General features: G+C 72.3%; 60 protein-coding genes (2 of these 60 cut by a window edge). 29 read left to right on the forward strand and 31 right to left on the reverse strand.

The features are described 5' to 3' along the window. The 4 genes from thrC to groL all read left to right on the forward strand — a co-directional run. Positions 1 to 128, forward strand: partial view of a threonine synthase gene (thrC, locus tag ACWG52_RS20740; protein ID WP_389815943.1) — the 3' end only. 1,171 nt of this gene lie to the left of the window's left edge; the window shows 128 of its 1,299 coding nt (coding positions 1,172-1,299); its start codon lies off the left edge, out of view; the stop codon is at positions 126 to 128. A 35-nt stretch (positions 129 to 163) separates the two neighbouring features. Then, the gene (locus ACWG52_RS20745; protein ID WP_389815946.1) at positions 164 to 442 is read left to right on the forward strand and encodes a MoaD/ThiS family protein; all 279 of its coding nucleotides are present in this window, start codon (positions 164 to 166) and stop codon (positions 440 to 442) included. A gap of 449 nt (positions 443 to 891) precedes the next feature. Continuing rightward, on the forward strand, positions 892 to 1,098 hold the full coding sequence (locus ACWG52_RS20750; protein ID WP_030009783.1) for a cold-shock protein: 207 nt from the start codon (positions 892 to 894) through the stop codon (positions 1,096 to 1,098). A gap of 325 nt (positions 1,099 to 1,423) precedes the next feature. Then, the gene (gene groL, locus ACWG52_RS20755; protein ID WP_030766353.1) at positions 1,424 to 3,046 is read left to right on the forward strand and encodes a chaperonin GroEL; all 1,623 of its coding nucleotides are present in this window, start codon (positions 1,424 to 1,426) and stop codon (positions 3,044 to 3,046) included. A 98-nt stretch (positions 3,047 to 3,144) separates the two neighbouring features. Here groL and ACWG52_RS20760 read toward each other — a convergent pair whose 3' ends face one another. Next, the gene (locus ACWG52_RS20760) at positions 3,145 to 3,480 is read right to left on the reverse strand and encodes a helix-turn-helix domain-containing protein (protein ID WP_453125558.1); all 336 of its coding nucleotides are present in this window, start codon (positions 3,478 to 3,480) and stop codon (positions 3,145 to 3,147) included. Positions 3,481 to 3,710: 230 nt separating this feature from the next. Between ACWG52_RS20760 and ACWG52_RS20765 the strand changes: the two genes are divergently transcribed. From ACWG52_RS20765 to ACWG52_RS20775, 3 genes are all read left to right on the forward strand, one after another. Continuing rightward, the gene (locus ACWG52_RS20765) at positions 3,711 to 4,322 is read left to right on the forward strand and encodes a phosphoribosylanthranilate isomerase (protein ID WP_453125559.1); all 612 of its coding nucleotides are present in this window, start codon (positions 3,711 to 3,713) and stop codon (positions 4,320 to 4,322) included. 276 nt (positions 4,323 to 4,598) lie between these two features. Then, complete coding sequence (locus tag ACWG52_RS20770) at positions 4,599 to 5,339, forward strand: SDR family oxidoreductase (RefSeq protein ID WP_389815954.1); 741 nt, start codon at positions 4,599 to 4,601, stop codon at positions 5,337 to 5,339. Between the two features lie 44 nt (positions 5,340 to 5,383). Further along, positions 5,384 to 6,808 carry an outer membrane protein assembly factor BamB family protein gene (locus ACWG52_RS20775; RefSeq protein WP_453125562.1) on the forward strand — a complete coding sequence of 475 codons (1,425 nt, stop codon included), beginning with the start codon at positions 5,384 to 5,386 and terminating at the stop codon, positions 6,806 to 6,808. 16 nt (positions 6,809 to 6,824) lie between these two features. Here the strand turns inward: ACWG52_RS20775 and ACWG52_RS20780 are convergent, their stop codons facing one another. After that, positions 6,825 to 7,208, reverse strand: coding sequence for a hypothetical protein (locus ACWG52_RS20780; protein ID WP_389815959.1), 384 nt, complete (start codon positions 7,206 to 7,208; stop codon positions 6,825 to 6,827). Positions 7,209 to 7,252: 44 nt separating this feature from the next. Then, a complete protein-coding gene (locus ACWG52_RS20785) occupies positions 7,253 to 7,612 on the reverse strand; it encodes a protease inhibitor I9 family protein (RefSeq protein WP_390168198.1) in 360 nt (119 codons plus the stop codon). Positions 7,613 to 7,981: 369 nt separating this feature from the next. On the opposite strand from ACWG52_RS20785, the gene ACWG52_RS20790 reads away from it, so the two are divergent. Both ACWG52_RS20790 and ACWG52_RS20795 read left to right on the forward strand, forming a co-directional pair. Continuing rightward, positions 7,982 to 9,175, forward strand: a complete 1,194-nt coding sequence (locus ACWG52_RS20790; RefSeq protein WP_389815964.1) for a S8 family peptidase — start codon at positions 7,982 to 7,984, stop codon at positions 9,173 to 9,175. Positions 9,176 to 9,457: 282 nt separating this feature from the next. Beyond that, the gene (locus ACWG52_RS20795; protein ID WP_390168200.1) at positions 9,458 to 10,639 is read left to right on the forward strand and encodes a S8 family peptidase; all 1,182 of its coding nucleotides are present in this window, start codon (positions 9,458 to 9,460) and stop codon (positions 10,637 to 10,639) included. Here the strand turns inward: ACWG52_RS20795 and ACWG52_RS20800 are convergent. Both ACWG52_RS20800 and ACWG52_RS20805 read right to left on the reverse strand, forming a co-directional pair. Continuing rightward, positions 10,623 to 10,889, reverse strand: a complete 267-nt coding sequence (locus ACWG52_RS20800) for a DUF397 domain-containing protein (protein ID WP_390168202.1) — start codon at positions 10,887 to 10,889, stop codon at positions 10,623 to 10,625. The two genes, ACWG52_RS20795 and ACWG52_RS20800, sit on opposite strands and share 17 nt — an antisense overlap. Further along, entirely contained in the window at positions 10,873 to 11,709 is an 837-nt protein-coding gene (locus ACWG52_RS20805) for a helix-turn-helix domain-containing protein (RefSeq protein ID WP_390168204.1), read from the reverse strand. Before ACWG52_RS20805 ends, ACWG52_RS20800 begins: the two co-directional genes overlap by 17 nt. A 116-nt stretch (positions 11,710 to 11,825) precedes the next feature. Between ACWG52_RS20805 and ACWG52_RS20810 the strand changes: the two genes are divergently transcribed. Together ACWG52_RS20810 and ACWG52_RS20815 are read left to right on the forward strand one after the other, a co-directional pair. Next, on the forward strand, positions 11,826 to 12,047 hold the full coding sequence (locus ACWG52_RS20810; RefSeq protein WP_033223642.1) for a hypothetical protein: 222 nt from the start codon (positions 11,826 to 11,828) through the stop codon (positions 12,045 to 12,047). Beyond that, a complete protein-coding gene (locus tag ACWG52_RS20815) occupies positions 12,044 to 12,559 on the forward strand; it encodes an amidase (protein WP_453125566.1) in 516 nt (171 codons plus the stop codon). The genes ACWG52_RS20810 and ACWG52_RS20815 overlap by 4 nt, the downstream gene beginning before the upstream one ends. A 3-nt stretch (positions 12,560 to 12,562) precedes the next feature. Here the strand turns inward: ACWG52_RS20815 and ACWG52_RS20820 are convergent, their stop codons facing one another. Continuing rightward, positions 12,563 to 12,766: a hypothetical protein gene (locus ACWG52_RS20820; protein ID WP_389815977.1), complete on the reverse strand. Its 204-nt coding sequence runs from the start codon at positions 12,764 to 12,766 to the stop codon at positions 12,563 to 12,565. Between the two features lie 139 nt (positions 12,767 to 12,905). Here ACWG52_RS20820 and ACWG52_RS20825 point away from each other — a divergent pair, with 139 nt between their 5' ends. After that, complete coding sequence (locus tag ACWG52_RS20825) at positions 12,906 to 14,354, forward strand: hypothetical protein (RefSeq protein ID WP_453125567.1); 1,449 nt, start codon at positions 12,906 to 12,908, stop codon at positions 14,352 to 14,354. Between the two features lie 7 nt (positions 14,355 to 14,361). Here ACWG52_RS20825 and ACWG52_RS20830 read toward each other — a convergent pair whose 3' ends face one another. The 5 genes from ACWG52_RS20830 to ACWG52_RS20850 all read right to left on the reverse strand — a co-directional run bounded on the left by ACWG52_RS20830 (position 14,362) and on the right by ACWG52_RS20850 (position 18,788). Next, a complete protein-coding gene (locus tag ACWG52_RS20830) occupies positions 14,362 to 14,952 on the reverse strand; it encodes a GNAT family N-acetyltransferase (RefSeq protein WP_389815983.1) in 591 nt (196 codons plus the stop codon). Positions 14,953 to 14,981: 29 nt separating this feature from the next. Then, a complete protein-coding gene (locus ACWG52_RS20835) occupies positions 14,982 to 15,374 on the reverse strand; it encodes a hypothetical protein (protein ID WP_389815986.1) in 393 nt (130 codons plus the stop codon). 17 nt (positions 15,375 to 15,391) lie between these two features. Further along, positions 15,392 to 16,906: a PTS transporter subunit EIIC gene (locus tag ACWG52_RS20840; RefSeq protein ID WP_389815989.1), complete on the reverse strand. Its 1,515-nt coding sequence runs from the start codon at positions 16,904 to 16,906 to the stop codon at positions 15,392 to 15,394. 66 nt (positions 16,907 to 16,972) lie between these two features. Beyond that, complete coding sequence (murQ, locus tag ACWG52_RS20845; RefSeq protein WP_389815992.1) at positions 16,973 to 17,920, reverse strand: N-acetylmuramic acid 6-phosphate etherase; 948 nt, start codon at positions 17,918 to 17,920, stop codon at positions 16,973 to 16,975. Between the two features lie 25 nt (positions 17,921 to 17,945). Next, positions 17,946 to 18,788: a MurR/RpiR family transcriptional regulator gene (locus ACWG52_RS20850; RefSeq protein WP_453129072.1), complete on the reverse strand. Its 843-nt coding sequence runs from the start codon at positions 18,786 to 18,788 to the stop codon at positions 17,946 to 17,948. 265 nt (positions 18,789 to 19,053) lie between these two features. On the opposite strand from ACWG52_RS20850, the gene ACWG52_RS20855 reads away from it, so the two are divergent. After that, complete coding sequence (locus ACWG52_RS20855; protein ID WP_033223652.1) at positions 19,054 to 19,428, forward strand: hypothetical protein; 375 nt, start codon at positions 19,054 to 19,056, stop codon at positions 19,426 to 19,428. A 7-nt stretch (positions 19,429 to 19,435) separates the two neighbouring features. Continuing rightward, positions 19,436 to 19,705, forward strand: coding sequence for a DUF4031 domain-containing protein (locus ACWG52_RS20860; RefSeq protein ID WP_030387344.1), 270 nt, complete (start codon positions 19,436 to 19,438; stop codon positions 19,703 to 19,705). Between the two features lie 9 nt (positions 19,706 to 19,714). On the opposite strand, the gene ACWG52_RS20865 is transcribed toward ACWG52_RS20860, so the two are convergent. After that, positions 19,715 to 20,953: a serine hydrolase domain-containing protein gene (locus ACWG52_RS20865; protein ID WP_389815998.1), complete on the reverse strand. Its 1,239-nt coding sequence runs from the start codon at positions 20,951 to 20,953 to the stop codon at positions 19,715 to 19,717. A 642-nt stretch (positions 20,954 to 21,595) separates the two neighbouring features. Between ACWG52_RS20865 and ACWG52_RS20870 the strand changes: the two genes are divergently transcribed. Beyond that, positions 21,596 to 22,495, forward strand: coding sequence for a helix-turn-helix domain-containing protein (locus ACWG52_RS20870; RefSeq protein ID WP_453125570.1), 900 nt, complete (start codon positions 21,596 to 21,598; stop codon positions 22,493 to 22,495). A 107-nt stretch (positions 22,496 to 22,602) separates the two neighbouring features. Then, positions 22,603 to 23,523, forward strand: a complete 921-nt coding sequence (locus tag ACWG52_RS20875; RefSeq protein ID WP_390168210.1) for an RpnC/YadD family protein — start codon at positions 22,603 to 22,605, stop codon at positions 23,521 to 23,523. 28 nt (positions 23,524 to 23,551) lie between these two features. Here ACWG52_RS20875 and ACWG52_RS20880 read toward each other — a convergent pair whose 3' ends face one another. The 3 genes from ACWG52_RS20880 to ACWG52_RS20890 all read right to left on the reverse strand — a co-directional run bounded on the left by ACWG52_RS20880 (position 23,552) and on the right by ACWG52_RS20890 (position 25,854). Continuing rightward, positions 23,552 to 23,809 carry a DUF6221 family protein gene (locus ACWG52_RS20880; protein ID WP_389816007.1) on the reverse strand — a complete coding sequence of 86 codons (258 nt, stop codon included), beginning with the start codon at positions 23,807 to 23,809 and terminating at the stop codon, positions 23,552 to 23,554. A gap of 98 nt (positions 23,810 to 23,907) precedes the next feature. Then, on the reverse strand, positions 23,908 to 25,119 hold the full coding sequence (locus ACWG52_RS20885; protein ID WP_389816146.1) for a Cmx/CmrA family chloramphenicol efflux MFS transporter: 1,212 nt from the start codon (positions 25,117 to 25,119) through the stop codon (positions 23,908 to 23,910). Positions 25,120 to 25,182: 63 nt separating this feature from the next. After that, on the reverse strand, positions 25,183 to 25,854 hold the full coding sequence (locus ACWG52_RS20890; RefSeq protein ID WP_390140880.1) for an HD domain-containing protein: 672 nt from the start codon (positions 25,852 to 25,854) through the stop codon (positions 25,183 to 25,185). Between the two features lie 125 nt (positions 25,855 to 25,979). Between ACWG52_RS20890 and ACWG52_RS20895 the strand changes: the two genes are divergently transcribed. Next, positions 25,980 to 26,666 (forward strand): copper homeostasis protein CutC, encoded by a 687-nt coding sequence (locus ACWG52_RS20895; protein WP_389816013.1) that lies wholly within the window; start codon positions 25,980 to 25,982, stop codon positions 26,664 to 26,666. 250 nt (positions 26,667 to 26,916) lie between these two features. On the opposite strand, the gene ACWG52_RS20900 is transcribed toward ACWG52_RS20895, so the two are convergent. Both ACWG52_RS20900 and ACWG52_RS20905 read right to left on the reverse strand, forming a co-directional pair. Further along, complete coding sequence (locus ACWG52_RS20900; RefSeq protein ID WP_389816016.1) at positions 26,917 to 29,037, reverse strand: HelD family protein; 2,121 nt, start codon at positions 29,035 to 29,037, stop codon at positions 26,917 to 26,919. A 160-nt stretch (positions 29,038 to 29,197) separates the two neighbouring features. Beyond that, positions 29,198 to 29,815 (reverse strand): hypothetical protein, encoded by a 618-nt coding sequence (locus ACWG52_RS20905; RefSeq protein ID WP_389816019.1) that lies wholly within the window; start codon positions 29,813 to 29,815, stop codon positions 29,198 to 29,200. A 276-nt stretch (positions 29,816 to 30,091) separates the two neighbouring features. Between ACWG52_RS20905 and ACWG52_RS20910 the strand changes: the two genes are divergently transcribed. Then, the gene (locus tag ACWG52_RS20910) at positions 30,092 to 30,271 is read left to right on the forward strand and encodes a hypothetical protein (RefSeq protein ID WP_033223664.1); all 180 of its coding nucleotides are present in this window, start codon (positions 30,092 to 30,094) and stop codon (positions 30,269 to 30,271) included. Positions 30,272 to 30,318: 47 nt separating this feature from the next. After that, complete coding sequence (locus tag ACWG52_RS20915) at positions 30,319 to 31,086, forward strand: glycosyltransferase 87 family protein (protein WP_389816023.1); 768 nt, start codon at positions 30,319 to 30,321, stop codon at positions 31,084 to 31,086. On the opposite strand, the gene ACWG52_RS20920 is transcribed toward ACWG52_RS20915, so the two are convergent. Next, positions 31,044 to 32,687, reverse strand: coding sequence for a DNA repair helicase XPB (locus tag ACWG52_RS20920; protein ID WP_375935911.1), 1,644 nt, complete (start codon positions 32,685 to 32,687; stop codon positions 31,044 to 31,046). The genes ACWG52_RS20915 and ACWG52_RS20920 overlap by 43 nt on opposite strands. 218 nt (positions 32,688 to 32,905) lie before the next feature. Between ACWG52_RS20920 and ACWG52_RS20925 the strand changes: the two genes are divergently transcribed. After that, positions 32,906 to 33,082: a hypothetical protein gene (locus ACWG52_RS20925; protein ID WP_390140882.1), complete on the forward strand. Its 177-nt coding sequence runs from the start codon at positions 32,906 to 32,908 to the stop codon at positions 33,080 to 33,082. A 21-nt stretch (positions 33,083 to 33,103) separates the two neighbouring features. Here the strand turns inward: ACWG52_RS20925 and ACWG52_RS20930 are convergent, their stop codons facing one another. Further along, entirely contained in the window at positions 33,104 to 33,904 is an 801-nt protein-coding gene (locus ACWG52_RS20930; RefSeq protein ID WP_389816030.1) for a hypothetical protein, read from the reverse strand. Between the two features lie 189 nt (positions 33,905 to 34,093). Between ACWG52_RS20930 and ACWG52_RS20935 the strand changes: the two genes are divergently transcribed. Beyond that, positions 34,094 to 34,636: a DoxX family protein gene (locus tag ACWG52_RS20935; RefSeq protein ID WP_033223671.1), complete on the forward strand. Its 543-nt coding sequence runs from the start codon at positions 34,094 to 34,096 to the stop codon at positions 34,634 to 34,636. 29 nt (positions 34,637 to 34,665) lie between these two features. On the opposite strand, the gene ACWG52_RS20940 is transcribed toward ACWG52_RS20935, so the two are convergent. Both ACWG52_RS20940 and ACWG52_RS20945 read right to left on the reverse strand, forming a co-directional pair. Continuing rightward, positions 34,666 to 35,259 carry a DUF4291 domain-containing protein gene (locus ACWG52_RS20940; protein WP_389816036.1) on the reverse strand — a complete coding sequence of 198 codons (594 nt, stop codon included), beginning with the start codon at positions 35,257 to 35,259 and terminating at the stop codon, positions 34,666 to 34,668. Positions 35,260 to 35,377: 118 nt separating this feature from the next. Next, positions 35,378 to 37,864 carry a helicase-associated domain-containing protein gene (locus tag ACWG52_RS20945; RefSeq protein WP_390140884.1) on the reverse strand — a complete coding sequence of 829 codons (2,487 nt, stop codon included), beginning with the start codon at positions 37,862 to 37,864 and terminating at the stop codon, positions 35,378 to 35,380. Between the two features lie 86 nt (positions 37,865 to 37,950). On the opposite strand from ACWG52_RS20945, the gene ACWG52_RS20950 reads away from it, so the two are divergent. Beyond that, a complete protein-coding gene (locus ACWG52_RS20950) occupies positions 37,951 to 38,988 on the forward strand; it encodes a hypothetical protein (RefSeq protein WP_389816042.1) in 1,038 nt (345 codons plus the stop codon). 38 nt (positions 38,989 to 39,026) lie between these two features. Here the strand turns inward: ACWG52_RS20950 and ACWG52_RS20955 are convergent, their stop codons facing one another. Continuing rightward, a complete protein-coding gene (locus ACWG52_RS20955; protein ID WP_389816045.1) occupies positions 39,027 to 39,866 on the reverse strand; it encodes a hypothetical protein in 840 nt (279 codons plus the stop codon). Between the two features lie 9 nt (positions 39,867 to 39,875). Further along, positions 39,876 to 40,376: a SigE family RNA polymerase sigma factor gene (locus tag ACWG52_RS20960; RefSeq protein WP_389816048.1), complete on the reverse strand. Its 501-nt coding sequence runs from the start codon at positions 40,374 to 40,376 to the stop codon at positions 39,876 to 39,878. A gap of 200 nt (positions 40,377 to 40,576) precedes the next feature. Between ACWG52_RS20960 and ACWG52_RS20965 the strand changes: the two genes are divergently transcribed. Next, positions 40,577 to 41,194: an HAD family hydrolase gene (locus tag ACWG52_RS20965; protein ID WP_389816051.1), complete on the forward strand. Its 618-nt coding sequence runs from the start codon at positions 40,577 to 40,579 to the stop codon at positions 41,192 to 41,194. 27 nt (positions 41,195 to 41,221) lie between these two features. On the opposite strand, the gene ACWG52_RS20970 is transcribed toward ACWG52_RS20965, so the two are convergent. Continuing rightward, a complete protein-coding gene (locus tag ACWG52_RS20970) occupies positions 41,222 to 41,473 on the reverse strand; it encodes a hypothetical protein (protein ID WP_030012938.1) in 252 nt (83 codons plus the stop codon). Between the two features lie 177 nt (positions 41,474 to 41,650). Between ACWG52_RS20970 and ACWG52_RS20975 the strand changes: the two genes are divergently transcribed. Beyond that, a complete protein-coding gene (locus ACWG52_RS20975) occupies positions 41,651 to 42,034 on the forward strand; it encodes a cold-shock protein (RefSeq protein WP_030012939.1) in 384 nt (127 codons plus the stop codon). Positions 42,035 to 42,108: 74 nt separating this feature from the next. Here the strand turns inward: ACWG52_RS20975 and ACWG52_RS20980 are convergent, their stop codons facing one another. From ACWG52_RS20980 to ACWG52_RS20995, 4 genes are all read right to left on the reverse strand, one after another. Continuing rightward, complete coding sequence (locus tag ACWG52_RS20980) at positions 42,109 to 42,972, reverse strand: 1,4-dihydroxy-6-naphthoate synthase (RefSeq protein WP_033223678.1); 864 nt, start codon at positions 42,970 to 42,972, stop codon at positions 42,109 to 42,111. Beyond that, positions 42,953 to 43,684: a futalosine hydrolase gene (locus tag ACWG52_RS20985; protein WP_389816056.1), complete on the reverse strand. Its 732-nt coding sequence runs from the start codon at positions 43,682 to 43,684 to the stop codon at positions 42,953 to 42,955. The genes ACWG52_RS20980 and ACWG52_RS20985 overlap by 20 nt, the downstream gene beginning before the upstream one ends. Positions 43,685 to 43,697: 13 nt before the next feature. Then, positions 43,698 to 44,189 (reverse strand): DUF2771 domain-containing protein, encoded by a 492-nt coding sequence (locus ACWG52_RS20990; protein WP_389816059.1) that lies wholly within the window; start codon positions 44,187 to 44,189, stop codon positions 43,698 to 43,700. 88 nt (positions 44,190 to 44,277) lie between these two features. Continuing rightward, the gene (locus ACWG52_RS20995; protein ID WP_389816062.1) at positions 44,278 to 45,636 is read right to left on the reverse strand and encodes an MFS transporter; all 1,359 of its coding nucleotides are present in this window, start codon (positions 45,634 to 45,636) and stop codon (positions 44,278 to 44,280) included. A 328-nt stretch (positions 45,637 to 45,964) separates the two neighbouring features. On the opposite strand from ACWG52_RS20995, the gene ACWG52_RS21000 reads away from it, so the two are divergent. The 3 genes from ACWG52_RS21000 to ACWG52_RS21010 all read left to right on the forward strand — a co-directional run bounded on the left by ACWG52_RS21000 (position 45,965) and on the right by ACWG52_RS21010 (position 48,755). After that, the gene (locus tag ACWG52_RS21000) at positions 45,965 to 46,888 is read left to right on the forward strand and encodes a DUF3027 domain-containing protein (protein ID WP_389816065.1); all 924 of its coding nucleotides are present in this window, start codon (positions 45,965 to 45,967) and stop codon (positions 46,886 to 46,888) included. A 39-nt stretch (positions 46,889 to 46,927) separates the two neighbouring features. Then, positions 46,928 to 47,164: a hypothetical protein gene (locus ACWG52_RS21005; protein ID WP_389816068.1), complete on the forward strand. Its 237-nt coding sequence runs from the start codon at positions 46,928 to 46,930 to the stop codon at positions 47,162 to 47,164. A 127-nt stretch (positions 47,165 to 47,291) separates the two neighbouring features. Next, positions 47,292 to 48,755: a flotillin family protein gene (locus ACWG52_RS21010; protein ID WP_389816070.1), complete on the forward strand. Its 1,464-nt coding sequence runs from the start codon at positions 47,292 to 47,294 to the stop codon at positions 48,753 to 48,755. Positions 48,756 to 49,057: 302 nt separating this feature from the next. Here ACWG52_RS21010 and ACWG52_RS21015 read toward each other — a convergent pair whose 3' ends face one another. Further along, positions 49,058 to 50,071: a WD40 repeat domain-containing protein gene (locus tag ACWG52_RS21015; RefSeq protein ID WP_453125578.1), complete on the reverse strand. Its 1,014-nt coding sequence runs from the start codon at positions 50,069 to 50,071 to the stop codon at positions 49,058 to 49,060. 76 nt (positions 50,072 to 50,147) lie between these two features. Here ACWG52_RS21015 and ACWG52_RS21020 point away from each other — a divergent pair, with 76 nt between their 5' ends. Continuing rightward, a complete protein-coding gene (locus tag ACWG52_RS21020) occupies positions 50,148 to 50,840 on the forward strand; it encodes a GDSL-type esterase/lipase family protein (protein ID WP_389816074.1) in 693 nt (230 codons plus the stop codon). 59 nt (positions 50,841 to 50,899) lie between these two features. Further along, entirely contained in the window at positions 50,900 to 51,889 is a 990-nt protein-coding gene (locus ACWG52_RS21025; protein ID WP_389816076.1) for an aldo/keto reductase, read from the forward strand. A gap of 175 nt (positions 51,890 to 52,064) precedes the next feature. Here ACWG52_RS21025 and thpR read toward each other — a convergent pair whose 3' ends face one another. Together thpR and ACWG52_RS21035 are read right to left on the reverse strand one after the other, a co-directional pair. Continuing rightward, the gene (gene thpR / locus ACWG52_RS21030) at positions 52,065 to 52,619 is read right to left on the reverse strand and encodes an RNA 2',3'-cyclic phosphodiesterase (protein ID WP_389816078.1); all 555 of its coding nucleotides are present in this window, start codon (positions 52,617 to 52,619) and stop codon (positions 52,065 to 52,067) included. A gap of 222 nt (positions 52,620 to 52,841) precedes the next feature. Next, a protein-coding gene (locus ACWG52_RS21035) for an MFS transporter (protein WP_389816080.1) crosses the window boundary here: on the reverse strand, positions 52,842 to 53,239 show its 3' portion. 961 nt of this gene lie beyond the right edge of the window; the window shows 398 of its 1,359 coding nt (coding positions 962-1,359); the start codon falls outside the window, past its right edge; it ends in the stop codon at positions 52,842 to 52,844.

The following is a 53,239-nucleotide window of genomic DNA, read 5'->3' on the forward strand; positions in this document are numbered from 1 at the left end:
CGCTGACCACCGTCGTCCTCAACACCGGTGACGGCCTCAAGACCCTGGAGGCGGTGGCCGCGGACAGCGGACAGACCGCCACCATCCGCCCGAGCCTGGACGCGTTCCGCGCCGCCGGCCTCGCCTGATCTCCCCTCCGCTCTCCCGGAAAGGCAGTAGCGCCATGAGCGTCAACGTCCGCATCCCCACCATCCTGCGCACCTACACCGGCGGCGTCGCCGAGGTCCCGGCCGAGGGCTCGACCCTCGCCGAGGTCATCGAGTCCCTGGAGAAGAACCACCCGGGCATCGCCGCGCGCGTCCTGGACGACCAGGGCAAGCTGCGCCGCTTCGTGAACGTCTACGTCAACGACGACGACGTGCGCTTCGAGGGCGGGCTGCAGGCGGCGACGCCCGACGGCGCCGGTGTCTCGATCATCCCGGCCGTCGCCGGCGGGTGCTGATCCCCGGATCTTCCGGATCTCCCGGATTCCCCGGATCGCCCGAATCATCCTGGTCGTCTTCCAGGTGACACGCGCAAACCGAAATTGCCCCCTCCGCCAAAGCGGAGGGGGCAATTCTGCTTGATTGGGCACGGTAGGGTTGGGGAAGTCCCCTCCGCTGTTCTTGCCCGCCGCATATGAACGGGCCGCGTGAGGGTCGACATCGGGCCAACATGCGAGTGCGTTATGGGGCTTTGGCGAGATATGTCAGGCCCGAGTTGCCCGGGAGTATGGCAAATTTTCACTCTATTTCAATGTTTCTCTGTGTCCAGAATTCTCATCGGATTGACCTGTTGCAGACAGCATCCGCGCAGATACATTCAGCCTCGGTCGACGCGTTCCGACGCAAGTTCTGACCCGGGATCGTGAAGTGCGTTCCTGCGCAAGGGCCAGTAATAGGGGAGTTAGGCATGGCTCAGGGCACCGTCAAGTGGTTCAACGCGGAGAAGGGCTACGGCTTCATCGCGGTCGACGGTGGTGCGGATGTGTTCGTCCACTACAGCGCCATCCAGATGGACGGGTACCGCACCCTTGAAGAGGGTCAGCGGGTCGAGTTCGAGATCTCGCAGGGCCAGAAGGGTCCGCAGGCGGACATGGTCAAGCTCGCACTCGGCTAGTCCTGGAGCGATCGACCACCGACGCACGGTCTTCATCGAAGACTTGGAACACCACGAGGGGCCCACATCCTGGACACGGGATGGGGGCCCCTCGTGCGTAGGCCCGGTAGTGGCCAGGTGTTGTCCCAAGCCGCTTGCACTCGGGGGGGTCGAGTGCTAATCATTGGCGTTAGCACTCTCCTGGTGAGAGTGCTACTGAAACGAGGACCGGGTCGGTGAGGCCCGCAGGGTCCGGTGGGAAGGAACCGCCGGGCACGCAGGCCGTCCGTCGCGGGCGCGGGCGCGGTCCGGAGCAATCCACCGCTGTCCGGGAGGACCACTTCAGATGGCCAAGATCATTGCGTTCGACGAGGAGGCCCGCCGCGGCCTCGAGCGTGGGATGAACCAGCTCGCCGACGCCGTCAAGGTCACCCTTGGCCCCAAGGGTCGCAACGTCGTCCTTGAGAAGAAGTGGGGCGCCCCCACGATCACCAACGATGGTGTCTCCATCGCCAAGGAGATCGAGCTCGAGGACCCGTACGAGAAGATCGGCGCCGAGCTGGTCAAGGAAGTCGCCAAGAAGACGGACGACGTCGCCGGCGACGGTACGACCACCGCCACCGTTCTCGCCCAGGCGCTCGTCCGCGAGGGTCTGCGCAACGTGGCCGCGGGTGCGAACCCGATGGCCCTCAAGCGCGGTATCGAGAAGGCCGTCGAGGCCGTCTCCGCCGCCCTGCTGGCGCAGGCCAAGGACGTCGAGACCAAGGAGCAGATCGCTTCGACGGCCTCCATCTCCGCCGCCGACACCCAGATCGGCGAGCTCATCGCCGAGGCCATGGACAAGGTCGGCAAGGAAGGCGTCATCACCGTCGAGGAGTCCCAGACCTTCGGTCTGGAGCTGGAGCTCACCGAGGGCATGCGCTTCGACAAGGGCTACATCTCGGCGTACTTCGCCACCGACATGGAGCGCATGGAGTCGTCCCTCGACGACCCGTACATCCTGATCGTCAACTCCAAGATCGGCTCGGTCAAGGACCTGCTGCCGCTCCTGGAGAAGGTCATGCAGTCCGGCAAGCCGCTGCTGATCATCGCCGAGGACGTCGAGGGCGAGGCGCTCTCCACCCTCGTCGTCAACAAGATCCGTGGCACCTTCAAGTCCGTCGCCGTCAAGGCCCCGGGCTTCGGTGACCGCCGCAAGGCCATGCTCGGTGACATCGCCATCCTCACGGGCGGCACGGTCATCTCCGAGGAGGTCGGCCTCAAGCTGGAGAACGCCGGTCTCGACCTGCTCGGCCGCGCCCGCAAGGTCGTCATCACCAAGGACGAGACCACCATCGTCGACGGTGCCGGTGACAGCGACCAGGTCCAGGGTCGTGTCAACCAGATCCGCGCCGAGATCGAGAACTCCGACTCGGACTACGACCGCGAGAAGCTCCAGGAGCGCCTCGCGAAGCTGGCCGGCGGCGTGGCCGTCATCAAGGCCGGTGCCGCGACCGAGGTCGAGCTCAAGGAGCGCAAGCACCGCATCGAGGACGCCGTTCGCAACGCGAAGGCGGCCGTCGAGGAGGGCATCGTCGCCGGTGGTGGCGTGGCCCTGCTGCAGGCCTCCGCGGTCTTCGAGAAGCTGGAGCTCGAGGGTGACGAGGCGACCGGCGCCAACGCCGTGAAGCTCGCGCTGGAGGCCCCGCTCAAGCAGATCGCCGTCAACGGTGGTCTTGAGGGTGGCGTCGTCGTCGAGAAGGTGCGCAACCTCCCGATCGGTCACGGCCTGAACGCCGCGACCGGCGAGTACGTCGACATGATCGCCGAGGGCATCATCGACCCGGCGAAGGTCACGCGCTCCGCGCTGCAGAACGCCGCGTCGATCGCCGCGCTGTTCCTGACGACCGAGGCCGTCATCGCCGACAAGCCCGAGAAGGCCGGTGCCCCCGCGGGCGGCGGCATGCCGGGTGGTGACATGGACTTCTGATCGACCTCGGCTCCGGCCACCGGTTGATCGGCTGTTCTCGAACGAGGGCGGCACCCCGGAAGGGGTGCCGCCCTCGGGCGTTTCCGGAACCAGGCGCCTCAGGCGGCGGGGCGTGCGGTGAAGGTGACCTCTTCGTGGTCCTCGTCCAAGGCGATGGTCAGGCCGGCGTCCAGAGCGTGCGCGAGGCGGCGCAGCAGGGGCAGCGTCGGTACCGCGTCGGCGCCTTCCACCCGGGAGATCTTCGCCTGGGTGAGTCCGGCCCGCTCGGCCAGCTGGGCCTGGGACAGTCCCAGCGACTTGCGCCGCTCGTAGACGGCCTTGGCGAAGGCCATGGCCAGCCGGATCTCGGCCCGCTCGGCCCGTACTTCGGCCGACTCGGCGTACTCTCGCGCGGCCGTCTTCTCGCGGGTCAGCTTCCTGCGGGCGTGGTTCATGACGCGTTCCCTTCGTTGCCGCGGCTGTACGTCGCCTTGAGGTGTTGCCTGTCGGTCAGGCCTTCCAGCCAGGTGCGCACTTCGGGCTCCACCTCGATCACGTACAGAGCGTCCATGCGGCGGACCGTATTATGTCGTTGGCGACATAATACGAGCGGGGCACGAGGCGCACGCCATGGAGTGAAAAGCGCCCGGTGTCGTTGACGTGAAGCGGATGGTTGACTGCTGGCATGACTGATGCGGCGGGCGTGTTCATCAAGATCTGCGGGCTGCGGACCGCGCACGACGTCGACGTGGCGGTGGCCGCCGGGGCCGATGCCGTCGGGTTCGTCTTCGCGCCCGGGAGCCCGCGTACCGTCGACGCCGCCACCGCGCGGGAGCTCGCCGCGCGGGTGCCGGGCGGGGTGCTGACCGTCGGGGTGTTCCGGGGGCAGACGGTGGCGGAGGTGCGCCGGTTCGCCGAGGAGAGCGGGGTGCGCGGGGTGCAGCTGCACGGCGACGAGGGCCCCGAGGACTTCGCGGCGCTGCGCGCGGAGGGCCGGACCTTGCTGCGGGCCACCGCCGAGCACGTGAAGCGCTGCGGTGAGTACGGCGAGGACCTGCTGCTGCTGGACGCGCCCGACCCGGGCTCCGGCAAGCCGTGGAACTGGGGTGCGGCGCACTTCACCGCGCCCGAGGGGCGGTGGCTGCTCGCCGGCGGACTGAACCCGGGCAACGTGCGGGCGGCGCTCGCGGCCACCGGGGCCTGGGGCGTGGACGTGTCCAGCGGGGTGGAGCGGGAGCGCGGCGTGAAGTCGCCGGAGCTGATCCGCGCCTTCATCGAGGCCGCCCGGGCGCGCTGACCGGCGGCACACGGTTCGCCGCGCCGGACGTCAGTCGGCGACGCGCCCAGGAGTCGGGCGGCCGGCCAGCAGGGCGACGAGGGCGAAGGCCAGGCGACGGGTCCTCGTGAAGGTCATGGGGGCGGTCCTCTGCGGTGTGTCGGGGGAGTGGCTGGGACTCCATTGCGCCTCGCGCGGATACCCACGTCATGGCGCGCGTATTCGGGGCTTGACGGACCGGAGCACCGTGTCAGGTTAATTCTGTAGTGATCATTACGGAATCTTGCGGGGGACTTCATGGACAGAACAGCGCTGGTCACGGGCGGCAGCCGGGGCATCGGCCGAGCCATCGCCGAGCGGCTCGCCGCCGACGGCGTCACGGTGGTGCTCACCTACGCGAGCGACGAGACGGCCGCCCGGGAGACCGCCCGGCGCATCGCCGACGGCGGCGGCCGGGCCTTCACCCTGCGCGCGGAGCTCGGCAGCCCCGGCGCCGCCGCCGCGCTCTGGGCGGCCTACGACGAGCTGGGGCTGGGCGGGGTCGACATCATCGTCAACAACGCGGGCATCGGACTGCCCGTTCCGCTCGGCGAGATCACCGAGCGGGACTTCGACCGGGTCTTCGCGGTGAATGTGCGGGCGCCGTTCTTCGTGGTGCAGGAGGCACTCGGGCGGCTGCGCGACGGGGGCCGGATCATCAACATCTCCAGCGGCGCCGCCCGCATCGCGATGCCCGAGATCCTCGCCTACGGGGCCACCAAGGGCGCGCTCGACACCCTGACGCTGAACCTCGCCAAGGCCCTCGGCGCCCGCGGCATCACCGTGAACTCGGTCGCCCCCGGCATCGTCGACACCGACATCAACGCCGGCTGGCTGCGCGGCGACGCCGAGGCCGAGGCGCGCGCCGCCTCCCTCTCCGCGCTCGGCCGCGTCGGCCGCCCCGAGGACATCGCGGACGTCGTCGGTTTCCTCGCCTCCGACGCCGCTCGCTGGGTGACCGGGCGTGTGGTCGACGCCACCGGAGGCTCCGCGCTCTGAATACCGACCCCCCGGTTAGGCTGCGGTCGGAGGGGATCATGGACATGGAAAGACCGCGGCCGGCACGGCTCTTGGGCCACCTCGCGTTCACCGCGGCAGCCGCGTTCGCCGCGGTGGCGGTGCTGTACCTGATCCTCCTGGCGAAGTTGGTGTTCACCGACGGCCCCGGCCGCGTGTGCGGGATCGACAGCTGCCCGCGCGGCACGGGCGGTCTCGCGCTCCTCGCCCCGCTGTGCGCCGCCGCCGCGTGGCTGTTGTGGCGGACGTCGAGGAAACGCGGCCACGGCCGTGCCCCGGTGCCCGTCCGGGTCCTCGCCGGCTGCGTGGCGCTGGCCGCGACGGTCCCCGGCTGGCTGGGCTTCGAGTACGCGCGCGGCCCGCACATGGACCTGTCCGGATGGCAGCAGCCCGTGCATCCGGCGGCCGCCGCGGTCGGCGTCTGGGCGCCCGAGCGCGGCATGCTCGTACGGGCCCGGACCGACGGCCTCGTCGCCTACAACGGTGAGGGCCGCAGGGGTTGGCGGCTGCCCGCCCCGGAGCGTACGCCGCTCTGCGCGCTCAGTCGGACGACCCCGTCGGGCATCGGCCTCCTCACCTACGGGGAGAGCCCGGGGGCGTGCGGCTCGCAGGTCGTCGCCGTGGACCTGGCCGACGGCCACGTCGAGTGGACCCGCGACGCCGGGCGGGCGCTGGTGGCCGCGGCCGGCGCGAGCGCCGTCGTGGCCGACCGGGACGCGGTGACCGGCCTCGACCTGCGCGGCGGCGCGGAGCGCTGGCGGGTCCCGATACCCGCCGACTGCACGGTGAAGGCCGTGGACGGCTCGGAGCGACACGCCCTGTACGTGGAGGAGTGCGGGGACTCGGCCCGGATCACGGCCGTCGACTCCGCTACGGGAACCCGCGCCTGGCAGACCGCGCTGCCCACGGCGAGCCGGCTGCGCGAGGTGCGGCTGCTGTCCGCCGTCCCGCCCGTCGTGCGCGTGACGGAGACGGCCGAACGCGGCATGGACGCGGTGCTGTTGTTCGATGCCGGGGGTCGGCTGCGGGGCTTCGTACCGGCCTCGGGTCCGGCCGGGGACCTGCTCTCCGAGCCGGCCCCGGTGTTGACCGGCGACCTGATGGTCACCCCGGTGAAGGAGGGGGAGAAGAACGGCGTGGCCGCCTACTCCCTCACCGACGGCCGTCGTGTCTGGCACGCGGGCGTCGGCGAGGAGGTCGTGCGCGGGCTGGCCCCGACCGGCCCGGGCGAGGTCGGGGTGGTGACTTCCGACCGTTGGCGGACGTACCTCTCCCTGCACGGCCTGGCCGACGGCGGGCGCCGGGAGCAGCCCACGGTCCTGCGCGACGTGCCGCTGGGCGAGCGGTTCACCTTCCACCCCGGCCCGCCCGGCTCGTACGTCTTCGTCAACCTGGACCGCAAGGGCCTGCTCCCGCCGACCTTCGACATCGACCCGGTCTTCGGCTGGTGACGGCGCCCGGCCGGGGTCAGGTGCCGGCTGCGCGGAAGCGGGCGAGGAGCTCCTGGGCGGGCGGAGCGTCCACGTCGAAGAACTGCCGGGCCAGGTCCGGCGGGACCGCCGCCCCGTGCATGCGGACCTCGTGGCAGCCGAAGCAGAACGCGGCCTCGAACAGGACGATGTCGAGGGACTTCTCGTAGCCGCGCACGCTCCATCCCGGTGAGAAGCCGCACCGGTGCTGTCCACTGCCGGTCAGGGTCCTCATCAGGGCCAGGGCGTCGGCCGCCTCGCTCCCGGCCCAGTGGGCGACGGTCTCGCCCGGGTACGGGGCGCCCACCTTCTTCGGCCGGGCGGAGATCCGTACCACCTCGATCAGCGCGGTGTCGGCCAGGACTTCGGCGGGGAGCTGCATGGGCCCAGTGTCCCCCGCCTCCCCGCCCCTGGGTCACATGCGCCTCAGGACCCCCACTCCCAGGTGCGGCCGGAGCCCTCGCCGCCGGTGGCCCGGCCGTCCTCCTCGACGGCCTCCACGTCCGGCATCCCCCGCAACTCCTCGACCTGGCCGGGGTTCAACCGGGCGGAGAAGCCGTGCAGGACGGTGCGGTACACGTACACCGGGGTGGCACCGACCCGGTCGGCCACCTCCGCCGGATCGACGTCCCCCCGCACGCTGACGATGTACGTGGCGTGGTCGGCGGGTGCCGTGTGCGGTACGGGTTCCCGCACGGCGGCGGTGGCCGCGGCCGCGGGCAGGACGGCGACGGTGGCCAGTACGGCCACGGCCACGGGCAGGACTCGCTTCAGGGGGATGCGCATGGACCGAGGCCATCACGGGTGAGGGGGCCGGTCAACGACGCCGGTGGGTGTGGCGGGGGCATGGGCGGCGCACCGGCCGTGCGCCCCCCTGGTCCGGCGGCGGGCCGTACGGGTGATCCGGCCGGCCGGGTCGAAGGCCGAGCGGGACAGGGCACGACCGGTACGACACAGCGGGACAATCCTTTCTGCACGGTGCGCGCGACGGCGCGTCGATGCCGGCACCGGACGGGCAACCAGGTGAGCCGGTGATTCAAGCTGCACGAGGGTGGCAGCGATGGAGTTGAGGGCCGCCCCCGCAGAAGCACCCGGTGCCGTGAGGGCGGCCTCCCCATGCCGCCGTTCACCATGCCCCATCAGGGAGTTCCTTCCATGCGCCTGCTCGCACGCCTGGCCGCCGCCGCCCTCATCACGGTCCCCCCGATCGCTGCGGGCAGCGCGTCCGCCGCAGCCCCGGAGCCGACCCCGGCCCCGCTGAAGACCGCCGCCAACCCGGTGCCCGGCAACTACATCGTGACGCTGGGGAAGGGTGTGGACGCGGCCAAGGCCGCGCAGAAGCTGGGCCTGAAGCCCACGTTCGTCTACACCTCGGCGATCAACGGCTTCGCGGCCCCGATGACCCCGCTCCAACTGACGATCGTCCGCAACGCCCTGGGAGTGAAGGCCGTCGAGGAGGACGCGAGCGTCCAGTCCGTCCCGAGGCCGAGCACCGTCTCGGGCACGCGGGCCCCGTCGAACTCGTGGGGCCTGGACCGTATCGACCAGCAGAAGCTGCCGCTCGACGACGACTTCACCGCCGTGGGCAACGGCGCCGGGGTGACCGCGTACATCCTCGACACCGGGATCGACTACCAGCACACCGAGTTCGGCGGGCCCGACGCCACCCGTGCCACTTTCGGTTTCGACGCGATCGATGACGGCCGCGACGGCCAGGACTGCCAGGGCCACGGTACGCACGTCGCGGGCACGGTCGCGGGCAAGACGTACGGGGTGGCGCGCAAGGCGAGCCTGGTCAGCGTCCGCGTCCTCGGCTGCGACGGCAAGGGGACGTTCTCCGGCATCATCGCCGGCCTGGACTGGGTGGCGAAGAACGCCAAGCAGCCGGCGGTACTGAACGGCTCCCTGGGCGGGGACAAGTCCGACGCGCTGAACGACGCCGCGAACGCGGTCACCGACGCGGGTGTCCTGCCGGTCGTCGCGGCGGGCAACTCCGCGAAGGACGCCTGTGGCGTCTCGCCGGCCTCCGCCGGGAAGGTGGTCACTGTCGCCGCCTCCAACCGGTACGACGAGGAGACCAGCTTCTCCAACTGGGGCCAGTGCGTGACCCTCTACGCCCCCGGTGAGGCCATCGTCTCCGCGAAGCTCGGCGGCGGCAGCGAGGCCCTCGACGGTACGTCGATGGCCGCGCCGCACGTCGCCGGTGTCGCGGTCCTCTACAAGGCCAAGAACCCGACGGCGGACCCGGAGACCCTCGCCGATTTCCTGGAGTCCGAGACCACCAAGGACGTCCTGAGCAATCTCAGCCCGGCCAGTCCCAACAAGCTGCTCTACACCGCCGGTCTCTGACCCGCCTCCGTACGGGCGGCCCCCGGCCGCCCGTACGGGTGATCTTCCTGCGGTCGTCCGTTCGGGACGTCCCCCGGGCTGCGGCCCGGCATGACCCTTTCTGCAGCGTCCGCGACACCCCCCGGCCGAAGCAACACACTGTCCGCCAGGCGGAGGCGAGCGACTCAAGTCCTTTCCGGGACGGATCCGATGTACGGGAGGGCCGCACCCGCGGAGGACTCCAGGTCGCGGGGGCGGCTCCTCCACGCCGACCTTCATGAAGTACGTCAGGGAGCTCCTTCCATGCGTCTGCTCGCCCGTCTGGCCACGGCCCTTCTCGTCACCGTCACCCCTGTCGCGGCCGCCACCGCCTCCGCCGCGGCCCCGGAGCCGACCCCGGCACCGCTGCTCACCGCCGCGAACCCGATCCCCGAGAGCTACATCGTCACGCTCGACAAGTCCGCGAGCCCGGCGAAGATCGCGGCGTCCCTCGGGGTGAAGGCGAAGTTCACCTACAGCAAGGCGCTGAACGGCTTCTCCGCGACCCTCACCGAGAAGCAGCTGCAGGCCGCCCGGCAGACGGCGGGCGTGAAGTCCGTGGCACAGGACGCCCTGGTCACCGCCCCGCCGGCGCCCGCGTCCGGCGTCGCGACCAAGGCGCCCTCGAACTCCTGGGGCCTGGACCGGATCGACCAGCGGCACCTGCCGCTCGACAACGAGTTCAGCCCCAACACCAACGGCCAGGGCGTGACGGCGTACATCCTGGACAGCGGCATCGACTTCCGGCACACCGAGTTCGACGGCCGCGCCCGCGCCGGCTTCGACGCGATCGGCGACGGCCGCAACGGCGCGGACTGCAACGGCCACGGCACGCACGTCGCGGGCACGGTCGGCGGCGAGACCTTCGGCGTGGCGCACAAGGTGAGCCTGGTCAGCGTCCGGGTCCTGGGATGCGACGGTCGGGGCCCCTGGTCGGGGATCATCGCGGGCCTGGACTGGGTGGCCAACAACGCCCGGCAGCCGGCCGTCCTGAACGCCTCGCTGGGAGGTGACCGCTTCCAGCCGGTCAACGATGCCACGGACGCGCTGTTCAACCGGGGCGTGCTGCCGATCGTCGCGGCGGGCAACGACAACATCGACGCCCGCCGGGTCTCGCCCGCCTCCACGGCCAACGCGGTGACGGTCGGCGCGACCAACCGCTTCGACCAGGAGACCGACTTCTCCAACTGGGGCGAGATCCTGGACCTGTACGCCCCGGGCCAGGACATCATCTCGGCGCGGAACGGCGGCGGCAGCGTGTCGCTGAACGGCACCTCCATGGCGGCGCCGCACGTCACCGGGGTGGCGGCCCTCTACAAGGCCGCGCACCCGACCGCGACCCCGACCGAGGTGGCGAACTTCCTGAAGAACGAGGCCACCGAGGACGTCATCCAGAACCTCAGCGACAACGGCCCCGACAAGCTGCTGTTCACGAACGGTCTCTGACCGACCCCACGAAGGTGGCCCAGGCCCGCGCGTGGAACACCACGTGCGGGCCTTCGGGCCGCTTGGAGTCCCGTACGGGCACGAGGTCGGGATGGCCGTCGGCGACTTCCAGGCAGTCCCCGCCGTCGCCACCGCTGTACGTCGACTTCCGCCAGGTGGCCATCTCCAGGCAGTTTCCGCCGTCGCCCGCGCTGTAGCTGGACTTGTGCCATGTCGCAGTCGAGAGGTCGTACTCAGGCGTGCTGGTCATGTTCGTAATCCTCCGCGACCGATTCGATCAAGGCCAGAGACTTGCGTGGCGACAGCGCGTTGGCCGTGAGCAGATCGTAGGTCAGCGTGTGCTGGGTGACCGTCGCAGGATCGTCGAACAACTGCCCCGTCCCCATGCCTTGGACGTACGCCAAAGGAGGGGCGTCGTCGAATGACATCAGCTTGAGCGACCCGAGCATGCCTGCGTGCAGACCCGCGCTGAAGGGCAGGACCTGGACGATGATCCGGCAGGACCGGATCAGGCGCGCGATGTGCCGCAGAGCCTCGGCCAGGATCGCAGGGCTGTCCCCGGCGCGTCGAAGGACCGCCTCGTCGAGGACGCACCACAACAGTGGGGTTGTTGGGTCATGGAGCAGCGAGGCCCTGGCCAGGCGATTCGTGACCAGCTCGTCGATGGTCTCCTCCGTGGCCGTCGGCTGATACGCGCGGAACACCTCGCGTGCGTAGGCCTCTGTCTGGAGCAGCCCGGGGATCAGCTGAGGGGCGTACTCCCGGATAGTCTTCGCCCGAGCCTCCGCCTCCGCTGCTTCCGTGAAGTGGTCCGGGTACTTGGACTTGGCTGCGGCCTCGCAGTTGCGCTCGAAGAAGCCACCCGTATCGAGGGCGTCGTCGATCTGGCGAGCGAAGTCGAGTTGCATACGGCGCGTACCCGCTTCGAGCTGACCGATGAACGATCCGCTGACGAAGAGCCGTTCGCCGAGTTCGGCCTGGCTCAGGCCCGCGCGTTCGCGCGCTACGCGCAGCTCGGCGCCCAGCAGGGCGCGGGGTGACGAGGAGGGATCGAGGTTCTTTCGTGGCATGGCAACTCCCTGAGCAACACGTGCGGTTGTTGCGGGGTCCGCACTTGAAAGGCTAGTGAGCGCGTCGCCACTCTGTGTGAAGAAGTTGAATACTCAGAGTAGAAAGGTGACATGTCATGGTGCTCTCCCCACAGGAGCGCATGCAGGCGGCCGAGGAGGCCGTCCAGCAGCTGCGGGAATCGCTCGCCGGGGTCGGGGTGCTGTTCCCCTCGCTCGACGTGGAGCGGGTCTCGGCCGCCGGTACGTACGGCCTGCCGCTGGTCGACCTGGGCCGCTGCAACCTGGACACCGCGCTCCGGCTGGCCGCCGTCCTGCACGAGCGGGCGGGGGGCTCGTGAGCGAGTCGGTGGAGGCGGTGAACTTCGCCTTCGAACTCGGTTGGAAGCTGCGCGGCCTGGAGACGGCGCTCGCCCCGCGCGGGGTGTGCGGGCCCGAGGCGGGGGACCCGAAGCCGCCTCCGCCGTCCGGATGGCAGCGGTTCACGCTGGTGCACTGCCCGCTGGAGGGCTATCCGGGGTTCGACGATCCGCGCTACGAGGGGCTCAGGGCGGCCCCGCCGCAGGGGTGCGCGGTGGAGGACCTCGGCGGGTGCCTCGGGCTTCGGTGCGAGCGTCCGGGCGGGCGGCTCCTCGACGCGGTCGCGGAGCTGTGCGCGGAGGTCCGTACCGAGTACGGGCTGCTGATGACCGGCCTCGGCATCGACAAGTTGTGGGAGTGGTCCGAGGACGGCACGGACGGTTGGGGCGCCGAGATCGTCGGCCAGCTCCTGCTGATGTCGGCCGAGCGCGGTCCGAGGCTCGGCTACGACGTCGATGACCTGGCGGGGTTCTTGCGGACCGCCGCGGGATGAGCCTCAGCTGTCGGTGATGAGTTCGCCGTTGTACCCGCCGTTCACGCAGGTCCACAGGCCGGTGGTGGAGACGTACTCCACCGATCCGCCGGAGTTCTTGCATTGAGTTTCGGTGATGGCCGGTGCGGCGGCCTGTGCGACGGGGACCGTGGCTCCGAGAGCGGCCAGTACGAGGGCGGTGGCGAACGCGAGAATTCGGGTACTCATGGGACCTCCTCCGGGAACGAGTGACACCGCTACGTCCACCACCACCCTCCCTCTGTGGCGCGGCGCTTGCACGCCGGCGGGGGGCGCACAAGGGGGCGCACGAGAAGCGCCCCCTGCGGTCAAGGGGCACGCTGGTGTCATGGCAAACGCACGCGTAGTGGTCGTGGGGGCGCCTGATGACCTCGGAGTCCGCGAGGTGCTGATCGACGGCAGATCCGTGGGGAAGGCCTGGTCCGAACAGGAATTCCGAGGCCTCCTGAGTCGTGAAGGCGTGCCGGCGGATCACCCCGTCAGTTGGCTCGGTGAGGACGGAACCGTCTGGCCGGATCGAGCGGCGTTGCGCAGGACGACCGGCTTTTTCATGGTCGTCGGCCTCCTCGCCACCGCATATCCGCTCTTCAAGATCGGAGTGTCGGACAGTGGTGATGCTCTGACCTACGCCGGACGCGTAGGAGGTTTCACCATTCTTGTGGTGGCGGTTGTGGAAGTGTTCGCCGCGGCGGCCGCTGTCGATTTCTGGGGTGGGAGGCGATGGCGTTACTCAGGGGTGGCCGTTCTGGTCGGCGTCGTGATCGCCCTCCTCTGCGGAATTTCCATCCTCGTGCTGCAGATCGGCGAGCATTTCAACCGGTACACGGCGATCGGAATCGCCCTCGTCGTCTGGTCCGCGGCAGCCCTGTCCGAACTCTTCGCATGTCGGGCTTGGAAGGGGCTGCAGGTTCCCAGGTCGATCGCGATCGGAGTGATCCTCTCCGTTCTTCTCGCCGGCTCCAACCTGGCGTATTCGCAGATCTACGTGCCCTATGTGAAGACTCCTCTGATACAGGGCGGGGCCGAGTTCAAGGAGTCGAACATGGTGAAGGGTGGATCGCTGTATGTGACGGTACATCTGTACGTGAGGAACGCCGGTCAGGTTCCCGTCTACCTTCTCGGCAGCATCTACTGGATTCATGGTGCGCCGGCCAGTCCGCCCGACGTGACGGTCGCCGATTATGACTTGGTCTACGACGGTGAATTCGTCACGCCGGTGGGCCGCGTACTGAATCCCGGAGAAGAAGTCTCGCAGGATGCGGTGGTCGAGATCCAGGATCCCGAAAATCGCAAGAAGCATCCGTATGAGACGCTCAGGGCTGAGACGGAGGTGTATGTGATCAGGAAGGACAGGATGACGCTGGCCGCCGACTATCCGAATTCCAGGGTGCATCGTGCGCAGATCGTGAAGGAAGACGGGCAGGCGGCTCCGAAGGGTGCGAAGTACCGGAACCGATCCCAGATGGAGAACAGCAGCGAAATCCTGAACGCGACCCGAGGCCCGCAGCGCATCACGGTGTGGAGGATCGACAGCGGCGAATGGCCGCGCTTCAGCGTGGACGTGTCGCCGCCCGAGGAACGGATCGACTACAACCGCGTGAATTCCTTGGTGAACCAACGGGCCAATGTTCGGTACGGACTCTCGCAGCAGCGTGGCTCCATGGCGCAGACGCCCTACCGGGAGCTCTTGGAGAAGGCCGGCGCCGTCGACAAGGGCGTGGCCCCGACCCCGACTCCCACCCCGCCCCCGCCCCCGCCCCCACCCCCGGCCCTGTGACCCCCTCTCACACCGGGGGATCGGTGCGCAGGCGGGCGTGCAGGTGCTCGTCGTGCCAGCCGTCCGCGTGCAGGAGCGCGCCGCGCATGGTGCCCTCCAGGGGGTAGCCGGCCTTGGTCGCGATGGCGCAGGAGGCCGGGTTCGCCACGGAGTGGGTGATCCGTACGCGCTGCAGGCCCAGGTCCTCGAAGGCCCAGCGGCTGACGCGTTCGGTGGCCGGCACCATGACCCCGCGTCCGCGTCCGGCGGGCAGCAGCCAGTAGAGGATCTCGCCGCTGCCGCCCGCGAGGTCGAGGTCGCCGATGCCGACGAGCCCGACGGCCGGGCCGCCTCCAGCGGGGGCGAGGGCCCAGATCGCGGCCTCCTCGTCCTGCCAGCGGGCGTGCCAGAGGGCGATCCGTTCCTCGGCCTCGGCCGGGGAGAGCAGGGCGGGCCGGTTCCAGTGCCGGATGTCCGGGTCGAGGCAGGACTCGACGAGCGCGGGGACGTCGTACGCCGCCCAGGGGCGCAGCAGCATGCCGCCCGGCAACGCGAACTCGGGCTGCGGCAGGGCGCGCATCCGACCGGCGGGGACGACGGGAGGTATGGAGTCGATCATGACTGCATCATGTCTGCATCATGTCTGCATCACGGCGGTCCTGCGGCATCATTGCGGTCCCGCGGCGCGCATGCGCATGCGTACGGCGAGTCCGAGGCGAAGGTCTGGCGGTGCAGCGGCTCCGGGATCCGGGGGCCCCAGAGCCAGGCCATGTCGCAGCCGTAGCAGAACGCGGCTTCGTACAGGGGCGGCTCGGCCGGGTCGGCGTACGCGCGCAGGCCCCAGCCGGGGGCGAACCCGCACGCCGTGAGGTCGGCGGCGGGCATCTTCGTTACGGCCGTGAGCATCTCCGCGACGGCGGGACCCTCCCAGTGCCCCACGACGGGCCCGGTCATCGGGCCGCCGTGGCGCTCGGGGCCGGCGGTGATGCGTACGACGTCGATGCGCGTCGTGGCGGCGACGGCTTCGGCGGGGAGCAGCATCCGCACAGCATCCCGTCCTAGGCGGGGACCCGTTCCTTCGGGGGTGCTTCGGTGGCGGTCGTGGGGTCCGGGCCCGGGTCGCTGTCGAGGTCGGCCAGCATCCGGCGGGTGAAGCCGAAGAAGTAGGTGGCGGCGAAGCCCACCAGGTAGCCGACGAGCAGGCCACCCGCGTAGATCACGAGGGTGATGCCCGCGCCGGCGCGGCCGTCGAGCAGCGGGAACAGGGCCCAGCCGGAGGGGCCGATGGCGGTGGAGCCGAAGGCGACGCCCAGTTGGTGGAAGAGGCCGACGAAGGCGCCACCGGCCGCGCCGCCGATGCAGGCGGTGACGAAGGGGCGGCCCAGTGGCAGGGAGACGCCGTAGATCAGCGGTTCGCCGATGCCCAGGAAGCCGGCCGGGAGGGCGGACTTGACGGTGGCGCGGATCGAGGCGTTGCGCGGGAGGCGGTAGTAGACGGCGATGGCCGCGCCGACCTGGCCCGCGCCCGCCATGGCGAGGATGGGCAGCAGCACGGTGTAGCCGTCCTGCTCGATGAGGGTGGTGTGGATGGGGATCAGGGCTTGGTGCAGGCCCAGCATCACCAGGGGGAGGAAGAGGCCGCCCAGGACCAGGCCCGCGAAGGCGCCGCCACCGGCGAGGAGCCGGTTCGCGAAGGTGCCGATGGCGGAGGAGGCCTCACCGGCGAGGTACATCAGGCCGAAGAGGGTGACCAGGCCCGAGATCAGCACGGTGAGGGTGGGGGTGATCAGGACGTCCAGGGCCTCCGGCACCCACCTGCGGCACCACTTCTCCACGTACACGGCGAGGAGGGCGGCGGCGAGCGCGCCGAGGACGCCGCCCTGGCCGGGCTTGAGCTCCAGGCCGAAGGCGTCGATCTTCGCGACGCCCGGGAAGACGATGATCGCGGCGACCGCGCCGCCCAGGACGGGCGTACCGCCGAACTCCTTGGCCGTGTTGTATCCGACGAAGACCGCGATGAGGGACATGAAGCCGGACGCGATGGCGGCGAGGGCGGGGACGACGGCGGGAACCCAGCCGAGATTGGTCAGCAGGCCGTTCAGCCCGGCGATGATCCCGCAGCCGATCAGGGCCGGGATCAGCGGGACGAAGATGTTCGCGATGCGGCGCAGGAACAGCTTGAAGGGCGTGGCGTTCCGGGCTTTCTGAGCCTCCTTCAGTGCCGCGCCCTGAGCGGCGAGGTCGCCTGCGGTGATGCCGCCGGAGGGCGGGGCCGACGGGGCGGCCGACGGGGCGGCCGCCGGCGCGGCCGAGCGGGCCTCCTCGACGAGTGCCTCGAACTCCGGGGTCACGCGGGCGACGGCGCCCGGGCCCAGCACGATCTGGTACGTGTCGTCCTCGACCACGCCGAGCACCGCGGGCAGGGCGCGTAGGGCCTCGTCCTGGACCAGCGAGCGGTCGCGCAGCGAGATGCGTAGGCGGGTCATGCAGTGCGCGATCGAGGTGATGTTCTCCGGGCCGCCGACCAGCGGAAGGATCGCGGCGGCGGTGGCGCGGTTCTTGTCAGTGGACATGTGGATCGCCTTGGCTCGGGGGCGGATCGGGCGGATCGGGTCGGGTCGACTCGGGTCGGGTCGGGGTCAGCGCGGGTGGGTACGGGCGTGGGTCAGGGCGAGTTCGAGGGCGGCGCGCAGGTGGCCCCGGGCGGCGGCGAGCAGCTCGGCGGCCGTGGGGCCGTCGACTCCGCCGAGGACGACGAGGACGGCGTTCTTGACCTCGCCGCCGGTGGCGGTGAGGGCGGCCTCGATCTCCTCGTCGGGTGCGCCGGTGGCCAGCGCCACGATGCGGCGGGCGCGGGCGCGCAGCTTCTCGTTCGAGGAACGCATGTCGACCATCAGGTTCCCGTAGGTCTTCCCGAGGCGGATCATCGTGATGGTCGAGATGAGGTTGAGGACGAGCTTCTGGGCGGTGCCGGCCTTCAGACGGGTGGATCCGGTGAGGAGTTCGGGTCCGACGACGACCTCGATGCCGTGGTCGGCGGCCGCGGCGAGGGCGGATCCGCTGTTGCAGGAGAGCCCGACGGTGAGCGCGCCGCGGGCACGGGCGAACTCGACGGCGCCGATCGCGTACGGGGTGCGGCCGGAGGCGGAGATGCCGACGACCGTGTCGAGCGGTCCGATCTCCAGGGCGGTGAGGTCCTCGGTGGCCAGCTCCTTCGAGTCCTCGGCGCCCTCGACCGACGTGACCATGGCGGACGGGCCGCCCGCGATCAGGCCGACCACGTCGGCGGGGTCGGTGTTGAAGGTGGGCGGGCACTCGCTGGCGTCCAGGACGCCCATCCGGCCGGCGGTGCCGGCGCCCGCGTAGACCAGCCTGCCGCCCTGGGCCATCCGCTCGGCGATCGCGTCGACGGCGGCGGCGATGTGCGGGAGCTGCGCGGCGACGGCGGCCGGGACGGTGGCGTCCTCGGCGTTCATGGTGCGGGCGATGTCGAGGGTGGGGAGGCGGTCGATCTCGGCGAGTTCCGGGCGGAAGGCCTCGGTGGTGAGGGTGTCCAGTTGGGCGCGGAGTTCTGCGTGGGCGGTCATGTGGCCGGCTCCCGTGCGGTGTGGGTCAGCGGGTGGTGTGGCGGTGGGTGAGGGCTTCGTAGGAGGCGGCCAGGGCGGGGGCGGCGCTCTCGTAGGTCTGTTGCGCGACGCCGACGAAGAGGCAGTCGACGACGAGCAGTTGGCTGGTCCGGCTGGACATGGCGGCCGGGCGCAGCTGGGTCTCGCGGGCGGCGGAGGTGGCCAGTACGAGGTCGGCGTGGCGGGTGACGGGGCTGTTCGGGCGGCCGGTGAGGGCGAGGGTGGTGGCGCCGCGTTCGAAGGCGGTGCGCAGCGGTTCGATCACGTCGCCGGTGGTGCCGGAGTGGGTGATCGCGACGGCGACGTCGCCGGGGCGGAGCTGGACGGCGCCCGTGACGGCCAGGTGCGGGTCGCTGTGGGCGTGCGCGACGAGGCCGATGCGCAGCAGCTTCTGGGCGAGGTCCTGGCCGACGAGGGCGGAGGCGCCGATGCCGTAGATGTCGATGCGGCGGGCGGTGGCGAGCGCGGTGACGGCGGCGGCGAGCTGGGTGAGGTCGAGGGCGGCGGCGGTGTCGGTGAGGGTCTGCGCCTCCTCGTGGGCCAGTTTGGCGACGACGTCCGCGAGCGGGTCGTCGACGGCTATGTCGACGGTGACGGTGGGGGCGGTGCCGGATTCCTGCTGGGCGGCGAGGGCGGCGAGCGCGAGGCGCAGGTCGCGGTAGCCGGGGTAGCCGAGGAGGCGGGCGGTGCGGACGACCGTGGCCTCGCTGGTGCCGGTGTGTTCGGCGAGGGCGGAGACGGTGAGCCGGGCGCAGCCGGCCGGATCGGCGGCGACGGCTTCCGCGACGGCTTGTACGGAGCGGGTCATGGTGGGGCCGAGGCTGCGGATCCGGGCTCGGAGGGCGTGCGGCGGGGGAGCCGGGAGGGCGCCTTCGCCGGGGGCTGCGGCGGGGCCTGCGCCGGGGGCTGCGGCGGGAGCCACGCCGGGGGCTGCGCCGGGGCCTGCGGCGGGTACGGGTGGGCGGTTGGCGGTTTCCTTCGCGTTCTGGCTCACCCTTGAAATTTATTTTCAGGGCCAGGTCCGGTCAATACGCCATTGGGCCTGCGGAAAGTGGGCCTTCATCGCCGGGCCCTCGCGGGTCCACAATGGGCGCATGGACCACGCGACCCCCCTGGAACAGGCGCTGCACGTCGCCCGTGCCCTCGTTCTCGCCGATCTCGCCGCCGGTGAGGTCGCCGATGCCGATGTCGTCTCCCTCGTCGAGGACTCGGTCACGCACCGCCGGTGGTGGGTGGAGCAGTGGCCGGAGGGTGTCGACTACCTTGCCGGACTCGTCGCTCAGGACGTGAAGGACGCGCTGCTGGAGAAGTACGGACGATGGCCGCTGTGCCCGGTGTGCAACCACGGTGAGCCGCACGCGTTGGACGTGGAGCCGGAGCTGGGACCCGACCCGCACTGGGTGTGCTCGGAGGCGGGCGTGAAGGTGGCCGCCATCGGCGGCCTGGGCCCGGTCCTCGGCCTCCGGTGAGCCGCCGGTGACCGTCTACATCGACCCGCCGACCTGGCCGGGGCACGGCCGCATGTGGTCGCACCTGGTCAGCGACGTCTCGTACGAGGAGCTGCACGCCTTCGCGGCGGGCATCGGCTGTCCGCCGAGAGCCTTCGAGCGGGACCACTACGACGTGCCCTCGTACCGGTACGCGGACGCGGTGGGCGCCGGCGCGGTGGAGATCGGCAGCAAGGAACTCGTCCGCCGCCTCACGGCGGCGGGCCTGCGCCGCCCCAAGGGCCGACCGGCGGCGTAGGGCCTGTGTCTACGAGCTCGGGGCCGGTGTCGACGGCGTCGCCGGCGTGGACGGTTCAGGGACGGTGTTGGGCTGGGCCGCCGGCGGGAGGCCCCAGACGTGCTCCGGGGTCACGATCTTGGTGACCGTGTTGGCGATGAGGGAGCTCAGGTTGCCGAACTTCCCGTCGACGTCGGAGTTCACCACGATCACCATGGTGGCGCGGGCCTGCGGGAGCCGGACGGCGATGGTCTCGTAGCCGGGCAGCTCGCCGTTGTGGCCGATCCAGCCGTCGAGCTCGGCGATGCCGAGCCCGTAGCCGATGTCGGGGTGCCCGGTGGGCAGCATGCGCACCCGCTGGGCCTGGGTGGCGGGCTCCAGCAGGCGGTCGCCGTCGGGCAGCTTGCCCGTGACCAGGGTCGGGACCCAGGAGTGCAGGTCGTCCATGGTGGAGATCATCGCGCCGGCCGCCCAGGCCCAGGACGGGTTCCAGGTGGAGGCGTCGACGGTCGCGCCGTCCGGGGTGAAGTTCGTGTAGCCGTGCACGAACGGGGAGGCGATCTCCGCGCCGGTCGGCAGCGAGGTCGCGTCCAGGCCGGCCGGTTCGAGGACGTTCTGCTGCAGGTAGGTGTGCAGGGGCTGTCCGCCCACCTTCTCCACGAGCAGGCCGAGCACGACGGTGTTGGTGTTGGAGTACTCCCAGCGCGTGCCCGGCGGGAAGTTCGCGGGGTGCCTGAAGGCGGTGTCCAGCAGCTCCTGCGGGGTCCAGGCGCGGTGCGGGTCGGCCTTGTAGGCGGCCAGCAGGCGCGGGTCCTCGGTGTAGTTGTAGAGGCCGCTGCGCATGTCGGCGAGCTGCCGGACGGTGATCCTCTCGCCGCCGGGCACGCCGTCGAGGTACGTCGAGATCGGCGCGTCGAGCCGTACCTTCCCGTCGTCGACGAGCTGGAGGACGGCGGTGACGGTGAAGGTTTTGGTGACGCTGCCGATGCGGGTGTGCATGTCGGTCTTGATGGGGACGCCGGTGGCCTTGTCAGAGGTGCCGAAGGCGCGCACGTAGGGGTCCTCGCCGTCGATCCACAGGCCGACGCCGACCCCGGGGATGTCGGCCTTGCGCATGGCCGCGGTGATCGCGTCGTCGAGCTGCTCGGCGATCACGGGATCGATGTCGACCCGGCCGGGCGGGGCGGCCGCGGGAGCCTGGCCCGCGCACAGCGCGGTCAGCAGCAGCGAGGCGGCTGCCAGGACGGTGGGCGTCCGGTACCGGCCCATGAGGATCCCCTCTGACGCAGGTCCCCGAGCGTTCCGCGGCTCCCCGAGCGGACCTTCCCATCGTAGGAACCCGGCACGGGGGCGGCGACCGGGACTGTTGTCAGGCGCGGGTGGGAGCTTCGAGGGCGCACACGCTCCGAGTCCTTCCGCGAGGGGCTCGACGAGGAACAGGCCGCGGCCGAGGGGAACGCTCCCGGGCCGGCCCGGGAGGTGGGCGCCGGGAGGTGGGCCCGGACGGCGTCCGGAGGGCGGGCGTCGGCGCCGCCTTCGGGACGGCGGGACCGCCGGGGGCGGTTCCGGTCCCCGTCACCGCCCGACCGTACGGGCCGAAGCCGTCCCGCCGCACCACCTGACCTGCGGAGATCGCTCGCGCACCGGAGCCCGCCCGGTGGGACTCCGGTGGCAGGGACGACCCCAGGATTCAAGACACGGGAGTCGAAGCACCACACCGAACCCCACCCCTCCCGCCCATGGAGCACAGCTCACTCGCCTGAGTGAAAAACACCAACTTGGCTGGCTTCGGGGAGGGTTGCCTGATCTACGCTCAGCGCGCCACCACGTCACCGCTGACATACGTCGGCCCCCGCCGGGACTGCCATCCCAGTGCGGGGGCCTGACCACCCAGGAAGAAAGCGCTTCCCGATGGATACCCGGAACACTAGCGCGCGCTCGCACGCCCAGTCCCGCAACGGCGAGGAAAACCACCCCTCTCGGCGTACCCGTACGGGCACACGCTCGGGTGGTGTCATCCACGACAACTCCCGCCACACGGCCCGCTTCACGGTGATCGGCAACCACCTCGCGCAGCACGCCGAGCTGTCGCTGCTGGCCATCGGCCTGGCCGTGCACATCCAGTCCCTTCCGACCGGCTCCCTCATCGACATCCGGACCCTGGCCGGCCGCTTCCCCGAGGGGAAGACCCGGATCGCCGCCGCCCTGCGCGAGCTGGAGGCCCACGGCTATCTGCGCCGCACCTGCGAACGCACCAGCGGCGGCCGCGTCGTCACCCGTACGGTCTCCTGCAACCAGCCGGGCCGGTCCGGCACCCCGGACGAACCGCGACCACCGAAGTCCCGGCGCGCCGGCCTCCGGGAGGGCGAGCCGCCGCGGCGTGCCCTGCCCGCCGTACCGCAGCCCGCATACGCGGCCCCTGACCTGCTCCGGTCCGCCGTCGAGGTCCTCGCAGGCCTCCGCCGTGGCGATCCCCGCCTCCTGCTCTCCGTCGCGGACGTCGAGCACCTCACCCCCGGAGTCGCGGCCTGGCTGGAGCGCGATCTACCACCGAGCGCCGTTCACCACGCCCTGACCGCCGCCCTGCCGACGGAGCCCCTGCACCGCCCGGCCGCCCTGCTGGCCCACCGGCTCGCCGCCCAACTCCCGCCCGTACCGCCGCTCCGCGCCCCGGCGGCACGCGAGACCTTCAGACACCCGCTCCAGAACTGCGACCTGTGCGACCGTGCCTGCCGCGGCCCGGAACGGGGCACTTGCCGCACCTGCCGCAGTTCCCGGCAGCCGGCCACCTCGTCCCACCCCTCCGGGTGAAGCTCGCCAACCGCCTTCATTCGGGACCGTGTTGTGCCCCTACGCTCTCCGCAAGGCCCCGTTCTAGGCATATGCCAGGGGCAATTCCCGATCTCATAGGAACCCCTATGGTCAGCTCGCCGCACGAGGCGATGCACCGCATCTTCCAGGAACATCCGGAGCTCTTCTCCCGAGTGTCGGAGGTGCTCGGCGTCGGCTTCGCCCCACTCGCGTCGTTCACCGTCCTGCCCAACGACCTCACCGAGACGCAGCCCCTCGAACGCCGGGTCGACACCCTGCTGCGGCTGGACACGGAGGGCGAGGGGTCCTTCCTCCTCGCCGTCGAGGCGCAGGGCAAGAAGGACCCGGACAAGCCCGCCAGCTGGGCGTACTACGCCTCTTACCTCCTCGCGAAATACCGGTTGCAGCCGATGCTGCTGGTCGTCTGCCAGGACCGCTCGACCGCCGAATGGGCCGCTCGCCCGGTCCGCTTCGGCCCTCCCCAGTGGCCCCTGCTCACCCTGTGCCCGCTGGTCGCGGGGCCGCACAACATGCCGCTGATCACCGACCCCGCCGAAGTCCGGAAGGACCTCGCGCTCGCCACCTTGTCCGCGATCACCCACGCCGCGAGTCCGGACATCGGGGCCATACTCAAAGCAATGACCAGAGTGCTGCCGGACACACCGGCAGAGCTCGCCAACCCGATCATCGAACTCATCGCACAAGGCCTGGGCAAGCACCCATCCGCAGAACTCTGGAGGAAACTGGTGGCCGTGGACCTCTCTTTCTACAAGTCGCCCCTCTCCGAAGAGCTCCGGGCCGAGGGCCGGGCCGAGGGCCGGGCCGAGGGCCGGGCGGAGGGCCGGGCTCAAGGTGAGGCGCGTCGCGCTGCCGAGGACGTCCTCGCTGTTCTCGCCGAGCGGGGCGTCGGTGTCTCCGAGGAGGCCCGTGAGCGCATCACCGGCTGCGGCGACCCCGAGACGCTGAGCCGCTGGCTCCGGCGCGCCGTCACCTCCCCCTCCGCCGAAGGGATCTTCACGGAGGAGTGACCCCGGCTGAGGCCTGGCTCCTTGAAGGCTACGGACGCCATTCCTGGCGGTATGCGGGGTGTTCGGCGTAGGACTGTGCAAGGACCCGCACGGCGTATGCCAGGCCTGCCGAGCGGGAGTCCGTGGGGTCCATGGCTTTGTAGTCGTGTGCCAGTTGCTCGGTCAGATCGAGCATGGGGAGGTGGCTGTCGAGAAGGGCCTCTCCGCCCACGGTTTCGGCCACGTAGGCATAGGCGTGGTTGTCGTCCATGATGCGTGCGACGAGGAACTTCAGCAGATCGTCCATGGGGTCATCCTCGCCGGCAAGCCGCTTCGACTGTCAGCCGCCTGTCCCGATGAGGATGCGTTGATCGGCCCACCGGCGTCCACGGACACGTGCACGCGCTAGGCGCTGACGGAAGCCGTGGCCGAAGCCGGTGTCGAGGTGGCCACCACGCGGGTCGGGGTGGTGCGGCGGCGGTCCAGGCGGAGGGCGAGCACCGTGAGGGCGATCGCGGTCACCGTCATGGCGGCGCCGGCCCAGGCGGTGGCGGCGAAGCCCAGGTCGGCGTCGATGACGGTGCCGCCGAGCCAGGGGCCGCCGGTGTTGCCGAGGTTGAAGGCGGCCGTGGTGGTGGCGCCGGCCAGGGTCGGGGCGGCGCCCGCCACGTTGAACATGCGGGCGTTGAGCGCCGGGGCGGTGAAGAAGGCCGAGAAGCCGAGCAGGAAGGCGAGGGCGATCGCGGCGGCCGCGGCGGAGGCCAGCAGGGCGAGCGCGGTGAGGAAGACGGTGGAGGCGGTGATGCCCCAGATCATCACGCCGAACAGGTGCGCGTCGGCGACCCGGCCTCCGACGGTGGTGCCGACCAGCGCGCCGATGCCGAAGAGGCCGAGGATCCACGGGACCCACTGCGAGTCGAGCCCGGCCACGTCGGTGAGCAGCGGTGACAGGTAGCTGAAGGCGCAGAAGACGCCGCCCGCGGCCAGCGCGGTGATGCCGATGGAGAGCCACACCTGGCGGTCGCGGTAGATGCGCAGCTCGCGCCCGAGCGACGGCTTCTCGGCGGGCAGCGGGATCCTCGGGATCAGCGCCAGGATGCCGACGAGGGCGATCGCGGAGGCGGCGGCGACCGACCAGAAGGCGGAGCGCCAGCCCAGGTGCTCGCCGAGGAAGGCGCCGGCGGGGACGCCGAGGACGTTCGCGATGGACAGGCCGCCGATCATGACGGCCATCGCCCGGGCCCGCTGGTCCCTGTCGACCATGGCGATGGCGACGGCCGCGCCCACGGCCCAGAAGCCGGCGCAGGCGAACGCGGAGATCACGCGGGAGGCGAAGAGGAGCTCGTACGAGGGGGCCAGCGCGCCCGCGACCTGCCCGAGGCCGAAGAGGCTGATGAGGGAGACGAGGGTGGTGCGGCGGGGGAGCCGCAGGGTGGCCACGGCCAGCAGCGGCGCGCCCACGACCATGCCGATCGCGAAGGCGGATATGAGCAGGCCCGCCTGCGGGATGGTGACGCCCATGTCCTCGGCGATCGGTGGTAGCAGCCCGGAGAGCATGAATTCGCTGGTGCCGAGCGCGAACACGGACAGTCCGAGGACGTAGACGGCGACGGGCATGCGGGGGCGTGCTGCGGCTGCGGGCATGACTGTCACCAACCAGTGCGAACCCGATCGAATTCCCTACGGGGCGAGAGCGGCGAGCTCGGCGGCGAGATTGGCGCGGGCCGGGGCCTCCCAGTGCGTGGCTCCGTAGGGCGTGCGGAAGAGTCGCGGCAGATCGAGCAGCTGGCGCAGGACGGCGGCGCGGCCGGCGCGGAAGGCCTCGTCCGGGACGAAGCCGTACTCGGCGCGGACGGCGGCGACGTAGGCGGCGTAGGCCTCGGGCTCCCCGGCCAGGACGGCCAGGTCCGCGTCGCAGAGCGCCTCGCCGTCGGTGTCCCCGGGGGCGGGGTCGTGGGTGACGGTGAGCCGGACGAGGCGGGCCACCTCGGCGGTGCGGGCGGGGTCGATGCCGAGCTCGGGGAGGGCGCGCTCGGCGAGGGCGGCGCTGCGCTCCTCGTTCTCGGACCGGTCGGGGCGGTAGACGGCGTCGTGGAACCAGGCGGCGAGCCGCACGGCGGCCGGATCGGCGGCGTGCGGGGCCAGTACGTCGATCCGCGCGAGTACGTCGGCCAGGTGCGCGGTGGTGTGGTAGCGGCGTTGCGGCTCCGCCCAGGCGGCCAGCAGGCGGTCGGCGTAGGGCGCGGGATCACGGTCGGCGGGGGCGCCGGCGGCGGTGACGGTCGCCTGCCAGCGGGCCCGCAGGTCGGCGGTGTCCGGGTGGGTGTCGCTGCTCTGGGTGCCTGTGTCCATGGGCACATTGTGGGGTGGCGTGATTGTGCTGGTGAAGGGCGGGTGGAGGCCCGTATTCTGAATATTGGACTAGACCTCTCCTTTTGGTAGGGGTTCCCGAGCTTGCCGAAGAAGGATGGGATCGAATGAGCAACCGTGCGCTCCTGGAGGTGATCGCCCTCGACGTGGAGGACGCGGTCGCGGCCCAGGCCGGTGGGGCGGACCGACTCGAACTGGTCACCGACATGGCCGCCGACGGGCTCACCCCGCCGCGCGAGACCTTCGCGGCGATCAGGACGGCGGTCGACATCCCGCTGCGCGTGATGCTCCGCAGGACGGACGGGTTCGCGGCGGGCGACGTCTCCGAGCTGGTCCGGGTGGCACGGGAACTGCGGGCGGAGGGCGCGCAGGAGTTCGTCCTCGGCTTCCTGGACGCCGACGGGGCCCCCGATCTGGCGGCGGTCGAGGCGGTCGTCGCGGAGCTGGACGGCTGCCGGTGGACCTTCCACCGGGCGATCGACCGCGCGGCGGACCGGGACCACCTGCGCAAGGCGCTGGCCGATCTGCCGGGGCTCGACACGTACCTGACGGCGGGCGCGGCGGCGGGCGTGGACGCCGGGCTGCCGGTGCTGCTCGCGGAGGCGGCGCGGGGTGGTGAGCCGGGGTACGGGGCGCGGATCCTGGTGGGCGGCGGGCTGACGCTCGCGCACCTGCCGGTGCTGCGCGCGGGCGGGATCGACGCCTTCCACATCGGCGGCGCGGCCCGTCCCTCCGGGTGGGGCGGGCCGGTCTCGGCGAAGGCCGTCGCCGAGTGGCGGGCCGTACTGGACTGACGGGGTCGGGCCGTCACGTCGGCCGCGCCACCGCTGCCGGGGGCTCCGCCCCCGGACCCCCGCGCCTCGAACGCCGGCGAGGCTGAAACGCCGGGGCTCCGCCCGCACCCCGCGCCTCAAACGCCGGCGAGGCTGGAAGTCGGGGCTTCGCCCCGGACCCCGCGGCTCAGAAGACGGCAGGGCTGAAAACAGCCTCGCCGGCGTTTGAGGCGCGGGGTCTGGGGCGGAGCCCCAGGAGCGGACCCGCGGGTCAGGGCAGCAGCGGCTCGGGCAGGGCGGCCGCGTGCAGCACGGAGAGGCCCGAGACGGCGCGGGTGAGGCAGACGTACAGGCGGCGCAGGCCCGTCCGTTCGTCCGGCTCGCCGTCGACGATCGCCGCCGGCTCGTCCAGGACGACGTAGTCGTACTCCAGACCCTTCGCCAGCGACGCCGGAACCAGGGTCAGCCGCGACTCGGCGGTGGTCTCCTCGCCCGGCGACAGGTACGGCAGGTCCGCCGCCAGCAGGGCCTCGGCCAGGGCCGGGATGCGCGCGTCCGCCGCGATCAGGCCGATCGAGCCCTCGTGGGCCAGGGACTCGCGGCAGGCGGCGATCACCGCCGCGGTCAGGTCCGGGACCTCCGCGATCCGCAGCGAGCCCGGCGTCTCGCGGACGGAGGAGACCGGGGCCAGGCCCGGGGAGATCGACGGCAGCAGCCGGGAGGCGTAGGCGATCACCTCGCGCGGCACGCGGAAGCCCGCCGTCAGCTCCTCCAGCACCGCCTGCGGCTTGCCCAGGTGCGTCAGGGCCTCGTCCCAGCTGCGCGTGGCCCACGGCGTGGTGCCCTGCGCGAGGTCGCCGAGGACCGTCGCCGAGCCCGTGGTGCAGCGCCGGCCCACCGCCCGGTACTGCATCGGCGACAGGTCCTGCGCCTCGTCGAGGACCACGTGTCCGAGCGAATGCGTGCGTTCCACCAGGTCGGTCGCCTCGTCGATCAGGACCAGGTCCGCCGCCGACCACTTCGCCGACTTCACGCTGCGGAACGGCTTCGACCACAGCAGGAGTTTCTGCTCGTCCTCGGTGAGCACGTCCGCCGCGTGCAGGGCGAGGAACTCGGGGTCGGACAGCAGGCGCAGGACCAGCTTCGCCGGTTCGACGGCGGGCCAGATCTCCTTGACCGCGGCCTTCACCGCCGCGTTGCGGGCCACCGCGTCCTGCACCCGGTCGTCCGGGGCCTCGCCCGCCTGCTCCATCCGTACGAGCACCGCGTGCGCGATGCGCTGCGGCAGGGCCTCGCGGGCCGCGCCGTAGCGGATGTCGCGCTTCTGCAGTTCTTCGACCATCTCCTCCAGCTCGTACGCGGGCACCCGCCAGCGGCGCGAGCCGCGGACCACCATCAGCGGCTCGGTGGGGCGGGTGACGTGCGAGCGGACGGCGCGGCTCAGCACCTCCGCCATGCGGGCGTCGCCCTTGACCACGGCGGTTTCGGCGGCGTCCGTGCCGCGTACCTCCAGGCCGGGGCGGGCGACCAGGTCGTCGACGGTGGCCTGCTTGACCTCCAGCTCGCCCAGGGCCGGCAGGACCTGCTCGATGTAGTGGAGGAAGGAACGGTTCGGCCCGATGACGAGCGTGCCCGTGCGGGCGAGGCGGTCGCGGTGCGCGTAGAGCAGGTACGCGACCCGGTGCAGGCCGACGGCGGTCTTGCCGGTGCCGGGGCCGCCCTGCACGCAGACGGAGCCGGACAGGCCGGAGCGGACGATCTCGTCCTGCTCGGGCTGGATCGTGGCGACGATGTCGCGCATCGGGCCGACGCGCGGGCGCTCGATCTCCTGCTGGAGGAGCTTGCTGACCGCGGCCGCCTCGGCCGGGTCGGAGAGGTGCTCGTCCTCGTACGCCGTCAGCTCGCCGCCGGTGTAGCCGAAGCGGCGGCGCAGGGAGATGTCCTGCGGGTCGGTCTTGGAGGCCCGGTAGAACGGCTGGGAGACGGGTGCGCGCCAGTCGATGACCATCGGGTCGCCGTCGGCGTCGTGGACGTGGCGGCGGCCGATGTAGAACTGCTCGCCCTCCGCGCCCTCGGCGAGCTCCGCGCCGGGTGCGTGGAGGTAGTCGAGGCGGCCGAAGAAGAGCGGGGTGTGGGAGAGGTCGGCGAGGGCTTTGATGCGGTCGTCGATCTGGGCCTGGAGGACGATCGCGTTGACCCAGTTCGCGGTGACGTCGCGGATGTCGAGGGCTTCGACGTCCTCGCGCATCGCGCGCAGGGCGGAACGCGAGGCGCTGAGGTGGGCCCGTTCGCGGCCCAGCGGGTCGGTGGGCGCACTCGGGTTCGCGGCGGGGTTCGCGGTCGGGTTCGCGGTGGGGTCGTCCTGGGCGGTCTCGGGGGCGTGCGCGGGCACGGAACTGCCTCCAGCTGCTGGATGCGGAACAGATGGCCCGCCGGTTTCCGGCCGGAGGGCGGCTCTCCCCGATGAGGCGGCGGGAGGCGGCAAGAGCGGAGATTCTAGCCACCGGGGCGGTGCGGCGCGAACGAATAAACGGGGGGTGCGGGTCAGGTGGTCAGGGGATCTGCAGGGAGTCGAGAAGCTGCTTGTGCATGGCGTTCAGGTCCTTCTCGTTCTCCTCGGGACCGTAGGTCAGGGCCATGACGAGGTGGTCGTCGTCGGAGATGAAGCGGATGGAGCCGGCCAACTGCTCGGTGCCGTCCACGCCGGTGAGGGTCGCGTCGAGGGCCGGGTGGCCGTCCACGGTCGTCTTGCGGACGTTTTCGCTGGTCAGCGTCCCGCTGCCCATCAGGCCGTACGCGTCGACGAAGCCCTTGAGGGCGTCCTCCAGCGGAAGACGGTCGCCCGGCATGTCGTAGACGGCGAAGCCGGTGGCTCCGTCCGGGGTCTCCACCCCGTACACGCGGGCGGCGACGGTTTTGCCGTCCATGGGGATCGAGCCGGAGCGGACCTGGGCCTTCCCGGGGAGTTCGGCCGAGATGCCGCTGGGGGGATCGGTGGTCTTCACCGCGCCCTGGGCGGGCGGGGTGGACGGTGGCGTCGGCGTGGGGGCGACCGCGGCGGCGGGTGCCGGGGCGGCGAACGCGCCGGTGGACGGCAGCAGCCCGGCGGTGACCAGGGCTGTCGATGCGGAGAGCAGCGCGAGGCGCTGGGTCCGGGAACGGTGGGTCATGCGGATCACTCCCATGGCGTGGTCGCCGGCACCGCGGACCTTCCCAGGGTCCGTCCCGGCCGGCATCGCTGCATCCGGACGGGTGTCGTGGCGGGTGTCGCACCAGGCGTCGCACCGGGTGTCGTATCGGCCGGCGCACCGGCGTCGTACCGGGGAGTGTCAGACCTCGGTATCTCCCCTAGGGGTACGCATGCGACGGGAGGAGGACCCGGGGGGCCGTGAGGTTCCCTCCCGGGAGCGATGTGACGGGACCGCGCGAAAACGCACCATGGATCCATGAGCCCCGCACCCTTCACCTCGATCCAGGGCAGCCGTCCTAGCGGCGCCGACTCCGACTCCCTTCCGCAAGGCGGCCTCGGCGGCATGCTGCGCGCCGTCAAGATCTTCGCGGCGACCGCCGTGAGCGTCGTCGTGCTCGGTGAATACGCCGAGGACGCGGGCGTCATACGCCACTGACCTCGGGCCCCGCGCAGCACACCCACTGATCCACTAGGGTCACGCGGGTGACCCGGAGTCCCGTCGTCGGCCGCTCGCCGTCGTCTCTCGTCGATGTGCTGCTGACCGGTTCGCTGCTGCTGCTCGGCGTGCTCTGCATCGCCCTGCGCATTCCGGTGGCCGACACCCTCGTCCAGGGTTTCTCCGCCGCCGAGTGGGGGCCGTCCGCCACGTATCCGCCGTTCGCGGCGATCCTGTTCACGCCCGCCGCGTGGCTGCCGACCGGTGCGCTGAAGGCCGTCCTCGTCCTCGGCGACGCCGGTCTGCTCGCCCTGCTGATCACCTTGTCCTGCCGCCTCGCGGGGCTGAGGTCCCGGCCCGGTCCGGTACTGGCCGCCACCATCGCCGGGCTGTGGCTGCAACCGCTGTTCCAGGCACCGCTCGCCGGGCTGATCAACCTGGCGCTGGCCTGCCTGGTCCTGTGGGACCTCGGCCGGCCCCGGTCCGCGCTCGGCAAGGGCTTCGCGCTGGGCGTCGCCGCCGGGATCACCCTCGCCCCGGCGGCCATCGCCGCGTACCTCCTGCTGACCCGCCGCGTCCACGCGGGGCTCACCGCGCTGGCGGCCTCGGCCGGGACCGCGCTGCTCGGGCTGCTGGTCCTGCCGGAGGCCTCCGTCGAGTTCTGGACCCGGCACCTGGCCGACGCGGCCCGGGCCCTCGTGCTGGACTGGCCGCCGCTGTGGGTCTGGTGCGCGCCCTTGCTGGCCGTCCTGACCGCCCGCGCGTGCCGGGGTCAGTCGCCGGTCAGCAGCTCGTCGGCGTCCATGATCCGGTAGGCGTACCCCTGCTCGGCGAGGAACCGCTGGCGGTGCGCCGCGAAGTCCTGGTCGATCGTGTCGCGCGCGACGACCGAGTAGAACCGCGCCTCGTGGCCGTCCGCCTTCGGTCGCAGCACGCGGCCCAGGCGCTGGGCCTCCTCCTGGCGGGAGCCGAAGGTGCCCGACACCTGGATGGCGACGGTGGCCTCCGGCAGGTCGATGGAGAAGTTCGCGACCTTCGAGACGACCAGCACGCTGATCTCGCCCTCCCGGAAGGCGTTGAAGAGCTTCTCGCGCTGCGCGTTGGAGGTCTCGCCCTTGATGACGGGGGCGTCCAGGTGCTCGCCCAGCTCGTCGAGCTGGTCGATGTACTGCCCGATGACCAGGGTCTGCTCACCGCGGTGCTTGGCCACCAGCGCCTCGGTGACCTTGCGCTTCGTCGCCGTCGTCGCGCAGAAGCGGTACTTCTCCTCCGTCTCGGCGGTCGCGTAGGCGAGCCGCTCCGACTCCGTCAGATTGACCCGGACCTCCACGCAGTCGGCGGGCGCGATGTAGCCCTGCGCCTCGATCTCCTTCCACGGGGCGTCGAAGCGCTTCGGTCCGATGAGGGAGAAGACGTCCGACTCCCGGCCGTCCTCGCGCACGAGCGTCGCGGTCAGGCCGAGCCGGCGCCGCGCCTGCAGATCGGCGGTGAACTTGAAGACCGGTGCGGGCAGCAGGTGCACCTCGTCGTAGACGATCAGGCCCCAGTCCCGGGAGTCGAAGAGCTCCAGGTGCGGGTAGACGCCCTTCCGCTTCGTCGTCAGGACCTGGTAGGTGGCGATGGTGACGGGCCGGATCTCCTTGCGGGTGCCGGAGTACTCGCCGATCTCGTCCTCGGTCAGCGAGGTCCGCTTGACCAGTTCGTGCTTCCACTGGCGGGCCGAGACGGTGTTCGTCACCAGGATCAGCGTCGTCGCCTTGGCCATCGCCATGGCCCCGGCGCCGACCAGCGTCTTGCCGGCGCCGCAGGGCAGCACGACCACGCCGGAGCCGCCGTGCCAGAAGCCCTCGACGGCCTGCTGCTGGTACGGGCGCAGCGCCCAGCCGTTCTCGGCCAGGTCGATCGGGTGGGCCTCGCCGTCGACGTAACCGGCGAGGTCCTCGGCGGGCCAGCCCAGCTTGAGCAGGGTCTGCTTGATCTGCCCGCGCTCGGAGGGGTGCACGGCCACGGTGTCGGCGTCGAGGCGCGCGCCGACGAGCGGGGCGACCTTCTTGGAGCGCAGGATCTCCTCCAGCACCGGCCGGTCGGTGCTGGTCAGCACCAGTCCGTGCACGGGGTGCTTGGAGAGGGTCAGGCGGCCGTAGCGGGCCATCGTCTCGGCGACGTCGACGAGCAGGGCGTGCGGGACGGGGTAGCGGGAGTACTCGACGAGCGCGTCGACGACCTGCTCGGCGTCGTGGCCGGCGGCGCGGGCGTTCCACAGGCCGAGCGGGGTGATCCGGTAGGTGTGGATGTGCTCGGGGGCCCGCTCCAGCTCGGCGAAGGGGGCGATGGCACGCCGGGCGGCTCCGGCGAGCTCGTGGTCGACTTCGAGAAGGAGGGTCTTGTCGCTCTGGACGATGAGTGGACCATTCACGCGCGGCGCCCCGTTTCATTCAGGTCAAACCTCCAGTGTGCCGTACGGCGCGGAGGGTGGGAACACGCCGCTTCGGCGGGAGGTCGGCAGGGGCGGCGGGAGGGCGGCGGGAAGGTCAGCGGCCCATGCCGTCCAGCAGCAGGGCGAGCCCGCCGTGGAACTCGCGGTCCGGGGTGAGGGAGCGGGCGCCGAGCGCGGCCTCGGTCATGGAGGGCGAGGTGATCGGCTGCCTGTACGTCCACGGCTCCCGGGAGGCCCCCGGCCGGGTCGTCGTCAGCCACTGGGTGCGCGCCGACCGGGCCGCGATGGACGGCCTCGTCCACGCGAGGATCACCCGCCGGCTCCGTGAGGTGTGGCCCTTCGACGCCGGGCGGATCGACTACACCCCCCGGTGAGACGGTCGCCGGGCGGCAGCGTCAGCCGCGCCTCTGCCACCAGCGCCGCTTCGGCGCGGTGGACCGAGGCTCCGCGGCGGTGGCGGGGGCATCGCCGCGCCGTTCCGGGGCGACGGCGAGCAGCGCGGTGCGGATGCGGTCGAAGGTCGCGATCGGGTGGTGGCCCTCTCCCGGCAGTGCCACGCCGACGCACACCAGCTTGAAGCTGTTCTCGCCCAGACCGGCCCCTATGAACACCGGTGCGCCGACGCACCCCTGGGGCAGGGTTCCGACCCAGCGGACGCCGTCCTCGTCGGTGCGCACGATCTCCCCGACCACGAGGGCCTGCTCCCTCGCGCCGTTCTCGGCGTCGACAGGATGGCCCAGCAGGTAGGCGGGGACCGGCGTCCCACCGATGCGGGCGATGTCCTCCTCCGTGGCCGCGACACCGTCGGTGATCTCGTCCGTCGTCCAGCTCCACCCCTTGCGCGCGGCGTACGCGTACAGCGCGGTGTCGGGCATGACCGCCACGCCCAGGTCCCCGAGGTGGATCCAGCCCTCCGCGAAACTCGTCATCGCCAGCTTCTCCGCGCCCGTCGCGGGGGCGCCCAGCTCCGGCCGAAGCGTGAACTCGGCCATGTCGTACCGCGTCCGCTCGCCCGCGGTCAGCAGGTACTGCCGGATGACCGCACCCTCGGCGGTCTCCGCCACGAGTTCGTTGAACCAGAAGGCCGTCGCGTACTGCTCCGACCGGTTCGCCCGCTGGAAGGCAAGCGTCGCCCGGGCGGAGTCGGCGTTGATCAGGTAGACGATGGCGCTGTGGAAATCAGGCAGCTCAGACATGGTCCGGGACAGTAGCCAACCGTCGACGGCGGTCCTTTGTCGGGGGTGCCGATCCGTTCTACGGCCGAACGGGTAGACGCCGGGGGCCGATACGGCGAGCGGCCACGTTGCGCACGGGACGCCATCCGCCCGCCGCCTAGGGTGGCACGCGCCCACAGGCGCCCACAGGCGACGTCGGAACGGACCCTCATGACGCAAGCAAGCTGGGACCGCACGCTCTTCACCACCTCCTCCGCTCCCGCCACCACCGTCACCCACGACACCGGCCTGCTCCTGCTCCGGCTCGTCGTCGGCCTGAGCATGGCCGGGCACGGGGCGATGAAGCTCTTCGGCTGGTTCGGCGGCCCGGGCCTCACCGCGACCGGCAAGGGCTTCACCATGGCCGGCTACCCCGCCGGGGACGCCATGGCCGTCATCGCCGGGCTCGCCGAGACCCTGGGCGGCCTCGGCCTCGCCCTCGGTCTGCTCACCCCGCTCGCCGGAGCGGCCCTGACCGGCACCTTCATCAACGTCCTCGACGTCCGCGGCCTCAGCGCCTACTTCCCGCCCAAGGGTGTGGAACTCGAAGTGGTGCTCTTCGCCGCGATCGTCGCCCTGACCCTCACCGGGCCGGGCCGCTTCGCCGTCGACCACTACCTTCCGGTGCTGCGCGAGAACCGGCCCCGCCACGCCCTGCTCGGCCTGCTGCTGGGCGTCGTCGCCGGATTCGTCGTCCTGATCATCCGGGACTGAACCGACCGACAAGATCCGAAAGAGACGGCCTAGGCCCCCAGGTGCGGCAAGGGCCCGGCCGGGTACGGGGTCTCCGTGGGCAGCAGGGCCCGCGCGCCCGCCTCGTCCCCGGTCCCGAGCAGCCGGCGGATCTCCCGGGCCGTCCCGGTCACATCCCGGATCGAGACCGTCCACTCGTCGGCGTACGCCCGCGAGGCCGGACCGGACAGACCCAGCTGGAGCGAGCGGTACGGCAGCGGATTCAGCCGCAGGTCCCGCTCCGGGTCCCACTGCACCCGCGTCGGCGCCGAGCGCAGCGCCTCCTGCCAGGCCGCCCGGTCCGCGTGCACGTCCGGCACGTAGTGGGACAGGCAGGCCTCGCGCAGCGCCCGGTCGAAGCCCTCGCGGGTGATCTCGACCGCCAGCACCGTCTCCTGGCCGTCCTTGGTCCCCCAGCCGCAGCGGTACATCATCCACAGGAACGACGGCTTGATCCACGTCATCCGCTCGCGCTTCCACGCGGGCGGGAAGCGGCCGTCGCGGGCGGCCGGCAGCCCGAGCGCGGGGGAGTAGGCCTGGTAGACCGTGATCGTGGTGTCGGTGTGCGCCGCGCGGACGGCGCGGGTCGGTACCTCGTGGGACATGGCCCCAGGATGATGGCTCGTCATCCCGCCGGCCATCGGTTTTCGGCGCGGGCGACGCAGCCGGCCGCGCGTTCGGACGCGGAGGCGGATCCGCCCCACCGGACCCGGACCCCCGCCCCTACACCTGGTCGTCCGCCAGTTCCGCGACACCGGTGATCCGGTGCAGCGCGTACGTCCGTACCTCGTCCGCGGTGTGGTCGTACCCGGTGACGAAGCCGCCCTCCACCCGGACCGGCGCGATGACCCGTTGGCTCGCCGCGCCCTCCGCGTTCACGTAGCCGATCCACACCGCCGACCCGGTCAGCGCGGCCGCCTGTACCGTCGCCAGGGTCTCCGCCGCGCTCGTGCGCGGCAGTTCGCCCGGCACGGCGGACGCCGAGGCCGCCACGGGCTCCTTGCGCACCGCCGTCGCCGCCACGTCGCCCGCGCGGATCGCCCGTACGGCAGCCGCCAGCAGCGTCGCGTCCGGCACCGGCGGCCCCTCCGGCACCGGTACCGGCGCCGAGCGGGCCGGTGTGCGGTGGGCGTCGGCCCGCGCCACCAGCACGTCGCCGGTACGGGACTCGGCGGCCGGCGCGTACCCCATCGCCCGCAGACCCTCCAGCAGCACGGTCGGATCCGCCTGCGCCGCCAGCACCGTCGGCGCGAGCCGGCGCAGCCCCAGCCCGGCCGAGCGCTTGTCGGCCAGGATCTCGCCCAGCATCGCGTCGTCGTCGCAGCGCACGTACGAGGAGGCCGCGCCGACCCGCAGGTGCCCGTGCCGGCGGGCCACGTCGTCGATCAGGTACGCCAGCGGCTGCGGCACCGGGGTGCGGCTGTGCTCCTTGAGGAAGGCGTGCAGGTCGGCGGCGGCGTGGCCGGCGTCCAGGGCCCGGCGCACCGATCCGGGCGTGAACCGGTACACCGTCGCCCCACCCTTCGACTCCACGTCCGCGAGCACGGCCAGGGTGTCGCCCAGCGGGCGGCGCAGCGGGCCCGGGGCCACCGCCGTCAGGTCGGCCTGCAGCAGCACGTGGTCCACCGGCTCCGGCAGCAGCGGCGCCAGCGACGGCGCCGGGTCACGGTGCTCCAACAGGGCCCGGCCGGGCCCGGACAGGGCGCCCCGGCCGGTCACGCCGAGGACCTCGGTCTCGGCCAGCGTCCACCGCGCGAGCCGGGCCCGCAGATCGCTCGCCCCCCGTACGGGACGCTCCCAGGCGAGCCGCGCCAACAGCGTCTGCGGATCGGGCGCACCGCCCTCGGGCAGCTCACCGAGGAGTTCCAGCACCCGCCGGCGCACCTCGGGGGCGGCGGAGCGGTCGAGTTCGGGGCCGAGCGCGGACAGCGTGCGCCCCTTGGGGTCCTGCTCGCCGACCAGCGGCGCGGTGCGGGTGGCCGGCAGCCAGGCCGCCGCGAGGTGCGACCAGCGCTCGGCGGGCGGCAGTTCGATCCAGTCGTCGAAGGCCGGGGTGGGCGCGTACCGCTCGTCCGCCTCCCCGTCACTGGCCAGCAGACCGGCCGCGTAGGCCAGTTCGACCCAGAAGGCCGCCTGCGACTCGGTCGTGTCCAGCAGGGCCGCGGTCCGCTTCAGGTCCCGTACGGAGAGCCCGCCCGCCCGCAGCACCGGCGGACCGGCGTGCTCCCAGGACTTCACCAGCTCCTCGACGGTGGCCAGCGCGGCCAACGCCTGCCCGGCCGCGTTCGCGTCCACAAGCTGTGGACGGTGCTCGCGGGCCGCGGGCACCGACGGCGCCACCGGGGCGGTGTCCCGGTGCGCGAGCCCGCCCCGCAGGTGCAGCGCCACCTCGCGGGGCAGCACCACGGTCCGGGCCGTCGCGGGCAGCAGCAGCCCCCGGTCGCGCAGCCAGCGCACCGGCGGCGTCGGATTCGGGGTGACCTCCCCGTACGGCGGCCCCCACACGAGCCGGCCCAGCACCTGGTGGGCCTCCGCCGGAGCCTCGTCCAGCAGCGCCGACATCCGCTCCGGGTCGGTGAACAGCCCGGTCAGCGCCGTCACCGCGGACACCGGGTCGTGGGTGGCGGGCAGCCCGACGGCCGCCACGATCTCCTGCACCCGGGTCGGCGACATCCCGGCGGTGGCTTCCGCGACGGTCGGACCCAGCCCGGTGGGGGAAGGGCGGGAGGCCGAGGGGGCGAGCAGCTCGCGCGCCGTGCGGACCAGCCGCAGCCGGTCCTCGTCGCCCCACACCAGGGCCTGGTCGCGCAGGGTGGCCACGGCGTCGGGGAGCGCGGCGCGGGCCCGTTCGTCCTCGCCGCCCGTCAGCAGCCCCTCCAGCACCGCGTACGGGCACGGGTCCGGGCCCACCGCGAGCGCCTCGGCGGTCTGCAGGGCGAACCGGTCCAGCCGGTCCAGGGCGCGCACCACCGAGGCCCGGGTCCCCGCCCGGGTGGCCAACTGCGTCACATCGCCGGGCACCGGGCCGAGCAGGTCCGGGCGGGCGCGCAACAGGGCCGCGAGCGCCGCGTCGTCACGGGCGCGCAGCGCCTCGGCGAGTGAGCGCGGGGAGCTTCCCGTCGGGCTCCCGCCGGCGGATCCCGCCGCAGTGCTTGCCTCGGGCACAGTCGCCTCCTGGTCGCGTCGGCCGGTCAGTCGGCCGGTCCCCATCCGGTCAACGGTATCCGCTGCGCCCGCGGCAGCTCCACGGGCGCACGCGCTACCTTCGGGACAGGGGGTAAGGGAGGAGCCTGGGTGTGGGGATCGAAAGCGACCATCTGGTCTACGAATATCTGAGCCGCGTCGGGGACTTGGCGCAGCAGCGGCAGCTGTCCTCCGGCGACCGGATGAGGCTGGTGTCGGGGCTGCGGGACGAGATCGACCGTCGGCGCGCCAAGTACGACCCGGACACCCCGGCCGCGGTACGCCGCATCCTGGAGCGGATCGGCACGCCCGAAGAGGTCCTGGACACCCTCGGCTCCCTCGGCACCGCGGGTGCTCCCGGTTCCGCCGGCTCCCGACAGGGCGCGGCCCCCGCCCCCGCGGCCCCCGTCGATCCCGGCCTGTCGGTCCCCGTCCAGCGGGGCCCGGGCCGCCTGCGCGGCCGGAACGCGCCCCCGGCGCCCGCGGCGGAACGGGAGAACGTGCCGCCGCACCTGGCCGGGATGGACGAGCTCGGCCCCTCCGGCGGGGCCGAGCCCGACTGGTGGCGGATGAGCCCGGGGGCGCACGGCGGCCCGCAGGTCGAGGGCTTCGCGGGCGGCATCGAGATCCCGGACCTGTTCAAGGAAGGCCCCGAGGAGGAGCCGGCGGAGGCCGGCAAGGGCGGGTCGGCCGCGCCCGCGCCGGACGAGAAGGGCGCGCGGAGCCTCGTACGGTTCCTGCGCGAGCGGCGGCGCGCGAAGAAGGAGGCGGCGGCCGCCGCTCCCGGGGCGGAGGCCGCCGTGGCCGGGGCGGGCCGGCCGCGGCCGAACGCCTTCCTGCTGCTGGCCGCGGCCGTGCTCGTCGTCGGCGTGGTCACCGGCTACTGGCTGCTCCTCGTGGTGGGCTGGCTCCTCCCGTACGCCTCGCGCGTGCTGGGGCCCGCCGAACGCAAATGGGCGGTCTTCGGCCCGCCCGGCGCCGTGCTCGCCGGGGCGGTGCTGTGGGTGTGGGGCCGGATGAACGGCAAGTGGGGCGAGACCCTGGCCGACGACCAGCTGAGCGGGGCGCTGCACGGGATGTGGCCGTGGGTGCTGCGGGGCGCCGCGCTGGCGTCCGCGGCCTACCTGGTGTGGCGGGCGCGGCGGCGGTAGCGGGGCGCGGCGGCGGACCGGACGCCGGGTCGGTCCCGTCAGCCGCCGATGACCGTGCGCTGCAGCTCCTCCACCGGGTCGCTGTCGGCCGCCGCGACCAGGTCGAGGAAGGCGGAGGACCTGGCGACTTCGAGGAGCTGTTGGGCGGTGACGGGCGCCGAGGTGTTCGACTCGTCGTGCGGGCCGACCCTCAGCGAGACGTCGCTGGCTCCGTAGCGGAACCAGACCCAGGACTCGGTGACGTTGCCGTTGTTGATCGGCGAGACGGCCGCGTCGGCCCGGATGCCGCCGGGCAGGGTGGCCTTCGAGCAGACGGTGCCCTTGATCTCGCGGCAGGTCTGGGGCGCCATGCCCGGTTCGGACGGCCGCACCGAGAAGATGATGCGGAAGGTCTTGCCGTCCTTGCTGCCCTGGTACTGCCGCACGCTCAGGTCGATCCGCTGCACGGTGCCGACCGACGGCGGCAGCTGCTGCTGGAGCACACCGACGGCCCGGTTCTGGAAGTTCTCCAGGCGGGCCCGTTCGGCGGGCGGCAGGTCGGCCATCGAGGATTCGCCCGGGCTGGGTTCGAGGTGGATCGGCGGCGGAGGTCCGGAGCTCGTCGGCGGCGCGGCCACGTCGATCACCCCGGTGCTGCCGGTCGGCCCCTCGTCGCCGTCGCCCGGCAGGACGAAGGCGCCGGCCAGGCCGAGGCCGGCCACGGCCAGGACCGTGCCGCCGATCGCCGCCCGGACGCGCGCCCTGCGGCGCAGGCCCTGCGCGCGGGCCGGGCCCACCAGGTCCGCGGTGACGGGCAGTTCCGCGGTGACACGGTCCATCGCGTCCCGGACGAGCACGGCCGTGGTCCGGTCGTCGGTGTGGTCCTCGTAGATACCCATGGCGTCTCCTCAGCTCTCGGTCGCGTAGATGTGGGCCTCGCCGAGCCGCGCGCGCAGCTTCGGCAGGGCGCGTGAGCACTGGCTCTTGACCGTGCTCTCGCTGCAGCGCAGCAGGTCGGCGACGGTCTCGACGCTCAGGTCCTCCCAGTAGCGAAGGACGACCATGGCCCGGGCCCGCGGCGGGAGTTCGGCCAGCGCGGCGAGCAGGGTGACCCGCAGGTCGGCGTGCTCGGGCAGGGCCGGTGGCTCGGCGCGCCGGTGGGCCAACAGGTCCCGCAGGCGCCGTCGCCGCTCGGCGAGGAAGGTGCGGGTCAGCACGGTTCTGGCGTACGCGTCGGGATACTCGGTGGTGGACACCCGTCGCCAGTGCTGGAACAGCTTCGCGAGCGTCGTCTGGGTCAGATCGCGGGCGCCGTCGGCGTTCCCGCACAGCAGGTACGCGGTCCGGTACAGCTTGCGTTGACCGGCCCGGGCAAAGGCCTCGAAATCGTGCTCGGTGCCTGGTGGCATCCGCCCTCCCCTTCACATCGTGTCTCTCACCCCTGTCCTGAGCACCGCCGCCGGGAAAAGGTTGAACACCGATGTGAAGAATTTCGAAGGAGCCGAGAACCCACCGAGCACTCGTCGAGCACCCGCCGAGCACCGGACGTTCTCCTGGGGGGAGACCTGTGGTCGGTCTGCGGTGCGGCCGCCTCGGCACAATGGAAGGTATGAACCTCACCGTCGGCTTCGACCTCGACATGACCCTCATCGACTCGCGTCCGGGAATCAAGGCCGCCTACCAGGCCCTCTCCGCCGAGACGGGAACCTTCATCGACGCCGACGAGGCGGTCACCCGGCTGGGCCCGCCGCTGGAGGAGGAGCTCGCGCACTGGTTCCCGGAGGCCGAGATCCCGGCCATGGCCGACCGCTACCGGGAGATCTACCCCACGTACGCCATCGGGCCGACCCCGGCGATGCCCGGCGCCCGCGAGGCGATCGAGGCCGTCCAGGCACTGGGCGGCCGCGCGATCGTGGTCACGGCCAAGCACGAGCCCAACGCCCGCCTGCACCTGTCGCACCTCGGCATCGAGGCCGACGCGGTCGTCGGCTGGCTCTGGGCGGAGGCCAAGGCCGGTGCGCTGCGGGAGTACGGGGCACAGGTCTACGTCGGCGACCACGTCGGCGACGTACGCGGCGCCCGCACGGCCGGCGCGCTGTCCGTGGTGGTGCCCACCGGGCCGTGCCCCGAGGAGGAACTGCGCGAGGCGGGCGCGGACGTGGTCCTGCCCGACCTCACCGCACTGCCCCAGTGGCTCGCCCGGTACGTGGCCGCGCAGCCCGTCTGAGAGCTTCCCGACCGCCAGGGGCGGCCCCTACGCCTGCGAGGCCCGGGCCGCCCGGCGCTGCGCCGCGGCCGAGCGGAGCACGCCCGCCGCGGAGATGGCGAAGCCCACGCCCATGAGCATGCACACCGCCCACGCGTACGACGGGAACGGGTCCATGTCGAGGAAGAGCGGAGCCATCGTCGCCAGCGTGGCCACGGCACCGGCGATGAACACGATGCCGCCGGCCTTGACGAGTCCGTCGCCGGGCCGCGCTTCGTCTGAATGAGGAGTAACAGTCACCTCACCAGGGTAGTTCCCTGGCCGAAGCAGCCGACCGTGAAGGACCGGGGAACGTCTTGTCACCCGGCCCCCGACCATTAGCCTTGAGGTGGCGGGTCACTCATGGCCCGCTGCGCTGTTGTCCGGAGCCGTTCACGGCCCTTCGGACCCCGACGAGCACAAGGACAGAGGACGGACGTGCCTACCGGCAAGGTCAAGTGGTTCAACAGTGAGAAGGGCTTCGGCTTTCTCTCCCGTGACGACGGCGGCGACGTCTTCGTCCACTCGTCGGTGCTCCCCGCCGGGGTGGACGCTCTCAAGCCCGGCCAGCGCGTCGAGTTCGGTGTCGTCGCGGGCCAGCGCGGTGACCAGGCACTTTCTGTGACGGTACTCGACCCGGCACCCTCCGTCGCGGCGGCGCAGCGGCGCAAGCCCGACGAGCTCGCCTCGATCGTGCAGGACCTCACGACCCTGCTGGAGAACATCACCCCGATGCTGGAGCGCGGCCGCTACCCCGACAAGGTGCACGGCACGAAGATCGCCGGACTGCTCCGCGCGGTGGCCGACCAGCTCGACGTCTGAGTCCCACCGGTACGCCTACGACCGCGCCCCGCCACTCGAAAGAGCGGCGGGGCGCGGACGTACGTACGGGGCGATCAGCCCTGCGGGAAGTCCAACGAGCCGGGCGCGATGGCCGGTACCAGCCCTTCGGCCGCCGCCCGGGTGAGCAGCCCGCGCACCGCCGCGTAGCCGGAGTCACCGAGGCCGGCGGTGAACTCGTTGACGTAGAGACCGATGTGCTGGTCGGCGACCGCCGGATCCAGCTCCTGGGCGTGCGCGCGGACGTACGGGCGGGAGGCCTCCGGGTCGTCCCAGGCCATCCGGACCGACGTACGGGCCGACTCGGCCAGCGCGCGCAGCCGCTCCGCGCCCAGCGAGCGCTTGGCGATGATCGCGCCGAGCGGGATCGGCAGACCGGTCGTCGACTCCCAGTGCTCACCCATGTCGGCCAGGCAGTGCAGCCCGTAGTCCTGATAGGTGAACCGGGCCTCGTGGATCACCAGCCCGGCGTCCACCCGGCCGTCGCGGACCGCCGGCATGATCTCGTGGAACGGCAGGACGACGACCTTGCCGACCCCCTCCGGCAGCACGTCCGCCGCCCAGAGCCGGAACAGCAGGTAGGCGGTGGAACGTTCGCTCGGCACGGCCACCGTCCGCCCGGCCAGGTCGAGCCCCGGCTCGCGGGTCAGCACCAGCGGGCCGCAGCCGCGCCCCAGCGCCCCGCCGCACGGCAGCAGCGCGTACTCCTCCAGCACCCACGGCAGCACCGCGTACGACACCTTCAACACGTCCAGCTCACCGCGCTCGGCCATGCCGTTGGTGATGTCGATGTCCGCGAAGGTGACGTCGAGGGCGGGCGCGCCCGGCACCCGGCCGTGCGCCCACGCGTCGAAGACGAACGTGTCGTTCGGGCACGGCGAATAGGCGATCTTCAGCGCTTCACCGGTGGTCGTGCTCATGGCGTTCTCCCCAGTTCGCGAGTACGGGCCCCAGCACACGGAAGCCGTCGGCGAGCGCGGTGAGCGCCTCCCCGATCCGCCAGGCGGCACGGTCGCGAGGGCCCACGGCATTGGACACGGCACGGATCTCCAGGACGGGCAGCCCGTGCGCGGCGGCCGCCTCCGCGACCCCGAAGCCCTCCATGGCCTCGGCCCCGGCCATCGGATGCCGGGCGGCCAGCGCGGCGGCCCGGGCGGCGGTCCCGGTCACGGTGGAAACGGTCAGCACGGGCGCGAGCAGCGCCCCGGTCGCCTCGGCGGCGCGGGCCGCGAGCTCGGCGGGCGGCAGATGCACGCTGTGCCCGAAGCCGAGTTCCGTGACGTCGAGGAACCCGTCGGGGGTCTCGGCCCCCAGGTCGGCGGCGACGATCGCGTCCGCGACCACGAGGGAACCGAGCGGGGCGGCGGGCGCGAACCCGCCGCCGATGCCGGCGGAGACGACGAGCGAGTAGTCGGCCAGGGCCAGGGCCGTGGCGGTCCCGGCGGCGGCCGCCGCCGGACCGACGCCCCCGACGAGCACGTCGAAGGCGATGCCCGGAAGGTCCCGGCGGTTGATGAGGTAACTGCCGGGCAAGGTGCGTGGCTCAGGACCGAACGCGTCCGGATGAGGGGTCAGCCCGGTGGTGACGGAGTCTGCCTCCGCCGCCACCGCGGTCACGACGAGCGCGCGCACCGCTGCCGCCCGGTTACTTGAGCTTGAGGTCGAAGGACCAGACGGCGAGCGGCTTGCCGTCCTCGGCGAGCTGCAGGAACGCCAGCTTCTTCGAGGAAGGGGCCTCGCCCTGGCCACCGGTCGCGAAGACGTCGGCACCCGGGAAGCTGCGGTAGGTGTTCGAGGAGGGCTCGGTGATCGGCTGCCCGTCCAGGACCGCCGACCAGCGCTTGCCGTCCTCGACGATCTCCGGCTCGACCCCGAGACGCAGGGTGTCGCCCCGCGCGTACTCGACGGTCTTGGGGTTCTTGAGGTTGGTGAGGCACTCCTGGACCTGGTCCATGGAGAGCTCCTTGCCGTCGTTGTGGCAGGAGGCTTCGGCGGACACCGACGAGGTGCCGACCGTCACGGTCGCCAGCGGCGTCGGCTTCTCGCCGCAGGCGGAGAGGAGGAGGAGGCCGGCGGACACGGCTCCGAGGGCCGCGACGCTGCGGCGGGCCCTACCCGAGAAAAGCGGTGCGGTCATGAGCCGAAGGCTATCGGGCCCCTGGGCTGCGCCGCTGCATGGGGTACCGGTGGCCTGCGGCGCGGCGTCCGTTTGCCGCCGAAGGCGGTCATGCGACCCGAGGGCGGGACGTGCCCGCGTGGTGCCGGGGGGCCGAGAGGACGCCACGCAACGCCATCGTCGTGCCCAGGGCGACGATCGCCGCGGCGACCGACATTCCCAGTACTCCGTTCAGCGGCAGCACGATGCCGATCGCACCACCCAACACCCACGCCACCTGGAGCAGCGTCTCCGAACGGGCGAACGCAGAGGTCCGCACCGACTCCGGCACGTCCCGCTGGATCATCGCGTCCAGCGACAACTTCGCCAGCGCCTGGCAGAAGCCCGCCGTCGCACCCAGCACGGCCATGAACAACCCGCTGAAGAACACCGCCGCGAGCACCGCCACCGCCAGCGTCAGACACAGCACCGCCGCGATGATCGCCTCCGGAGCCCGCGCCCGCAGCCACGCCCCCGCCGCCGTGCCGCAGGCGTTGCCCACACCCGCCGAGACACCCACGATGCCCAGCGACACCGCCGCGCTCTGCCCCGCCAGCGGATGCTCGCGCAACAGGAACGCCAGGAAGAAGATCAGGAACCCGGACAGCGCACGCATCGAGGCGTTCGCCAGCAACCCGCACAACACCGACCTGCTGACCGTCCGCAGACCCGGCCGCTTCGAATGCGCCTCGTGCGTCGACAGCCGCGCCCGACGCTCCCCCTTGGCCTCGTCCACCTTGTGCGGCAGCGTGAACGCCGCGACCGTGCCCCACACGAAGACCAGACAGGCCCCGTACAGCGGCCACTGCGGCCCGATCAGATTCAGCGCGGCCCCCACCGGCGCCGCCACGCCCGTGGCCAGCAGACCGGCCAACGTGACCCGCGAGTTCGCCTTGACGAGTGAGAATTTCGGCGGCAGCAGCCGAGGCACCACCGCACTGCGCACCACCCCGTACGACTTCGACGCCACCAGTACGCCGAGCGCCGCCGGATACAGCTGGATGCCCCCCGTGGCCACCGCCCCCGACATCAGCAACGCCAGCAGCGCGCGCGCCAGCATCGCCGCCGCCATCGAAGCCCGGCGACCGTGCGGCAACCGGTCCAGGAGCGGTCCGATCACCGGCGCCAGCACCGTGAACGGAGCCATCGTGATGCCGAGGTACAGGGCCACCCGGCCCCGTGCCTCGTCCGTGGGAACGGAGAAGAACACCGTCGAGGCCAACGCCACCGTGATCAGCATGTCGCCGGCCCCGTTGATGGCGTGCAACTCGATCAGCTTGCCGAGGCCCGATTCACCGGCCCCGTGCGCGTGCGTGGCCCGCCGGATCCCGCGCGCCGGAAGGTGCAGCGCACGCCCGACAGCCCGGCCGGCCCGCCTGGCCGGTCCCGAGCCGTCGTCGGACGACCGTACGGGTGCCACACTCGACATAGTGCCCCACCCGGCCCTCCCGGGGCGCCTCCCGGCGCGTCGCGCACCCGGTGGCTTGTCCGCGAATCGGACCTTGCATGTGTGCCCGAGGCTTAAGAGGAGGTAGCGTGCGTAGCGCGCCACCGGCGGTTGCTCCTGGCCGCGCGCCTCTTCGTGATCCCGCAGAATGGGTCGCAGTGAGGTGCGCCCGGAGTCCGATCGGGTGCGGACGTCGACGCGGCCCTCTGGTCCGCTCCGCCCGTGCCACGTACGGACAGCACCGACGGGTCGTTGTGGACGACAGTACGGACGGCGCACACGTGAGACGGCGTAGGAGAGAACGAGACCAGTGAGTGCTGCGACGACGCGAAGCCGTACCCCGCGTACCCCCGACCGCCTGTGCGTCGAGGCGGTAGAACTCGCCCGCGCGGCGGCCGAGGAGGCCGCCTTCCCCGGAGTGGTCGGCGCGCACGTCTCCGCCGTGGCGGAGGGCGACCGCGTCGTCACCCACTTCTTCGAGTCCAAGGAACCGGGCTACCGCGGCTGGCGCTGGGCCGTCACCGTGACCCGCGCCTCCCGCGCCAAGAACGTCACCCTCGACGAAACGGTGCTGCTCCCCGGCGACGACGCGCTGCTCGCCCCCGAGTGGGTGCCGTGGAGCGAACGACTGCGCCCCGGCGACATGGGCCCCGGCGACCTGCTGCCCACCGACGCCGAGGACCTGCGCCTGGAGCCGGGCTGGTCGGGCGAGGACACCCCGCCGCCGAACTCGGTGGTCTCCACCGAGATGGCCGAACTGGTCGAGGCCGAGGACGCCGACGTCACCGACCGCGCGGTGGTCCCCGTACGCGGCTCCATCACCTCGGTCGCCGAGGAACTGGGCATGCGCCGGGCGCGCGTGCTGTCCCGCTACGGGCTGCACACCGCCGCCGACCGCTGGGACGAGTCCTTCGGCGCCAAGACCCCGATGGCGCAGGCCGCGCCCGCCTCCTGCGTCTCCTGCGGCTTCCTGGTGGCCATCGGCGGCTCGTTGGGCCAGGCCTTCGGCGTCTGCGCGAACGAGTTCAGCCCGGCCGACGGCCGTCTGGTGTCGCTGTCCTACGGCTGCGGCGGCCACTCGGAGGCCGCGGTCATGCCGGCGCCGCTGCGACCGGCCCCGCCGGTGCTCGACTCGATGGCCTCGGACGAGTTCACCCTGCGACCGACCCCCGACAGCGGATCGGTCCCGGCCTCGGAATCCGACCTGCCGGCCGCGGACCTCGGCCACTCCTAGATCGGACACGCCCCGGCCCGCTCGGCGTACCCTCGCCCCATGGGGGACAAGGGCGCGGACACGGACATGGACATGGTGGGGATGACCGGCCGGGTGACCGGCACGGTCGGCCCCGGCCTGGTGGGCGAGGTCATCGTCCGGATCCGGGGCGGGGCGGAGCACTTCCTCGCCCACCCGGTCCACGGGACCGGCCGGCTCCCCGTCGGGACGGTGGTGACGGTGGTCGAGTACCTGCCGCCGCGCACGGTGTACGTGATGGCCGCCTACGACAACTGACGCCCCGTCCCACCTGTACGTATCAGGATGGCGACAAGACGCGGCCCGCGTCTTCCGGCCGGGCCGTGACAGGCGCAGACTCGGCCTCGTCGGTGCCGAACGGCACCGCGCTAAGGGGGCGTTGCCGATGGCTATCGGCGTCGTGGCGGGAATCGTTCTCGCCGCAATCGTGGCTCTGATCGGCCTGTTCAAGCTCATGTGGCGGGTGGCCGAACCGAACGAGGCACTCGTCATCTCCGGCTCCACGCACAAGACCGAGGGCCTCGGGCAGGGCATGGGCTTCCGGATCGTCACCGGGCGGGGCACGCTCGTCCTCCCGGGCGTGCAGGCGGTACGGAAACTGTCCCTGGACCTCAACGAGACCCAGCTGTCCGTGGACTGCGTCACCCACCAGGGCATCCCGCTGCGGGTGAAGGGCGTCGTCATCTTCAAGGTCGGCGACGACCTCGTGTCGATCGCCAACGCGGCGCGCCGCTTCCTGGACCAGCAGAAGATGATGCCCGAGCGCGTGCACATCGTCTTCGCGGGCCATCTGAGGTCCATCGTGGGTGGGTTGACGGTCGAGGACATGATCCGCGACCGGGAGAAGCTGACGGGTCAGACCCGGATGGCCTGCGGTACCGAGATGGAGAAGCTCGGCCTGATCGTCGACTCGCTGCAGATCCACGAGATCGAGGACCCGACCGGCTACATCAAGAACCTGGCGATGCCGCACGCGGCGGCCGTGCAGCGGGACGCGCGGATCGCGCAGGCCGAGGCGAACCGGCTGGCCACGGAGGCTGAGCAGGCCGCCTTCGCCCGGATGGCCGAGGCGACGCGCGACAGCGAGATCCTGCAGGCCGGCTACCAGGCCGAACGGGACAAGGCGGCGGCGACGGCCCGGCAGGCGGGCCCGCTGTCGGAGGCGGCCGCCCGCCAGGAAGTCGTCGTCCAGGAGACCCGGGTCGCGGAGCTGGAGGCGCACCGGCGCGAGCAGCAGCTGCAGGCGGACGTACGCAAGCCCGCGGACGCGGCGGCGTACGAGACCCGCACCCGGGCCGAGGCCGAGCGCGACGCCCGGATCTCGGCGGCACAGGCCAAGGCCCGGGAGACCGAGCTCGCGGCGGCCGCCGAGGCGACGCGGGTGACGACGGCGGCGACCGCCGACGCGCAGGCCGTGGAGGCGCGAGGTATCGCGTCGGCGAAGGCCACGCGGGCGACGGGCGAGGCCGAGGCCGCGGCCACGCAGGCGCGGGGTCTCGCGGAGGCGGAGTCGGCGAAGGCCCGCGGTCTGGCCGAGGCGGAAGCGATCAAGGCGCGGGCCGCCGCGCTGGCGGAGAACCAGGAGGCGGTCGTCGCGCAGCAGCTGGCCGAGAACTGGCCGGCGATCGTGGAGGCGGGCGCGGGGGCCTTCGGCAACGTGGAGCACATGGTCCTGCTGAACGGGGCCGAGGGCATGTCGGAGATGTTCGCCAAGGCGCTGACGATGGGCGGCACGGGTCTGGGCGTGGCCCGCCAACTCCTGGCCTCGATGGGCCAGACCCCCGCCCCGGGAACCCCGTCCCCGGCGACCCCGTCGGTGAACGGCCGCATCCCGATCCACGAGGAGTAACCCCCTCGGGCAACATCTCGGGTTTTGGCGCCCCCGGCCGCTGTTTCAGCGCCGGGGGCGCCAATTCAGCCCCTCCGGCGTTTGAGGAGCGGGGTCCGGGGCGGAGCCCCGGCAACGGCGCGGGCGCCGAACCGTCGTGTTCCGGCGCGGCGCCGTCGCCGGGGCGCCGCCCCCGGACCCCCGCGCCTCAAACGCCGGCGAGGCTGGTTGGTGCGGCGAGGCCGGATGGGGCGGCGAGGCCGGATGGGGACGGCGGAGCCGGATATGTGACGGCGAGGTCGGGTGCGTGTCGGGCGGTCGGGTCAGTTGCCGCCGCGGCGGCGGAGGAGGCGTTTGGCGCCCAGGACCAGGATCAGGCCGCCCGCCAGGACAAGGGCTCCCTTGCCGAAGCCGACCGTCGGTTCCGTCATCGAGGACGCGCCCGGCGGCGAGCCCGGCTGCGGTGAGGCCGACGGACCGGTGGCGGCGGCGACCGGGATCGCGATGACCCGACTGCCCTCGCCCTCCGCGCCGAACATCAGCGTGGCGCCGTCCGGCGTGTACGTCACCGACTCCGCCTGCCCCTGCCACGGCGCGTCCACCCGCTCGCCCTCACCCACCGGCAGGCCGTCCTTCCACGGGTAGGTGCGGGCCGTGAAGTAGCCCCGTAGCGTCAGCCGGGTGCCGTCGGGGGAGAACGCCCCGTCCGTCACCCACGGCACGTCGGCGACCCGCCGGAACACGTTCGTGCCGCCCGTGGACAGCTCCGCCGGGCCCTCGTACAGGCCGCCCCTGTTCTCGTCCTTGCTCGCGATGTACACCCGGCCCGTCACCGGATGGACCATCAGGGACTCCGCGTTGCGCGCGCCGTCCGCGTACTTCACCGTGAACTGCGTGGCCTCGACGGTGACATCACCCAGTTGCTTGGGCTCCGGGAAGCGGTAGATCCACACGTGGTCCCAGGTGCCGCCCCGGTTGTCGCCGATGTCCCCCACGTAGAGCTGCCCGTCCGGGCCCAGTGAGATCGCCTCGACGTCGCGCGGCTTCCCGATGCCCTTCAGCGTCACACGGGCCACCGTGCGGCCCGTGGCCGAGTCCACCGCGTAGATGTACGGGCCGTCGTCGCTGTCGTTGTGCGTCCAGTACACGCCCGGGTGGATCCTGCTGGCGGCCAGGCCGCTGGACTCCTTGATCCGCGGGTCGGAGATGGTGAAGGAGGACGTGGCGGGGGTCTCCGCCGCGAGGGCGGGGCCCGCCGGCACGGCGAGGGCGGCGGCGACGGCGGTGGCGGTGGTGACGGCGGCGGACGCGGCGGCGGACGGCAAGGGCAGGCGCATGTCCCCAGCCTGCCAGTACGTGCCGCGTGTCCGGCGTCACAGGGGTTTCTGTCGCGCGATCCGCGATGATGACCGGATGCGTTTCATGTTCGTCGGCGACTCCATGACCATCGGACGCGCCGGCGACTACACCTGGCGCTACCGGATGTGGCAGCACCTCAGCTCGACCTTCGACGGTCCCCACCGGATCGTCGGTCCGCGGTGCGAGCTGTACGACACCGTCGCCGACGCGCCCACCAGTCACGCGTACGCCGACCCGGCCTTCCCGGAGCGCGCCCGCCGTCACCTGGCCGGCTGGGGCGAGGGCTGGCAGCACATGGCCCCCCTCATAGGCCCCGCCGTCGCCGACACCCGCGCCGACGTGCTCCTGGTGTCCCTCGGGCTGATCGACCTCGGCTTCTACACCGACGCCGAGCAGACCGCCGCCAACGCCCGCCGGTTCGTCGCCGAGGCCCGCGCCGCCCGGCCCGCCGTCCGCATGGTCCTGCTGCCGGTCATCCCCAACAGCCGGGCCGAGGAGGACGCCCCCTTCGCGGCCGAGGTGGCCCGCTTCAACGAGCTCCTCGCGAAGGCGGTCGCGGACCTGACGACCGACGCCTCGCCGATCCTGCTGGCCGCGCGCCCGGACGCGTACGACATCCACCGCGACACCTACGACGGCACTCACCCGAACGCCTCGGGCGAGCACCGGCTGGCGGGTGAGTTCGCGGCCGTCCTCCACCAGGCGTGGGGGATCGGCGGCCCCTACCGGCCCGCGCAGGGGCTGTAACACGCCCTTCACGGCGGGGTCTTGCTTCGAGCGCACTCCAAGCAGTTGGCTAGTGCCCCATGAAGTACACGCAGCTCGGACGCTCCGGACTCAAGGTCAGCCGACTCGTTCTCGGCACGATGAACTTCGGCCCCCAGACCGGGGAGCCCGAAAGTCACTCGATCATGGACTCCGCCCTCGACGCGGGCATCAATTTCTTCGACACTGCAAATGTGTATGGGTGGGGCGAGAACAAGGGCCGTACCGAGGAGATCATCGGCACCTGGTTCGCCCAGGGCGGCGACCGCCGCGAGAAGACGGTCCTCGCCACCAAGGTGTACGGCTCCATGTACCGCGAGGCCGACACCTGGCCCAACTACGACCGTCTGTCGGCGCTGAACATCCGGCGGGCCGTCGACGCCAGCCTCAAGCGGCTCCGGACCGACTACATCGACGTCTACCAGTTCCACCACGTGGACCGGCTGACCCCCTTCGAGGAGATCTGGCAGGCCGTCGAGGTCCTGATCCAGCAGGGCAAGATCCTCTACGCCGGCTCCTCGAACTTCCCCGGCTGGAAGATCGCCCAGGCCAACGAGATCGCGGCCCGCCACGGCCGGCTCGGCCTGGTCAGCGAGCAGTGCATCTACAACCTCGCCGAGCGGCGCGCGGAGATGGAGGTCGTCCCGGCGGCCCAGGAGTACGGCCTCGGTGTCATCCCGTGGTCCCCGCTGCACGGGGGCCTGCTGGGCGGGGTCATCAAGAAGGAGGTCGAGGGCGGCCGGCGCGCCTCCGGTCGGTCGGCGGACGCGCTGGCGAACACCGCCGTGCGGGCGCAGGTGCAGGCGTACGAGGACCTGCTGGACAAGCACGGCCTGGAGCCGGGCGAGGTCGGGCTGGCCTGGCTGCTGACGCGTCCCGGGGTCACCGGGCCGATCGTCGGGCCGCGTACGCAGGAGCAGCTGGACTCGGCGCTGCGCGCGGCGGAGCTGGAGCTCTCGCAGGAGGTCCTGGCGGGCCTGGACGAGATCTTCCCGGGTCCGGGGGCGTCGCCGGAGGCTTTCGCCTGGTAGGAGCCCGCTCAGGGGCTACTGGCCGACGGCAGCCGCCACGGCCACGACGAAGAACATCAGCACGAGCACACCGGCCATCACGCGGTTTCTGGTCTTGGGATCCACCCGTCGAGCGTAACGCGGGCCGCCGGCTCTCCCGCACGCCCCCCGGCTCAGGCCGGGGGGCGTGCGGGTTTCAGCCGCCGAGCGGCCAGGCGCCGACGGTCTCGTAGCGGGGCTGCTCGCCCGGCACCCCACTGACGGGGAGGTTGCTGCGGACCAGGCTGAGCGTGTCGACCTGCCAGGGCGTGCCCTCGAAGCCCGCGAGGGCGTCCAGGTAGGGGCGCAGCGGGGTGGTGGCATTGCGGCTGCGGGCCAGGGTGAGGTGCGGGTTGTAGCGGCGGTGCTGCTCCATCGGTACGCCGGCCCGCCGGGCGGCGGCGTCGGTCCGTTCGGCGAGCATCCGTAGGGCGGCGAGCTCCCCGGCGGCGCCGGCCCACAGGGCGCGCTCCCCGAAGTGGCCGGAGCCGTGCAGCCGCAGGGTGAAGGGGTCCGTGCGGTGGGCGGCCCGCTCCAGGCGGGTGTGCAGTTCCGGGAGCACCTCGTCCCGTACCTCGCCCATGAAGGCCAGGGTGAAGTGCCAGCCCGCTCGCGCGGTCCACGTCAGGTGGTCGTCGTGCAGGGGGTCGACGGCCCGGGCCAGCTCGGCGACGGCCGCGTCCGGCGGGAGGACGGCTGCGAACAGTCTCATGCCGGCGAGCGTAGTCGTGCGCGGCGCCGTTGTCGGGGGCCCTGCCCCGAACCCCCGCGCCTCGATCGCCGGCGAGGCCGGATGTGGCCGGCGTCAGCGTGCATGTGCCCGCCGGGCTGGATGGCGCGGAGCGCAGTTCCAGCCCCGCCGGCGATCGAGGCGCGGGTCCGGGCGGAGCCCGGCGGGGTCTGGGGGCGGAGCCCCCGGCAGGCCGGCCCCGGCTCAGGCCACCGTCACCAGCTCGCGGCGGGGCGGGACGGCCGGGACGAAGGTCACACCGCGCCGGTTCACGCGCAGCCGGAGGTTCCCGACGCGGGCCAGGACCAGCGCGATCGCGAGGGAGGCGGCCAGGGAGATCGCGCCGCCCGCGGCCATGCCGATCCGGGCGCCGTAGGTGTCCGTGATCCAGCCCAGCAGCGGGGCGCCCAGCGGGGTGCCGCCGGTGAACACCATCATGAACAGGGCCATGACCCGGCCGCGCATCTCGGGGTCGGTGGCCATCTGCACGCTGGAGTTGGCCGTGACGTTGACCGTCAGGCCGAAGATCCCGATGGGGACCAGCAGGGCGGCGAAGAGCCAGAAGCCGGGTGCGGAGGCGGTCACCAGGAGCAGGGCCGAGA

It is taken from the genome of Streptomyces sp. CLCI03, from assembly GCF_053615355.1.

Bases quoted from the DNA above. Each gene is read 5' to 3' on its own strand.
- ACWG52_RS20745 (WP_389815946.1), top strand. From the start codon at position 164: ATGAGCGTCAACGTCCGCATCCCCACCATCCTGCGCACCTACACCGGC.
- ACWG52_RS20750 (WP_030009783.1), top strand. From the start codon at position 892: ATGGCTCAGGGCACCGTCAAGTGGTTCAACGCGGAGAAGGGCTACGGC.
- groL (WP_030766353.1), top strand. From the start codon at position 1,424: ATGGCCAAGATCATTGCGTTCGACGAGGAGGCCCGCCGCGGCCTCGAG.
- ACWG52_RS20760 (WP_453125558.1), bottom strand. From the start codon at position 3,480: ATGAACCACGCCCGCAGGAAGCTGACCCGCGAGAAGACGGCCGCGCGA.
- ACWG52_RS20765 (WP_453125559.1), top strand. From the start codon at position 3,711: ATGACTGATGCGGCGGGCGTGTTCATCAAGATCTGCGGGCTGCGGACC.
- ACWG52_RS20770 (WP_389815954.1), top strand. From the start codon at position 4,599: ATGGACAGAACAGCGCTGGTCACGGGCGGCAGCCGGGGCATCGGCCGA.
- ACWG52_RS20775 (WP_453125562.1), top strand. From the start codon at position 5,384: ATGGAAAGACCGCGGCCGGCACGGCTCTTGGGCCACCTCGCGTTCACC.
- ACWG52_RS20780 (WP_389815959.1), bottom strand. From the start codon at position 7,208: ATGCAGCTCCCCGCCGAAGTCCTGGCCGACACCGCGCTGATCGAGGTG.
- ACWG52_RS20785 (WP_390168198.1), bottom strand. From the start codon at position 7,612: ATGCGCATCCCCCTGAAGCGAGTCCTGCCCGTGGCCGTGGCCGTACTG.
- ACWG52_RS20790 (WP_389815964.1), top strand. From the start codon at position 7,982: ATGCGCCTGCTCGCACGCCTGGCCGCCGCCGCCCTCATCACGGTCCCC.
- ACWG52_RS20795 (WP_390168200.1), top strand. From the start codon at position 9,458: ATGCGTCTGCTCGCCCGTCTGGCCACGGCCCTTCTCGTCACCGTCACC.
- ACWG52_RS20800 (WP_390168202.1), bottom strand. From the start codon at position 10,889: ATGACCAGCACGCCTGAGTACGACCTCTCGACTGCGACATGGCACAAG.
- ACWG52_RS20805 (WP_390168204.1), bottom strand. From the start codon at position 11,709: ATGCCACGAAAGAACCTCGATCCCTCCTCGTCACCCCGCGCCCTGCTG.
- ACWG52_RS20810 (WP_033223642.1), top strand. From the start codon at position 11,826: ATGGTGCTCTCCCCACAGGAGCGCATGCAGGCGGCCGAGGAGGCCGTC.
- ACWG52_RS20820 (WP_389815977.1), bottom strand. From the start codon at position 12,766: ATGAGTACCCGAATTCTCGCGTTCGCCACCGCCCTCGTACTGGCCGCT.
- ACWG52_RS20825 (WP_453125567.1), top strand. From the start codon at position 12,906: ATGGCAAACGCACGCGTAGTGGTCGTGGGGGCGCCTGATGACCTCGGA.
- ACWG52_RS20830 (WP_389815983.1), bottom strand. From the start codon at position 14,952: ATGATCGACTCCATACCTCCCGTCGTCCCCGCCGGTCGGATGCGCGCC.
- ACWG52_RS20835 (WP_389815986.1), bottom strand. From the start codon at position 15,374: ATGCTGCTCCCCGCCGAAGCCGTCGCCGCCACGACGCGCATCGACGTC.
- ACWG52_RS20840 (WP_389815989.1), bottom strand. From the start codon at position 16,906: ATGTCCACTGACAAGAACCGCGCCACCGCCGCCGCGATCCTTCCGCTG.
- murQ (WP_389815992.1), bottom strand. From the start codon at position 17,920: ATGACCGCCCACGCAGAACTCCGCGCCCAACTGGACACCCTCACCACC.
- ACWG52_RS20855 (WP_033223652.1), top strand. From the start codon at position 19,054: ATGGACCACGCGACCCCCCTGGAACAGGCGCTGCACGTCGCCCGTGCC.
- ACWG52_RS20865 (WP_389815998.1), bottom strand. From the start codon at position 20,953: ATGGGCCGGTACCGGACGCCCACCGTCCTGGCAGCCGCCTCGCTGCTG.
- ACWG52_RS20870 (WP_453125570.1), top strand. From the start codon at position 21,596: ATGGATACCCGGAACACTAGCGCGCGCTCGCACGCCCAGTCCCGCAAC.
- ACWG52_RS20875 (WP_390168210.1), top strand. From the start codon at position 22,603: ATGGTCAGCTCGCCGCACGAGGCGATGCACCGCATCTTCCAGGAACAT.
- ACWG52_RS20880 (WP_389816007.1), bottom strand. From the start codon at position 23,809: ATGGACGATCTGCTGAAGTTCCTCGTCGCACGCATCATGGACGACAAC.
- ACWG52_RS20885 (WP_389816146.1), bottom strand. From the start codon at position 25,119: ATGCCCGTCGCCGTCTACGTCCTCGGACTGTCCGTGTTCGCGCTCGGC.
- ACWG52_RS20890 (WP_390140880.1), bottom strand. From the start codon at position 25,854: ATGGACACAGGCACCCAGAGCAGCGACACCCACCCGGACACCGCCGAC.
- ACWG52_RS20895 (WP_389816013.1), top strand. From the start codon at position 25,980: ATGAGCAACCGTGCGCTCCTGGAGGTGATCGCCCTCGACGTGGAGGAC.
- ACWG52_RS20905 (WP_389816019.1), bottom strand. From the start codon at position 29,815: ATGACCCACCGTTCCCGGACCCAGCGCCTCGCGCTGCTCTCCGCATCG.
- ACWG52_RS20910 (WP_033223664.1), top strand. From the start codon at position 30,092: ATGAGCCCCGCACCCTTCACCTCGATCCAGGGCAGCCGTCCTAGCGGC.
- ACWG52_RS20930 (WP_389816030.1), bottom strand. From the start codon at position 33,904: ATGTCTGAGCTGCCTGATTTCCACAGCGCCATCGTCTACCTGATCAAC.
- ACWG52_RS20935 (WP_033223671.1), top strand. From the start codon at position 34,094: ATGACGCAAGCAAGCTGGGACCGCACGCTCTTCACCACCTCCTCCGCT.
- ACWG52_RS20940 (WP_389816036.1), bottom strand. From the start codon at position 35,259: ATGTCCCACGAGGTACCGACCCGCGCCGTCCGCGCGGCGCACACCGAC.
- ACWG52_RS20945 (WP_390140884.1), bottom strand. From the start codon at position 37,864: ATGGGGACCGGCCGACTGACCGGCCGACGCGACCAGGAGGCGACTGTG.
- ACWG52_RS20955 (WP_389816045.1), bottom strand. From the start codon at position 39,866: ATGGGTATCTACGAGGACCACACCGACGACCGGACCACGGCCGTGCTC.
- ACWG52_RS20960 (WP_389816048.1), bottom strand. From the start codon at position 40,376: ATGCCACCAGGCACCGAGCACGATTTCGAGGCCTTTGCCCGGGCCGGT.
- ACWG52_RS20965 (WP_389816051.1), top strand. From the start codon at position 40,577: ATGAACCTCACCGTCGGCTTCGACCTCGACATGACCCTCATCGACTCG.
- ACWG52_RS20980 (WP_033223678.1), bottom strand. From the start codon at position 42,972: ATGAGCACGACCACCGGTGAAGCGCTGAAGATCGCCTATTCGCCGTGC.
- ACWG52_RS20990 (WP_389816059.1), bottom strand. From the start codon at position 44,189: ATGACCGCACCGCTTTTCTCGGGTAGGGCCCGCCGCAGCGTCGCGGCC.
- ACWG52_RS20995 (WP_389816062.1), bottom strand. From the start codon at position 45,636: ATGTCGAGTGTGGCACCCGTACGGTCGTCCGACGACGGCTCGGGACCG.
- ACWG52_RS21005 (WP_389816068.1), top strand. From the start codon at position 46,928: ATGGGGGACAAGGGCGCGGACACGGACATGGACATGGTGGGGATGACC.
- ACWG52_RS21010 (WP_389816070.1), top strand. From the start codon at position 47,292: ATGGCTATCGGCGTCGTGGCGGGAATCGTTCTCGCCGCAATCGTGGCT.
- ACWG52_RS21015 (WP_453125578.1), bottom strand. From the start codon at position 50,071: ATGCGCCTGCCCTTGCCGTCCGCCGCCGCGTCCGCCGCCGTCACCACC.
- ACWG52_RS21020 (WP_389816074.1), top strand. From the start codon at position 50,148: ATGCGTTTCATGTTCGTCGGCGACTCCATGACCATCGGACGCGCCGGC.
- ACWG52_RS21025 (WP_389816076.1), top strand. From the start codon at position 50,900: ATGAAGTACACGCAGCTCGGACGCTCCGGACTCAAGGTCAGCCGACTC.
- thpR (WP_389816078.1), bottom strand. From the start codon at position 52,619: ATGAGACTGTTCGCAGCCGTCCTCCCGCCGGACGCGGCCGTCGCCGAG.